The sequence below is a fragment of the Telluria antibiotica genome (genome assembly GCF_011682055.1).
GTDB lineage: Bacteria > Pseudomonadota > Gammaproteobacteria > Burkholderiales > Burkholderiaceae_D > Telluria > Telluria antibiotica.
On sequence record NZ_JAAQOM010000001.1, the window covers coordinates 346,029 to 402,939 of the forward strand.

General features: G+C 68.3%; 50 protein-coding genes and 1 pseudogene (2 of these 51 only partly in view). 22 read left to right on the plus strand and 29 right to left on the minus strand.

The annotated features are described in order from the left end of the window. The 6 genes from HAV22_RS01390 to HAV22_RS01415 all read right to left on the minus strand — a co-directional run. A protein-coding gene (locus HAV22_RS01390; RefSeq protein ID WP_166855722.1) for a sigma-70 family RNA polymerase sigma factor crosses the window boundary here: on the minus strand, positions 1 to 20 show its 5' portion. Its footprint begins 574 nt before the window's first position; 20 of the gene's 594 nt are visible here — the first part of the coding sequence; it begins with the start codon at positions 18 to 20; the stop codon falls past the left edge of the window. 69 nt (positions 21 to 89) lie between these two features. Next, complete coding sequence (locus HAV22_RS01395) at positions 90 to 767, minus strand: hypothetical protein (protein ID WP_166855724.1); 678 nt, start codon at positions 765 to 767, stop codon at positions 90 to 92. Between the two features lie 263 nt (positions 768 to 1,030). After that, entirely contained in the window at positions 1,031 to 3,322 is a 2,292-nt protein-coding gene (locus HAV22_RS01400; protein ID WP_229421005.1) for a choice-of-anchor Q domain-containing protein, read from the minus strand. Positions 3,323 to 3,793: 471 nt separating this feature from the next. Beyond that, complete coding sequence (gene pcaF, locus HAV22_RS01405) at positions 3,794 to 5,008, minus strand: 3-oxoadipyl-CoA thiolase (protein WP_166855726.1); 1,215 nt, start codon at positions 5,006 to 5,008, stop codon at positions 3,794 to 3,796. A gap of 13 nt (positions 5,009 to 5,021) precedes the next feature. Next, entirely contained in the window at positions 5,022 to 5,669 is a 648-nt protein-coding gene (locus tag HAV22_RS01410; RefSeq protein WP_166855728.1) for a CoA transferase subunit B, read from the minus strand. Then, positions 5,666 to 6,331, minus strand: coding sequence for a 3-oxoacid CoA-transferase subunit A (locus tag HAV22_RS01415; RefSeq protein ID WP_166855731.1), 666 nt, complete (start codon positions 6,329 to 6,331; stop codon positions 5,666 to 5,668). Before HAV22_RS01415 ends, HAV22_RS01410 begins: the two co-directional genes overlap by 4 nt. Before the next feature lie 120 nt (positions 6,332 to 6,451). Between HAV22_RS01415 and HAV22_RS01420 the strand changes: the two genes are divergently transcribed. Further along, the gene (locus HAV22_RS01420; RefSeq protein ID WP_166855734.1) at positions 6,452 to 7,267 is read left to right on the plus strand and encodes an IclR family transcriptional regulator domain-containing protein; all 816 of its coding nucleotides are present in this window, start codon (positions 6,452 to 6,454) and stop codon (positions 7,265 to 7,267) included. A 6-nt stretch (positions 7,268 to 7,273) separates the two neighbouring features. Here the strand turns inward: HAV22_RS01420 and HAV22_RS01425 are convergent, their stop codons facing one another. The 11 genes from HAV22_RS01425 to HAV22_RS01475 all read right to left on the minus strand — a co-directional run bounded on the left by HAV22_RS01425 (position 7,274) and on the right by HAV22_RS01475 (position 18,332). After that, positions 7,274 to 7,573, minus strand: a complete 300-nt coding sequence (locus HAV22_RS01425) for an antibiotic biosynthesis monooxygenase family protein (RefSeq protein ID WP_166855736.1) — start codon at positions 7,571 to 7,573, stop codon at positions 7,274 to 7,276. 33 nt (positions 7,574 to 7,606) lie between these two features. Next, positions 7,607 to 8,581 (minus strand): LysR family transcriptional regulator, encoded by a 975-nt coding sequence (locus HAV22_RS01430; protein WP_166855737.1) that lies wholly within the window; start codon positions 8,579 to 8,581, stop codon positions 7,607 to 7,609. Between the two features lie 51 nt (positions 8,582 to 8,632). After that, positions 8,633 to 9,538: an alpha/beta hydrolase gene (locus tag HAV22_RS01435; RefSeq protein WP_166855739.1), complete on the minus strand. Its 906-nt coding sequence runs from the start codon at positions 9,536 to 9,538 to the stop codon at positions 8,633 to 8,635. Positions 9,539 to 9,547: 9 nt separating this feature from the next. After that, on the minus strand, positions 9,548 to 10,789 hold the full coding sequence (locus HAV22_RS01440; RefSeq protein ID WP_371869500.1) for an amidohydrolase family protein: 1,242 nt from the start codon (positions 10,787 to 10,789) through the stop codon (positions 9,548 to 9,550). A 93-nt stretch (positions 10,790 to 10,882) separates the two neighbouring features. After that, positions 10,883 to 12,223, minus strand: a complete 1,341-nt coding sequence (locus HAV22_RS01445) for a glycoside hydrolase family 1 protein (RefSeq protein WP_166855743.1) — start codon at positions 12,221 to 12,223, stop codon at positions 10,883 to 10,885. Between the two features lie 109 nt (positions 12,224 to 12,332). Then, positions 12,333 to 13,883, minus strand: a complete 1,551-nt coding sequence (locus HAV22_RS01450) for a bifunctional 3-(3-hydroxy-phenyl)propionate/3-hydroxycinnamic acid hydroxylase (RefSeq protein WP_166855745.1) — start codon at positions 13,881 to 13,883, stop codon at positions 12,333 to 12,335. Beyond that, positions 13,880 to 14,743 carry a fumarylacetoacetate hydrolase family protein gene (locus HAV22_RS01455; RefSeq protein WP_166855747.1) on the minus strand — a complete coding sequence of 288 codons (864 nt, stop codon included), beginning with the start codon at positions 14,741 to 14,743 and terminating at the stop codon, positions 13,880 to 13,882. The genes HAV22_RS01450 and HAV22_RS01455 overlap by 4 nt, the downstream gene beginning before the upstream one ends. Before the next feature lie 61 nt (positions 14,744 to 14,804). Beyond that, entirely contained in the window at positions 14,805 to 15,695 is an 891-nt protein-coding gene (locus HAV22_RS01460) for a VOC family protein (protein ID WP_166855750.1), read from the minus strand. A gap of 12 nt (positions 15,696 to 15,707) precedes the next feature. Further along, entirely contained in the window at positions 15,708 to 16,733 is a 1,026-nt protein-coding gene (locus HAV22_RS01465) for an amidohydrolase family protein (protein WP_166855752.1), read from the minus strand. After that, positions 16,730 to 17,164, minus strand: coding sequence for a GlcG/HbpS family heme-binding protein (locus HAV22_RS01470; RefSeq protein ID WP_166855754.1), 435 nt, complete (start codon positions 17,162 to 17,164; stop codon positions 16,730 to 16,732). The genes HAV22_RS01465 and HAV22_RS01470 overlap by 4 nt, the downstream gene beginning before the upstream one ends. A 10-nt stretch (positions 17,165 to 17,174) precedes the next feature. Continuing rightward, positions 17,175 to 18,332 carry an MFS transporter gene (locus HAV22_RS01475; RefSeq protein WP_208296009.1) on the minus strand — a complete coding sequence of 386 codons (1,158 nt, stop codon included), beginning with the start codon at positions 18,330 to 18,332 and terminating at the stop codon, positions 17,175 to 17,177. 240 nt (positions 18,333 to 18,572) lie between these two features. Between HAV22_RS01475 and HAV22_RS01480 the strand changes: the two genes are divergently transcribed. From HAV22_RS01480 to HAV22_RS31755, 6 genes and pseudogenes are all read left to right on the plus strand, one after another. Further along, positions 18,573 to 20,882 carry a TonB-dependent receptor gene (locus HAV22_RS01480; RefSeq protein ID WP_166855756.1) on the plus strand — a complete coding sequence of 770 codons (2,310 nt, stop codon included), beginning with the start codon at positions 18,573 to 18,575 and terminating at the stop codon, positions 20,880 to 20,882. Positions 20,883 to 20,962: 80 nt separating this feature from the next. Then, entirely contained in the window at positions 20,963 to 24,310 is a 3,348-nt protein-coding gene (locus tag HAV22_RS01485; RefSeq protein ID WP_166855758.1) for a glycosyl hydrolase, read from the plus strand. Beyond that, complete coding sequence (locus tag HAV22_RS01490) at positions 24,307 to 25,188, plus strand: nucleoside hydrolase (RefSeq protein WP_166855760.1); 882 nt, start codon at positions 24,307 to 24,309, stop codon at positions 25,186 to 25,188. The genes HAV22_RS01485 and HAV22_RS01490 overlap by 4 nt, the downstream gene beginning before the upstream one ends. A gap of 21 nt (positions 25,189 to 25,209) precedes the next feature. After that, positions 25,210 to 26,166 (plus strand): alpha/beta hydrolase, encoded by a 957-nt coding sequence (locus tag HAV22_RS01495; protein WP_166855762.1) that lies wholly within the window; start codon positions 25,210 to 25,212, stop codon positions 26,164 to 26,166. An 8-nt stretch (positions 26,167 to 26,174) separates the two neighbouring features. Further along, positions 26,175 to 28,331, plus strand: a pseudogene (locus HAV22_RS01500) (glycoside hydrolase family 2 protein); the annotation flags it as partial. A gap of 49 nt (positions 28,332 to 28,380) precedes the next feature. Continuing rightward, complete coding sequence (locus HAV22_RS31755; protein WP_371869512.1) at positions 28,381 to 28,872, plus strand: malectin domain-containing carbohydrate-binding protein; 492 nt, start codon at positions 28,381 to 28,383, stop codon at positions 28,870 to 28,872. A gap of 13 nt (positions 28,873 to 28,885) precedes the next feature. Here the strand turns inward: HAV22_RS31755 and HAV22_RS01505 are convergent, their stop codons facing one another. Further along, a complete protein-coding gene (locus HAV22_RS01505; RefSeq protein WP_166855766.1) occupies positions 28,886 to 30,052 on the minus strand; it encodes a 4-hydroxybenzoate 3-monooxygenase in 1,167 nt (388 codons plus the stop codon). A 99-nt stretch (positions 30,053 to 30,151) separates the two neighbouring features. Here HAV22_RS01505 and HAV22_RS01510 point away from each other — a divergent pair, with 99 nt between their 5' ends. Then, the gene (locus tag HAV22_RS01510) at positions 30,152 to 31,012 is read left to right on the plus strand and encodes a helix-turn-helix domain-containing protein (RefSeq protein WP_229421006.1); all 861 of its coding nucleotides are present in this window, start codon (positions 30,152 to 30,154) and stop codon (positions 31,010 to 31,012) included. Here HAV22_RS01510 and HAV22_RS01515 read toward each other — a convergent pair. From HAV22_RS01515 to HAV22_RS01540, 6 genes are all read right to left on the minus strand, one after another. Continuing rightward, positions 31,003 to 32,085: a porin gene (locus tag HAV22_RS01515; RefSeq protein WP_166855770.1), complete on the minus strand. Its 1,083-nt coding sequence runs from the start codon at positions 32,083 to 32,085 to the stop codon at positions 31,003 to 31,005. The genes HAV22_RS01510 and HAV22_RS01515 overlap by 10 nt on opposite strands. A gap of 23 nt (positions 32,086 to 32,108) precedes the next feature. Then, positions 32,109 to 33,806 carry a tannase/feruloyl esterase family alpha/beta hydrolase gene (locus HAV22_RS01520; protein WP_166855772.1) on the minus strand — a complete coding sequence of 566 codons (1,698 nt, stop codon included), beginning with the start codon at positions 33,804 to 33,806 and terminating at the stop codon, positions 32,109 to 32,111. Between the two features lie 92 nt (positions 33,807 to 33,898). Next, a complete protein-coding gene (gene mhpT / locus HAV22_RS01525) occupies positions 33,899 to 35,128 on the minus strand; it encodes a 3-(3-hydroxy-phenyl)propionate transporter MhpT (protein WP_166855774.1) in 1,230 nt (409 codons plus the stop codon). A gap of 60 nt (positions 35,129 to 35,188) precedes the next feature. Further along, a complete protein-coding gene (locus HAV22_RS01530) occupies positions 35,189 to 37,051 on the minus strand; it encodes a feruloyl-CoA synthase (RefSeq protein ID WP_229421033.1) in 1,863 nt (620 codons plus the stop codon). 19 nt (positions 37,052 to 37,070) lie between these two features. Continuing rightward, entirely contained in the window at positions 37,071 to 38,534 is a 1,464-nt protein-coding gene (locus tag HAV22_RS01535) for an aldehyde dehydrogenase (RefSeq protein WP_166855778.1), read from the minus strand. 52 nt (positions 38,535 to 38,586) lie between these two features. Further along, positions 38,587 to 39,420 carry a p-hydroxycinnamoyl CoA hydratase/lyase gene (locus HAV22_RS01540; RefSeq protein WP_166855780.1) on the minus strand — a complete coding sequence of 278 codons (834 nt, stop codon included), beginning with the start codon at positions 39,418 to 39,420 and terminating at the stop codon, positions 38,587 to 38,589. A gap of 92 nt (positions 39,421 to 39,512) precedes the next feature. Between HAV22_RS01540 and HAV22_RS01545 the strand changes: the two genes are divergently transcribed. After that, positions 39,513 to 39,980: a MarR family winged helix-turn-helix transcriptional regulator gene (locus tag HAV22_RS01545; protein ID WP_166855781.1), complete on the plus strand. Its 468-nt coding sequence runs from the start codon at positions 39,513 to 39,515 to the stop codon at positions 39,978 to 39,980. Here HAV22_RS01545 and HAV22_RS01550 read toward each other — a convergent pair. Further along, complete coding sequence (locus HAV22_RS01550) at positions 39,975 to 40,739, minus strand: IclR family transcriptional regulator domain-containing protein (protein ID WP_166855783.1); 765 nt, start codon at positions 40,737 to 40,739, stop codon at positions 39,975 to 39,977. The genes HAV22_RS01545 and HAV22_RS01550 overlap by 6 nt on opposite strands. A 142-nt stretch (positions 40,740 to 40,881) precedes the next feature. Between HAV22_RS01550 and pcaH the strand changes: the two genes are divergently transcribed. From pcaH to pcaCD, 4 genes are all read left to right on the plus strand, one after another. Continuing rightward, positions 40,882 to 41,574, plus strand: a complete 693-nt coding sequence (pcaH, locus tag HAV22_RS01555) for a protocatechuate 3,4-dioxygenase subunit beta (protein WP_166855785.1) — start codon at positions 40,882 to 40,884, stop codon at positions 41,572 to 41,574. 11 nt (positions 41,575 to 41,585) lie between these two features. After that, positions 41,586 to 42,116 (plus strand): peptidase associated/transthyretin-like domain-containing protein, encoded by a 531-nt coding sequence (locus tag HAV22_RS01560; RefSeq protein ID WP_166855787.1) that lies wholly within the window; start codon positions 41,586 to 41,588, stop codon positions 42,114 to 42,116. A 104-nt stretch (positions 42,117 to 42,220) separates the two neighbouring features. Further along, positions 42,221 to 43,582, plus strand: coding sequence for a 3-carboxy-cis,cis-muconate cycloisomerase (pcaB, locus tag HAV22_RS01565; protein WP_166855789.1), 1,362 nt, complete (start codon positions 42,221 to 42,223; stop codon positions 43,580 to 43,582). Continuing rightward, positions 43,579 to 44,841 (plus strand): bifunctional 4-carboxymuconolactone decarboxylase/3-oxoadipate enol-lactonase PcaCD, encoded by a 1,263-nt coding sequence (gene pcaCD, locus HAV22_RS01570; protein WP_166855791.1) that lies wholly within the window; start codon positions 43,579 to 43,581, stop codon positions 44,839 to 44,841. Before pcaB ends, pcaCD begins: the two co-directional genes overlap by 4 nt. Before the next feature lie 26 nt (positions 44,842 to 44,867). Here the strand turns inward: pcaCD and HAV22_RS01575 are convergent, their stop codons facing one another. Next, a complete protein-coding gene (locus tag HAV22_RS01575) occupies positions 44,868 to 45,782 on the minus strand; it encodes a LysR family transcriptional regulator (RefSeq protein ID WP_166855793.1) in 915 nt (304 codons plus the stop codon). A gap of 102 nt (positions 45,783 to 45,884) precedes the next feature. On the opposite strand from HAV22_RS01575, the gene HAV22_RS01580 reads away from it, so the two are divergent. From HAV22_RS01580 to HAV22_RS01620, 9 genes are read left to right on the plus strand one after another with little or no spacing between them, the layout of a single operon-like run. Next, positions 45,885 to 46,994, plus strand: a complete 1,110-nt coding sequence (locus tag HAV22_RS01580) for a muconate/chloromuconate family cycloisomerase (protein WP_166855795.1) — start codon at positions 45,885 to 45,887, stop codon at positions 46,992 to 46,994. 10 nt (positions 46,995 to 47,004) lie between these two features. Continuing rightward, positions 47,005 to 47,295, plus strand: a complete 291-nt coding sequence (gene catC / locus HAV22_RS01585; protein WP_166855797.1) for a muconolactone Delta-isomerase — start codon at positions 47,005 to 47,007, stop codon at positions 47,293 to 47,295. Between the two features lie 27 nt (positions 47,296 to 47,322). After that, entirely contained in the window at positions 47,323 to 48,243 is a 921-nt protein-coding gene (catA, locus tag HAV22_RS01590) for a catechol 1,2-dioxygenase (protein WP_166855799.1), read from the plus strand. Between the two features lie 9 nt (positions 48,244 to 48,252). Continuing rightward, the gene (gene benA / locus HAV22_RS01595) at positions 48,253 to 49,635 is read left to right on the plus strand and encodes a benzoate 1,2-dioxygenase large subunit (RefSeq protein ID WP_166855801.1); all 1,383 of its coding nucleotides are present in this window, start codon (positions 48,253 to 48,255) and stop codon (positions 49,633 to 49,635) included. A 5-nt stretch (positions 49,636 to 49,640) separates the two neighbouring features. Then, entirely contained in the window at positions 49,641 to 50,129 is a 489-nt protein-coding gene (benB, locus tag HAV22_RS01600; protein WP_371869513.1) for a benzoate 1,2-dioxygenase small subunit, read from the plus strand. Between the two features lie 21 nt (positions 50,130 to 50,150). After that, positions 50,151 to 51,182 carry a benzoate 1,2-dioxygenase electron transfer component BenC gene (gene benC / locus HAV22_RS01605; protein ID WP_166855805.1) on the plus strand — a complete coding sequence of 344 codons (1,032 nt, stop codon included), beginning with the start codon at positions 50,151 to 50,153 and terminating at the stop codon, positions 51,180 to 51,182. Beyond that, positions 51,179 to 51,964: a 1,6-dihydroxycyclohexa-2,4-diene-1-carboxylate dehydrogenase gene (locus tag HAV22_RS01610; RefSeq protein WP_166855807.1), complete on the plus strand. Its 786-nt coding sequence runs from the start codon at positions 51,179 to 51,181 to the stop codon at positions 51,962 to 51,964. The genes benC and HAV22_RS01610 overlap by 4 nt, the downstream gene beginning before the upstream one ends. A gap of 10 nt (positions 51,965 to 51,974) precedes the next feature. Next, entirely contained in the window at positions 51,975 to 52,754 is a 780-nt protein-coding gene (gene pcaD, locus HAV22_RS01615; RefSeq protein WP_166855809.1) for a 3-oxoadipate enol-lactonase, read from the plus strand. A 58-nt stretch (positions 52,755 to 52,812) separates the two neighbouring features. Next, the gene (locus HAV22_RS01620; RefSeq protein WP_166855811.1) at positions 52,813 to 53,619 is read left to right on the plus strand and encodes a methyl-accepting chemotaxis protein; all 807 of its coding nucleotides are present in this window, start codon (positions 52,813 to 52,815) and stop codon (positions 53,617 to 53,619) included. Between the two features lie 78 nt (positions 53,620 to 53,697). On the opposite strand, the gene HAV22_RS01625 is transcribed toward HAV22_RS01620, so the two are convergent. The 3 genes from HAV22_RS01625 to HAV22_RS01635 all read right to left on the minus strand — a co-directional run. Beyond that, complete coding sequence (locus HAV22_RS01625; protein WP_166855813.1) at positions 53,698 to 54,807, minus strand: porin; 1,110 nt, start codon at positions 54,805 to 54,807, stop codon at positions 53,698 to 53,700. Between the two features lie 127 nt (positions 54,808 to 54,934). Continuing rightward, positions 54,935 to 56,290 (minus strand): MFS transporter, encoded by a 1,356-nt coding sequence (locus HAV22_RS01630; RefSeq protein ID WP_166855815.1) that lies wholly within the window; start codon positions 56,288 to 56,290, stop codon positions 54,935 to 54,937. An 18-nt stretch (positions 56,291 to 56,308) separates the two neighbouring features. Then, positions 56,309 to 56,911, minus strand: partial view of a benzoate/H(+) symporter BenE family transporter gene (locus HAV22_RS01635; RefSeq protein WP_166855816.1) — the 3' portion only. The gene runs 675 nt beyond the window's last position; the window shows 603 of its 1,278 coding nt (coding positions 676-1,278); the start codon falls outside the window, past its right edge — the gene reads right to left on this strand; its stop codon occupies positions 56,309 to 56,311.

The following is a 56,911-nucleotide window of genomic DNA, read 5'->3' on the forward strand; positions in this document are numbered from 1 at the left end:
TCTGTGCTTGTAGCGGTCATGATCCGGGGCGTCCTGACATCTGCTACGAGAGTTGGGCCATGACCCGGGCAACTGTGCGGGAGGCCTGGCTAGCGGGGTGGCGGAAAACGGAACCGCGGGTCTTGTAGGGACGACGATTGCGGGACCGCACTCTCGTGCCCGAGCAAACCGTGCAGAACATCGCGGACGGTGTCCATCGCCAGTGTGCTCATTTCGCCAGCGCCGCTGATGGCGCCGCGCGCAGCCTCGAAAACGATGTCGCTTCCGAATGCGCCGATGTCGTCGGCCGCCTCGGCCACGCCGCCAAGTGCATCGTGCGCGATAGGTGCCAGGTCGCCGCATGACGCGGTGCTGTGGCATGTCAGAGACCGCATGGTCTGGAAAGCGGCCAGTTCGACGTCACCGCCAACCTCATGCACGCCAAGTACGATCCCTTTGGCGAGACTGCGAACGACGAGATCCGGACTGCCCCCGGCGTGGCCAACTGCGCCGATGGCTTCGCTTACCACAGTGCTTACCAATTCGGTGACGCCGGCACCGGTGTGGCCACTCGCAAGCAGACTGTCGCTGACCGTGGCGCGAACCAGTTGTACGAAGACGTGCTGGATACGCTGCACATCCTTGGCAGTGTTGAACACGCTGGCGTATACGATCTGGCCGGCCAGCTGAATGGGATCGGCACGTCGACGCATGCGCCGCGTTGCTGCGCTGCTTTTGGAGCGAGCCGTGACACCACTGCTGCTCGGCTTTTTGGTCGACCGTTTCATCGTCATGTCCCTGTAATGTCCCGACGCAGGATGCGGCCGGCTCGCGACAAATACGGTAGGGACGGCAGGGCCGACAAGTCACTGCGCGCCAAGGCCTGCAGCCAGTGTCGTGCGCAGATCAGACGCGCGCTTGCGCGACGTCACTCATGGGAAGAATTGTCGCGGTCGTTTGAAGAACAGTGCGAACCGGGACGAGGAAGGAAATGATGGTCACTGTCGCGCACGCCTCAATGGCGCACGCGACAGGATCGAACGGGTCGTGCTTAATGCTGGTAGGCGCCGATGTCTGCACTCGTACGGACGATACCGACAAAGTCGTTGGTAGGCATTCGTACAGTGCTGCCGCTGCCAATGGCAGGCGAAGACGTCAGCAAGCGGAAGTCCGGCGTGCCAGTGCGGGTGTAGGCTGCAAAGCCCGGCGCCGCGCTGATGCCGGCCACGCTCTTGAGTCCGTTTTTCAGGCTCCAGTCGTAGCTCGCGTTCTGGTAGACCAGATTATTGGTGTACGTGTTGTGGATGCCGGTCGAGCCCTGCTCCGAAATGCCGTAGCGATTGTCATACACAATGTTGTTCGTCACATTCGTATAGTCGTCCGGTCCGGCAGTGCGGTAGAAGTCACCGCCGCCCACAATGATGCCCGTGTTCGATGCGGCCACCGTATTGTTGGCGATGGTCACGTGGTTTGCGTCATGCCACAGGTGGATGCCGGCTTCGGCAACGCGGTAGACAATGTTGTTGGTCACGCTGCCCGACGTACTGATATAAATGCCCTGGATGAAGCTGCATCCGGCCGGCCCGATGTCATGGACCAGGTTTGCGTCCACTGTTCCCATCACCCCGCCGTAGTAACTGTCGACGCCGATGGCCGAGCCGCCAGCGCTGGTGCAGGCAACCTTGCTCGCGATATGGTGCACGTGTGTATTACGGATCGTGTTATACGACCCGCCCGTATAGATACCGTACGACCACGGCGTGCCGGCCTGTGTCGTCGTCCCGTCAATCTCGAAGCCATCGATCACGACATAATTGCCGCGGTTGTCCCACGCCGTGTCGTTGCTCGAGGTGGCAGGCGGGAGAATACGAGCGCCCCAGCGCGTGCTCGACACATAGTAGATGGACTTGCCCGCGATACCGCTGGCGGCAGTGCGAAATCCCCCCGCATAGGTGCCGGGTGCGACCAAGATGGTGGTGTCAGGCAACGCTACCTGGGCCGCGCGGGCGATAGTCCGGAACGGCGCACTGGCGGTACCAGGATTGCTGTCAGCACCGGTCGTGGCGACATACAGATGGTTGGCCGTCGTAGGGAGCTGGGTGGTCGTGCTGCCGCTGCCGCTGCCGCTGGTGCCCCCGACGGCGCCAAATTCGTACGCACCGATATCGAAGGTGGCGCCGGAGGGTCGTTTAGCCCCGTCCAGGTCCGTCAGCGGTGCCGACGTCGCGTTGCCACGGTCAATCGCTGGCGAGGCACTGCTCAGGTGATAATCGCCGCCTCCAGTCCGCACGTAGTTCACGAACGCCGGGTCGGCCGATATGCTGCCGCTGGCAAGCAGGCCGTTCTGGAGCCGCCAGTCGGCCACTGCGTTCTTGGCGAGCAAGTTGTTCGCATAAACGTTATGGCTGCCAGTGGCGCCCGTTTCGATGACGCCGTAGCTGCGGTTATCGTAGACGATATTATTGCTGACGCGATTGTAGTCGCTCGGGCCGGCAGTATGATAATAATCGCCGCCGCCAACGGAAATGCCGGTATTGGTATTGAACAAGGTATTGTTCACCACGGTGACGCGGTTGGCATCGTGCCACAGCCTGATCCCGGTTTCGCTGACGGCATACACCAGGTTGTTGCTCACAACACCGTTGGTGCTGAAATAAATACCGTGCATGTCGGCGCACACGGCCGGGCCGATATCGTGAATCACGTTGCCATCGACGCTGGCATTCACGCCGCCATAATAACTGTCCACCCCAATGCCGCCGCCGCCCGTAGTGCACGCAGCTTTGCTGATGTGGTGAACGTGATTGTTGGCAATGCTGTCATTGGAACCGCCGTTGTAAATGCCCGTCGTCCAGGCAGTACCCTGCTGCAACACGCTGCCATCGACATCGAAGCCAACGACGTCAACGTAGTTGCCGCGGTTGTCCCAAGCGCTATCGGTGGCGGAACTCGATGGTGGCACAATTCTGGCGCCCCAGCGCGTATCGGACTGATAACGAATGCGCGCCGTTGCAGTCCCACTGGCGACTGTCTTGAAACCGCCAGGATAGGTTCCCGGTGCCACGTGAACCACGGTACCAGGTTGGGCAAGTTGTGACGCCTTGGCGATCGTTTTGAGCGGAGAGCTCGCGCTCCCCGAGTTGGTGTCGGACCCCGTGGTGGCTACGTAGAGCTCGGAAACTGACGTTACCGTTGCAAGCAGCTGAGGTTGAGCCGCTTGCGCCACCTGGGTGGTGCTACCGCCCCCGTCGCTGGCACCGCCGCCGCATGCGGTCAGTGCGATGGCGGAAAGCATACCGACAATGTTGCGCGATTTTGTTGCAAATGCGTCACGTACAATCATCAAATCAACTCCATCAAAAATGAAATACGAAAGCTTTGACGGAGCTCAACTAATTTCGTCCGGAAAATTTTTTAAAATAAATTTTCCTGTTGCATATTTGATCAGAAGGGGGGGAGCCTGGCGAGTCCCTCAAAGGTCTGCGAGGCTCGATTGATAAGGTCTGTTTAAAGCGACACCATGTGTGATACCAATGACATTCTTTGCTCGGCGTTGCTCAGCACTGCCCGGCCCTGCCAGCCCCGACAATAAAAAAGCCCCTGAAGTCAGGGGCTTTCGTCACGTCAAATGCCTGAGCTTGCCAGGCATTGCCGGGCCAGGAATCACTCCCACTCGATGATCAATGGCTGAGCTAAACACCTGAGTTTTCAAGACTTTTCAGATTAGCACTTCGACAATACCATTAGCTGTACCATGCCATGTTGTTCGTGAACGCAACCTAACGCGACAATGATTGCGGCTGGTACCGATGGCTTACGCGCTGGTCTCAACCCGCTCGATTGCCAGCGCAATCCCCTGCCCCACCCCGATGCACATGGTGCACAAGGCAAACCGGCCACCGGTCCGATGCAGCTGGTACGTGGCCGCGGTGACAAGTCGCGCCCCGCTCATGCCGAGCGGGTGCCCCAGGGCGATAGCGCCGCCATTCGGATTCACGCGCGGATCGTCGTCGCGCAGGCCCAGCAGCCGCAGCACGGCGAGGCCCTGCGATGCGAACGCCTCGTTCAACTCGATCACGTCGAACTGGTCCAGCGTCATGCCCGTCTGGCGCAGCAGCTTCTGCACGGCGGGCGCAGGACCGATGCCCATCACGCGCGGCGCCACGCCGGCGGTCGCCATGCCGATGATGCGGGCACGACGCGTGAGACCGTACCGCGCCGCCGCCTCGCCGTTCGCCAGCAGCAGCGCGCAGGCGCCGTCGTTCACGCCGGACGCGTTGCCGGCCGTGACCGTGCCATCCGGACGCACGACCGGTTTCAGCTTTGCCAGCGTCTCCAGGGCCGTCGCGCGCGGATGCTCGTCCTGCGCAAAACGGACAGGGTCGCCTTTCTTCTGGGGGATCAGCACCGGCACGATCTCCTGCTCGAACGTGCCGTCCTGTTGCGCGCGCGCGGCCTTTGCCTGGCTCGCGAGCGCAAACGCGTCCTGGTCGGCGCGCGAGATCCCATAGTCGTCCGCGACGTTCTCCGCCGTCTCCGGCATCGCGTCGGTGCCGTACAGCTTGTGCATCAGCGGATTCGGGAAGCGCCAGCCGATGGTCGTGTCGAAGATGGTCGCGTTGCGCGAGAATGCGGATTCGGCCTTGCCCATCACGAACGGGGCGCGCGTCATGGACTCCACGCCGCCCGCGATCATCAGGCGCGCCTCGCCGCTCTTGATGGCGCGGGCGGCGCTGCCGACGGCGTCCAGACCCGAGCCGCACAGGCGGTTGACGGTGGACCCCGGAACCTCTTGCGGCAAGCCGGCCAGCAGCGCGGACATGCGCGCCACGTTGCGATTGTCCTCGCCGGCCTGGTTGGCGCAGCCGTAGATCACGTCGTCGATGGCGGACCAGTCGACGTCCGGGTTGCGCCGCATCAGTTCGCGGATGGGGATTGCGCCCAGGTCGTCCGCGCGCATGTCCTTCAGTGCGCCGCCGTAGCGGCCAATGGGGGTGCGGATGGCATCGACGATGAATGCGTCGGTCATGTTCGTTCTCCTTTTATTCGTTGGGCGCCAGCAGGGGAGCGGCAGTGACGGCCTGCAGGTCGGCCAGCGTGAGCCCCGGCGCCATCTCGCGCACGCGCAGGCCAGCGGGCGTCACGTCCAGCACGGCGAGGTCGGTATAGATGCGGCTCACGCACCCGATGCCCGTCAACGGATACGTACAGCGCTCGACGATCTTGCTCTCGCCCGTCTTGGTCTGGTGTTCCATCATCACGAACACCTGCTTGGCGCCGATGGCGAGGTCCATCGCGCCGCCGACCGCGGGTATCGCGTCCGGCGCGCCCGTGTGCCAGTTGGCGAGGTCGCCCGTGTGCGACACCTGAAACGCGCCCAGCACGCAGATGTCCAGGTGGCCGCCGCGCATCATCGCGAACGAATCCGCGTGATGGAAATAGGCGCCGCCCGTCAGCAGGGTCACCGGCTGCTTGCCGGCGTTGATCAGGTCCTCGTCCTCCTCGCCGGGGGCGGGCGCGGGGCCCATGCCCAGCAGGCCGTTCTCGCTGTGCAGGAAGATCTCCTTCTCGGACGGCAGGTAGTTCGCAACCTTCGTCGGCAGGCCGATGCCCAGGTTGACGTACGCGCCTTCGGGAATGTCCTGCGCAACGCGCGCTGCCATCTGGTCGCGGGTATATCGGGTGCTCATGCTGCCTCCTTGACGACGCGCTGGACGAAGATACCGGGGGTGACGATCGCTTCCGGATCGAGTTCGCCGAGTGGCACGATCTCGGCGACCTGCGCGATGGTGGTTTTCGCCGCCATCGCCATGATCGGACCGAAATTGCGCGCCGTCTTGCGGTACACGAGATTGCCCCAGCGGTCGCCGCGCAGCGCCTTGATCAGCGCGAAGTCGGCGTGGATCGGGGTTTCGAACACGTAATTCTTGCCGTCGATGAAGCGGGTCTCCTTGCCCTCGGCCAGCAGGGTGCCGTAGCCGGTGGGCGAGAAAAAGCCGCCGATGCCGGCGCCGGCCGCGCGGATGCGCTCCGCCAGGTTGCCCTGCGGCGTCAGCTCCAGCTCGATCTCGCCGGCACGGTACAGTGCGTCGAAATGCCAGGAATCGGCCTGGCGGGGGAACGAGCACACGATCTTGCGTACGCGCTTTTCCTTGATGAGGGCGGCCAGGCCCGTGTCGCCGTTGCCGGCATTGTTGTTCACGATGGTCAGCTCGCGCGCGCCGTGGGCAATCAGCGCGTCGATGAGGGCGGCCGGCATGCCGGCGTTGCCGAAGCCGCCGATCATGACGGTCGCGCCGTCGTGGATGTCGGCCACGGCCCGCTCCAGCGAGTCACAGGTTTTGTCGATCATGGGTTGTCACCTTGTGTGTTTTGTGCGATTATCGAACACATGCTCGTTTACCGCACAAAAAGTGTAATCCCGCGCCGCGCCGCCCGTCAAGCGGTTCCTGTCATCGATTAGAATTCCGGCATGTCATCCATACCATCGACCCCAGCCTCCCCCCGCACCATCGCGGAAGAGATCGACGCCCTCGCCGACCCCGACTTCATGACGTCGCTTGCGCGCGGACTCGCCGTGCTGCGCGCCTTCGCCGACACGCGCAAGCCGCAGACCATCGCGCAGATCAGCCAGCAGACGGGCATCCCGCGCGCGGCCGTGCGCCGCTGCCTGCACACGCTGCGGCAGCTCGGCTACGTGGACGCTGAACTGAACAATTTCATGCTCAAGCCGAAGGTGCTGACCCTGGGGTATTCGTATCTGTCTTCGACGCCGCTGACGACCGCCGCGCAGCCGTGCCTGAACGGCGTCAGCAAGGCGCTGGGCGAATCGAGCTCGCTCGCCGTGCTGGAAGAAGACCAGGTGCTGTACGTGGCGCGCGCGGCGACGTCGCGCGTGATGTCGGTGTCGCTGACCGCCGGCAGCCGCCTGCCCGCCTATTGCAGCTCGCTGGGCCGCGTGCTGCTCGCGCACCTGCCGCAGGACGAGCTGGATGCCTATCTCGCCCGCACGACGCTGACGCCCAAGACGGAGCGCACCGTGACGGATCCGGACAAGCTGCGCGCGATCCTCGCGCAGGTCCGGCGCGACGGCTATGCCGTCAACAACGAGGAACTGGAACTGGGATTGCGCTCGATCGCCGTGCCGGTGCGCGGCGCGTCGGGCCGCGTGCTGGCGGCACTGAACGTGGGTGCGCACGCGGCGCGCGTGACGCCGGAGCGCATGGTGGAAGAGTTCCTGCCGGTGCTGCGCCAGGGCGCGCAGGAACTCGCGATGCTGCTGCCCTGACGGGCGTCAGAAACCGTCGACGGCCGCCACGAAGTGCGTCACGACGGGGGCGCCGTCGAAGCAGTGGCCGACAAGGCGGCGCCATTCCTGGAAATCGTCGCTCTCGCGGAAGTGGACCATGTGGTCCTCGACGGTGTTCCAGTCCACGAGCAGGCGGTAGGCGCGCGGATTCTCCACGCCGCGCTGCAGCCGCATGCCCGTGCAGCCGCGCGCGCGCTGGAACAGCGGCGCGGCGGTGCGCACGCCCGCCTCGAATTGTTCTTCCATGCCGGCCTTGACGAGGATTTCGGCGCTTTCGACGACCATATGCTTCCTTTCGATGATGGAGGGATGCACCGATTATGCCACCGCGCGCGCCGTCTCGATGGCATTGAAGCTGAACGGCGCCATCGGCAGCTCGGCGTTGGTCGGCAGGCCGCGCGCAATCTCCAGCATCACGCCGCGCAGCCAGATGTGGCACGGGTCGTTTTCCTGGAAGCGGTGCCACTGCAGGCATTCCGCGAGCGGCGGCAAATCGTACGGCAGCGGCAGCACGCGGATCGGCAGCCGGCGCGCGCACGCGAGCGCGAGGCGCGTGTGCATCGTCGCGACGAGATCCGTACCGACGAGTGCCGTCGCCATGCTGTAGAAATCGCTGGTGATCACGCGGATGCGGCGCTTGACGCCCTGCGCCTGCAGCAGCAGCTCCTCCATCGTCGGCGAACGGGGACGGCCCAGCATCGGCGCGATATGCGACAGGCGCTCGTACGTGGCCGCGTCGAGCACGTCGCCGACATGCGTATTTCCTTCCCAGATCACGGCGCAGTAATGGTCCTCGAACAGCGTGCGCTGCGGATGCTCGGGGTCGAGGAAGTTGCGCGGGATGATGAGGAAGTCGTTTTCGCCGCGGCGCAGCTTTTCCGCCGCGTCGTCCGCCAGCGGCACCAGTTCCAGGGTCATGTTCGGCGCGTCGCGCAGCACGCGCGCCACCACCTTGTTCAGGAACACCTCGGTGGCGTAGTCGGACACCATGATCTTCATGCAGCGCGTTTCGCGCGCCGGATCGAAAGAAACGCGGATGCCGACCGTCGCATGCACGTGCAGGATCAGGTCGCGCACGGGGCCGACGAGCTGGCGGCCCAGCACCGTCAGCTCCATGTTGCGGCCCACCGCGGCCAATAAATCGTCTTCGAAGAATTCGCGCAGGCGCGCCAGCATGCCGCTCATGGCGGACTGGCTGACGTTCACGCGCGCCGCCGCGCGGGTGATGTTCTGTTCCTCCAGCAGCGCGTCGAGCGCCAGCAGCAGGTTCAGGTCCAGGCGGTTGAAACGCATCGGTTGTCTCCTTGTTATCGTATGGCTCGGGCGGCCTCTTGATCCTTTACTTTAGGGAGTTTTCATGCGGCTGTCACGCACAAAGGCCAGCAAGGGCGCAGCCAGCGCGTCGTCGCCGCTGTTGATCGCACAGACCTGGCTGAGGTGGTTGTGGTTCGCGATGACCCCGATGCGCGGCTGGAAACCGTGACGCGTGACGAGCCGCGCGAACAGCTCGCCCGCCTGCACCTGCATCTGGACCGGGTCCAGTTCCGCATACGTGATCGCGAGCGGGAACGGCGCGGCATCGATCAGTTCCACCGTCGACATCGCGCGGTAGCTTGCGAAGTCCGTCCCGAAGTACGCCTCGTTGCGCGGGTCCGGCGTCGCGATGCCCAGCTGTGCGCGCGCCAGGAATTCCAGCGCCGCGTTGTACACGCCCGATGCGAGGAACGCGCCCGCGATCTTCAGCCCCTCGGCCGGATGGAAGCGCTTGACGAGCGTCGCCGCCGCCACGTGCGCCGCGCCGGCCGATTCGCCGGCGAGCACGATGTGGTCCGGATTCCCGCCGTAGGCGCCCACGTTGGCCCGCGCCCACGCGAGCACCGCAGACACGTCCTCGGCGCCGGCCGGCCACCGGTGCTTCGGGCCGAGCCGGTAATTCGGCAGCACGGCAAGCACGCCGTGCCGCGAAAAATAATGCCCGACGGGTCCCCGGTCCGCCTTGTCGCCGCGGATGAAGCCTCCGCCGTGCAGGAACACGACCACGGGCGCCGGTCCCGTCGCACCGACGGCCGGGTACATGTCCAGGGAGTGGCGCTCGTCGGCGCCGTAGACGATGTCGCGCACCGGCTCCGCGCCGCGCGCCATGTCCGCCAGCAGCGGCGCGTACAACGCCTTGGCGGCGGGCGGATCGATCACGGGGCCGGCGGCGCGCACGGCGCGCAGGACCTCGGCATGCTTGTCATTCGGCGTCATCGGTCCTCCTCACAGCGCGGCCAGCGCCGGGTCCTTGTGGAAGCGCCCGTCCTTCATGATGGCGCGCAGGCGCTTGCGGTCCTGCAGGATCGTCACATCCTGCGTCGGGTCGCCGTCGACGAGCAGCAGGTCGGCAAGGAAGCCCTGCTTCACCTGCCCCAGCTCGTCGCCCATGCCCATCAGTTCGCCGCCGAGCAGGGTCGCGGCAGACAGCGCCTCGTCCGGCGTGTAGCCCAGCAGGTTCACGAACAGTTCCAGGTCGCGCGCGTTGCGGCCGTTCGGGTTGAACGGGAAGCCGTAGTCGCCGCCCGGCAGCACGCGCAGCCCGCGCCGGCGCAGTTCCGGCACGAGCTTCCTCTGCAGTTCCAGCACTTCCGCCGCGCTCTTCTTCATGTGGCTCATGTCGAAGTGCGGAGGCGGTGCCGCATCCAGCGTGGCCTGGATGATGCCGATGGCAGGCGCGATGAAGATCTCGTCGCGGCGCGCTTCCAGCATGTCGAGCGCCTCCTCGTCCGCATACGTGCAGTGGTACAGCACGCGGAAGCCTGCGCGCAGGCCCATCTTGACGGCGTCGGATGCCTGCGCATGGCACGCGAGCCACACGCCCGACTCGCGCGCCTGCTCGCCCGCCGCATCGGCTTCCTCCTGCGTGTACATCAGCTGCTGCGACGCGCCGGGCTTCAGCGCATCCTCGCCGGACAGCAGGAACTTGACCGATTTGGCGCCGATCGACGCGCAATCCTTCACGAAGGCGCGTACGGCGGCGGGCCCGTGGCCGTGCTCGGCCACCTTGCCCGGATTGAGTTCCTCGATGGTCGGCGGCTCGCGCTCGATCGACGACGCGACGAGGCGCGGCCCCGGCATGCCGCCGCTCGTGATGAAGGTGTTGAGGACCGTCTCGACGGACTTGGAGAGCGCCCCGGCCGAATAGGCGCTGGTGAAGCCGTGGTCGAGCAGGATGCGCGCGTTGCGTGCCGTCGTCAGCACCAGGTCTTCGGGAGGCAGCGCCATGCCGGGCACGAAGCGCTCGACGGAGCTGGGCCACGACAGATGCGCATGCGCTTCGACGAGGCCGGGCATCAGGGTTCCCCTTTTGCCATCGATCACGCGGTCGCCGGCCAGCGCCGTGATGCCGCGCATGCCGTCCGCCACCTCGGCGATGCGATTGCCTTCCACGCGCACCGCGCCGGTCCCCGGGCGCATCTGGCTGCCGTCGAAGATCCTTACGTTTTCAAAAATGATACCGCCCACGTTGTGTCTCCCTGTTGTCATTCGATTGGCTTAGCGTAGCGGCCGGACCGCATCCGGCCAAAGCCCATTTTGGCGATACCTGCTATCGCCCTTTCATGCCGCCAAGCCGTTCGCCTGCGCGATCTTCCCGAGCACGCGCGCACTCGGCTTGACAGTGCGTTTCATGGTCGTACGGTCGACGCCGATCAGGCCATAATGCGGGCCATAGCCGAAGATCCACTCGAAATTGTCGAGCAGCGACCAATGGATATAGCTCTTCACCGGAATGCCGTCCTTCAGGCAGTTCGCGACGCCGCCCACGGCCGAGCGGATGTAGGCGATGCGCTGGGTGTCGTCATCCGTCGACATGCCGTTTTCCGTCACGTAGATCGGTACCGTCACGTGCTGCGCCGTGTAGCGGATCGTCGCCTCCAGCGCCTCGGGGTAGTACTCCATGTGCGCCGACGTGAACTTGGCATCCTTGGGCGGCGGACGCACGCCGTCGGGCCCGATCAATTCGCGCGTATAGGTTTGCACGCCGATGAAGTCGCCGTGTTCCGCAATCGCCCGGAACCACGGCTCGTACGCGATGGCGCGCTTGCGGTCACGCATGGCCTCACCGCCATCGACGGCTTGGTCGTCCGCGATCGCGATCGAAAAGCCGACGGGCAGTTGGGGACGCACGGCCTTGATGGCCTGATAGCCGGCCGCATGGGCGCGCAGCAGGCCGGCCTCGATCTTCGCGAAATCGCCGAAGATCCACGACGACCATTTACCCGTGCCCGCCAGCTGGCTCGCCTTCGCCAGCATTCCCTTCATGCGCGGGTTGTCGGCCATGCCTGCGAGCGGGCCCGGGATGCCGAACAACAGGCGCGGCAAATTCGGTTCGTTGAACGTCGTCGCGACATCGATCAGGTCGCCCAGGTGGCGCGCCACCTTGTCGCAGTAGCGGGCGTACAGCTGCTCGGCCCCTTCCGTCTCCCAGCCGCCGCGCGCCGCGAACCATGCGGGCGTGACGAAGTGGTTGAAGCTGACCATCGCCTTGACCTTGTGCCTGCGGCAGGACAGCAGCACGTCGCGGTAATGCTCCAGCGCGGCCACCGAGAACATGCCCTCGACGGGTTCCACGCGCGCCCACTCGATCGAGAAGCGGAACGTGTTCAGGCCGAGCGACGCCAGCGTCGCGATGTCCTGGTCGTACAGGCGGTAGTGGTCGACGCCGGCGCCCGACGGCTCCTTGAATTCCGTCGGCTGGATGTTTTCCAGCAGCCAGGCGTCGCTCGCGACGTTGTCGCCTTCCGCCTGGTGGCCCGCGATGGCCGCGCCCCACAGGAAGCCTTTGGGGAACGGCCCGCGCGCGGCAGCAGAGGCGTTGGCGGCGGCCGGCAGCAGCGCGGCGCCGGCGAGTGCCGTGCCCAGGCCCAGCAGGGTGCGGCGGCGTGCATTATGATCCATGTTGTCTCCTTTGTTCTGGTTAAGCGTAGGGTGGGCCGCCCTCCGCCCACGCGCGACGCCATCGATGCGCAGACGTCACGCGTGGGCTCGGAGAGCCCACCCTACCGATTCATGACAGCGAATTCGTGAGGTTGGCCACGAGGTCGTACAGTCCCGCGCCGTCAGCGGCCACGCCGTACACGTAGTGATCGGGCCGGACGACGGCCGCATGGCAGCCGTGACGGGCGAACCAGCGCGCGAGCACGCCGTCCAGCTCATTCGCCTGCATGCGGTGCGGACCGCTCGAGAATCCTTCCGCATCCGCCGGAATGCTGATCAACATGCCGAGTCGCTCCGCCAGCGCCGGCAGGCCGGGCGGCAGCTGCGCCGTGCGCAGATCCGTCACGATACGCCAGCCGGTGCCCGCCAGCTCGTCCAGCAGCGCCGGGCCGGTGGGTCCGTTCACGCGCGGCTGCGGGAACAGCGTGCCGGTGCCGGCGCGGCCGCCGGCCGCCAGCAAACCTTCCATCAGCGGCGGAATGATGTCCTGGCGCGGCACCGTGCGGATGGTGCCGCCGGCCGCGTCGATCAGGGCCGCGTCGCGCGCCTGCGCACGGGAGAAATCGCGCTCGCAGATGACGGCGCCGATCTCCTTGATGCGCGTGGTGAGCCGGCGCACGTGCTCGCGCCGCTCCGCCGTGTAGGTGTCGAGCAGGCTGTCCGGCGCTTCGCCGCCGAGCACCGCGCGCAGCTTCCACGTGAGGTTGACGACGTCGCGCACGCCCTGGCACATGCCCTGGCCCAGGAACGGCGGCTGCTGGTGCGCCGCGTCGCCCGCGACGAACACGCGTCCCACGCGCCATTCGCGCGCCACCAGTGCGTGGAAGCGGTAGCTGGCCTGGCGCCAAAGGGTCGCGTCCTCGGGACCGATCCACCGCCGCAGCACGCTCCACGCACCCTCCTCCGTCGCCATGGTCGCGGGATCCTCGCCCGGCAGCAGCGAGATCTCCCAGCGCCGGTGGTTGCCCGGCCCGATCACGTACGTGCACGGGCGGGCCGGTTCGCAATACTGCACGCTGGTCCGCGGCAGCTTCGCCAGGCCCTGCTCGTTGACCTGCACGTCGACGACGAGCCACGGCTCGTCGAATTCCAGGTCTTCCAGCGTGATGCCGACGGCGTCGCGCACGGCACTCGACGCGCCGTCGCAGCCGATCACGTAGCGGGCACGCACCGAGCCCTCGTCGAAGTGGACGGTGGCGCCGTCATCATCCTGCTCGACGCCGGTGAAGCGCCGGCCCAGCACGACGTCGACGCCCGGCAGCCCCTGCACGTGGCGGCGCAGCGCCGCTTCCACGGGCGGCTGCGTAAAGACCATCGACGGTGTGTGGCCCAGCGGGTACGGCGGTTCGACGGTGGCGAGCCGCTTGATCATGCGTCCGTCGACGCCGTAGTACTCGGACGGCGTGAACGGCTCGCAGTGCGGCGACACGGCATCCGCGAGGCCGAGGTTCTGGAACACGCGCATGATTTCGTGGTCGAGCGCGATGGCGCGCGGCTTCGGATAGACCTCGTGCGTGCGGTCCACGACGAGCGTGCGCACGCCGGCTTGGCCCAGCAGCGCGGCGGCGACGGCGCCGGACGGGCCGAAACCGACCACGACGACGTCATAGTCGCCGTTCATGGCTGGTCGTCCTCGATCGTGTTGACGAGCAGGCCCACGCCTTCGATCTCGACCTCGATCGTGTCGCCCGCCTTCATCCACACGGGCGGCGTGCGCGACTGGCCGACACCGGCCGGCGTGCCCATCGCGATCACGTCGCCCGGTTCCAGTGTGAGGCATTCGGTCAGCAGTGCGATGGTCTCGGCCACGTCCCAGATCATGTCCTTCGTGTTCGCATCCTGCATGACCTGCCCGTTCAGGCGCGACCGGATCGAGAGGCCCGCGCCGCCAGCGGGCAGTTCGTCGGCCGACACCAGCACGGGGCCCAGCGCGCCCGTGCGGTCGAAGTTCTTCCCGATGGTCCACTGCGGCGTGCGCTTCTGGTAGTCCCGGACCGAGATGTCGTTGAAGCACGCGTACCCGAACACGTAGTCCAGCGCTTCCTCGCGTTTGACGTGGCGCGCTCGCTTGCCGATGACGACGGCCAGTTCGGCTTCGTAGTCGAATTTTTCCGATACGCGCGGGCGCGGCGACGCTTCGCCGTGTGCCAGCAGCGACGTCGTCCCGCGCAGGAAGAACCACGGATACACGGGCTTCTCGCGGCCGCTCTCGGCGGCGTGGTCGTAGTAGTTCAGGCCCAGGCAGACGGTCTTGCCCGGTTCGGGCACGACGGGCGCCAGCGCGACGGCGGCCAGCGACTGGCGCGCGGCGGTCGAATCGAGCGCACGGCGGCCGGCCGCGACGAGGTCGATGCCGGCGGCGAGCGCGGCGCGGACGTCGGCCGGGACATCCGGCACGGCGCGGTTGATATCGACGATCTGGTCGCCGTCGACGACGGCCAGGCAGTTCTCATGGCCGCTTCGATAAGTCACGAATTTCAAGATATTCTCCTTCAGGATGATGCATTATTAGTCTGCTGTTCGTAGGCACGGGGTGCCCACCCTACGTGGCGAAACGAATGGTTTTCTGCGCCTGCTTGATGCGGTCCGACGGCGGCTGCGACACGCCCCACTGGTCGAACCGCCCCGGCGGCCATTGCCAGTCGGACGGTCCACCGACCCGGTAGGACTCGTCGACCTGCAGCACGTCGGCCGTGTATTCGATGACGAAATCGTCCGGCCCGACGAAGTAGGCAAAGACGTTGTTGCCGGGACCGTGGCGGCCGACGCCCCATTCGATGGGCCAGCCGGCGTCGCGCATGCGGCCGGCGCCGCGCATGACGGCATCCAGGTCCGGCATGACGAAGGCGATGTGGTTCAGCGTGTCGGCGTCGCTGTCCGCGAGCGCAATGCTGTGGTGGTCGCTGTTGCAGCGCATGAAGGCCATGATCTTCGTGCGGTCGGTCAGGCGGAATCCGAGCGCGTCCTCGAAGAAGCGCTGCGCGACCGCCACGTCCGCGCTGTTGAACACGACGTGCGTGATGCGGCTCGGCGCATCGGCGTGCGCGCTTTCCGCGTGGCGTGCGTCGCCGTGCACGAAGCGCAGGACACGTCCTTGTGGGTCGGCGATCGTAACGGCCGTGCCGCCGCCCGGCTCGTCGACGACGGCCGGTCCGGACAGCACACGGCCGCCCGCGGCCGGGGTGCTTGCCGCGATTGCTTCGAGATCGGCGGGCGACGCCACGCTGAACGTCACGTTTCGGACATCGGGCTTCTGGCTGCGGTGCAGCGCGAGGATATGGTGGAACCGGCCGGCACCGCGCAGGTAGACGGCATCCGCTGTCCTTGCGACGGTCTGCAAATGCCAGGTATCGTTATAAAAGCGCTCGGCGGCATCGAGATCGGTGACGCCGATGGCGATGCTGCGCAGTTGGCCGGCGGGGCATGCGGGCATGTTGACTCCTTGTTAAAGCCCGAGGAAACGGGCCGCGTTATGGGTGACGAGTTGCGCGCGCGTGTCCGCATCCGCGACGGCCGCAGCGATGTTGTCGACCGGGCGCGCGTCGTGGAAGGCGAACGGGTAATCGGTCCCGATCATCAGTTGCGACGCGCCGAAGCGGTCGATCAGGTGGCGCAAGGTCGGCGCGTCGAACACGAGCGTGTCGTAGAACAGCCTCCGGGCCTGCGCCGACGGGCTCTCGCGCATCGCGTCGGCCAGGGCCGGAAAGACCTGGCGTGCCTGTTCCAGGCGCGGCAGCAGCGACGCAAGCGTGCCGCCGCCGTGGCTGAACGCCATCTTCAGGGCCGGATGGCGGCCGATCAGGTTCGAGGTCAGCACGGAGGCGGCGGCCAGGCCGACGTCGGTCGGATACGCGAGCGCGGGCAGCAGCTTGTCCGGCCCGACGAGGCGATCGGCGCCGGCCGGTTTCAGCGCATGCACGAACACGGACACGCCCTTTTCAGCGCAGGCCGCGAAGAATGGCGCGAATGCCGGGCTGCCGATGGCCTTGCCGTTGACGTTGCTGCCCACTTCGATGGCCTTGAACCCCAGCCGGTCGGCCACGTGAGCCAGTTCCGCCAGCGCGAGATCGAGGTCCTGCAGGGGCACGGCGCCCATGCCGACGAGGCGTCCGCCGGACAGCGCAGCCATGTTCGCGATCTGTTCGTTCATGTAGCGCAGCAGCTGGGACGCCGCCTGCGGTTCCATCCAGTACGACAGCAGCTCCGGCATCGGCGAAATGGCCTGCACGGCGAGACCCATCGGGTCCATGTCCTCGATGCGGCGGCTGGCACTCCACGCGCGCTCGGACACGGTCCGGTACACGCTGCCCTGGATGATCACATGGCGGTGGCACGCGTGCGCCGGCGCCATCGACGGCCAGTCGGGTGGCAAGCGGTTTCCCACGTAGCGCGGCAGGTCGTGCGGGATCACGTGGGCATGCACGTCGATCCCGCACGCGCAGCCGGCCGTATGGTCGTGCGTCACGCTCATGCGGCCACCAGACCCGCCGCGTTGACGCCGGCCGCGCAGATCGCCTCGTCCTGCGCGCCCGTGCCGCCGCTCGCGCCGACGGCGCCCAGCAAGGTGCCGTCCGCGGCGCGGATCGCGACCGCGCCGGTCTGCGGGATGAATTTTCCTTGGCTGGACGACGCCAGCGCGTTGAAGAACACGGGATTGTCCTGCGCGCGCTGGTGCAGCACGCGGCTGGCCACGCCCATGCCGGCGGCGGCATAGGCCTTGCCAATGGCGATGTCGACGCGCAGCGGCGTGGCGCCGTCCTCGCGCTGCAGGGCGACCGTGTGACCGGACGCGTCCAGCACAGCAACGGCCACTGGCGGCAGGCCGTCCGCGCGCGCCGCAGCGAGGGCGGCGGCGAGGATCGCGCCCGCGTGCGCGAGGGTGAGTTGGTTGGATGGGTTCATGGCGTCTCCTTCATTGATGGGTGGGCGCGACCGCCGGTGCCGGGGCGCCCGCACGGCGCGCCACGAGAGCGAAGGACAGCGTGGCGGCGGCCCCGACCAGCACCGCCAGCAGCGCCTGGCCGCCGAAGCCGGCGCGCATCGCGACGGAGCCGGCCAGCGCGGGACCGATCGCGGAGCCGGTCATCATCATCGCGGGCGTCGAGGCGAGCGCACGGCCGCTCGGGTCCAGCCGGGCAATCAGGCCGAACAGGAACGTGTGGGTGAAGATCAGCACGGCCGGATAGACGGCGCCGGCCAGCGCATACGGCAGGAAGTCGGCGGACAAGGTGACGACGAGTGCCAGCGCGGCCTGCAGCGGCGCGGCGACGAGGGCCACGCGCACGGGATTCAGGCGCTTCTGCAGCAGGCCGGCGACGGCGGCCGGCAGCAGGTTGACGAGGCCGCACACGACGAGCAAGCCGTTCACCCGGTCCTGGCCGAAGCCGCGCAGCACGCCGATGCGGTCCAGCATGCTGAACGTGAGCGCCTGGTTCAACGCCAGGCAGCCCACACCGAGGATCGCGCACCAGGCGGCACGGGGCAGCGACGCCGCCGCCTGCGTGCGACCGCCGGTCGTAACGTTCGGAAAACCGAAAGCACACGCCAGCGCCGCCGCGCTCATCAGGCCGGCGAACACGAGGAACAGCGTCGGTCCGCCATACGTGGCGACGGCCGGCGGCACGGCGGCATAGAAGACCACGGCGCCGATGCCCAGCGCCGTCCCGGCCATGGCGAACAGCCGGTGCGGATTGGCGCTCCGGCCGATGGTGCCGTGCGTGACCGACAGCGCGGTGCCCGTCGCGATGCCGGCGACGAGGTGCAGCACGGCGAGCGCGCCGAAACCGGCCACCCGCGACGCGGCGAGAAACGCAAGCGCTGCGACGGCATAGCCGCCGAACGCACAGGCGGCGCGCGGCAGCCTGGTATACAACGGCGCCGCCACGAGGCTGGCGCCGACTGCGCCCAGCAGGAACGCCGTGACGATCATGCCCGCGTGCTCGAGATCGAAACCGTAATGCTGGGCGAGCGTGCCGATCCACACGGGCAACGCGACCAGATCGACCATGCCGGCGAAATGGCACAGCATGAGCGTGGCGCGGCCGCGGCCCGCCTCAGGGGAAATGTGCATCGGGGTGTCTCCTCGCGTTTTCTTGTGTGAAAACGATAGCAGCGCGCGCGGGCATCCCGAAGACCAGAGTTTCGATAGGACGTATCAGCGAATCCGATCGATCAGCCATTTGATCATCACCCGCCAACGTCGATAGCAGGTATCACGGAATACGGCTTTGGAATGGTCGAGGTACGTACCTATACTCGATTCGCCTGAAGACAACATGGCCGGCATCAACCGGCCACACTAGGAGACAATATGCACGCACCCCGTACCACCTCGGCGATCGGTTCGCTGACCGTCCTGTCCATGAGCCTGGCCGCGATCTGGACCCCGGCCTGCGCCCAGACCGGCGACAGCGGCGCCAGTCCCGAGGCGAACACGAAGATCGAGAAAGGCATCGAGACCGTCGTCGTCACCGCGCAAAAGCGCAGCCAGAGCATCAAGGAAGTCCCCGTCGCCATCACCGTCGTCAACGCCGCGCAGCTGGAGCGTGCCGGCGTCAAGGACATCGGCGACCTCGCCAAGACGGCCGCGTCGCTCGAATTCGGCGACCAGTCGACCGGCGGCGCCGGCGGCAGCGCGTCGATCCGCGGCATCGGCACCGCCGTGTTCACGCAATCGGCCGAGAGTTCGGTCGGCGTCGTCGTCGACGGCGTGCCGCAGGGCGCCACCGCCGGCGGCCTGATGTTCGACCTGGCACGCGTCGAGGTGCTGCGCGGTCCGCAGGGCACGCTGTTCGGCAAGAACGCGTCGGCCGGCGTGCTGAACATGTCCACCCAGGAGCCGATCATCGGCGACCATGGCGGCAGCGTGCAGTTCGAATTCAAGGGCAAGCGCGGCGAAGCCCTGCGCGCCACGGGCAACGTCCCGCTGAACGACATCTCGGCGCTGCGCATCTCCGCCGTCGGCGAGCGTAACAAAGGCGTCTACCACAACGTCCTCACGGACAAGGACAGCGTCACGACCAACGGCGGCGCGCGCCTGCGCTACCTGCTCAAGCCGAACCGCGACGTGGCCGTCAACCTGATCGCGGACGCGTCGAACCAGCGCAACGAGAACGCCGTGTTCTTCGCGCCGTCGGTGGCCTATGCCACCAACACGGCGGGAAACCACCAGCCGGCCGCGGAATTCGCGTCGTGCGGCGTGACGGTCTCGAAGACCAACAACCAGGTCTGCTCGGACGGTGCGGAAATCCAGCACACCCGGGTGCGCGGCCTGTCCGGCCAGGTCGACTGGACCCTGGGCAGCGGCGACACGCTGACGTCGATCACCGCCTACCGCACGCGCAAGCAGGGGCCGGACAGCGTGAACATCGGCATGTCGAACACCTACGACAAGGTCTACAACTTCACGCCGCACCAGGATGCGCAACAGTTCTCGCAGGAGCTGCGCATCGCGTCGCCCACGAAGCAAGCGCTCGAATACGTAGGTGGCCTGTTCTACGCCGATTCGAAGAACTACAAGGACTCCACGACGACGATCCTGCCGAGCCCCTTCCTGCCCTCGCCGCCCGTGCCGCGCTCCATCGCGACCGACGCGATCCAGCACGCGCACCTGACCACGAAGGCCCTGTTCGGCCAGGCGACGTACCACCTGACCGACGCCACCGGCATCATCGCGGGCCTGCGCTACACCCGCGACACGGTCACGGCCGACGAGTCGCAATCGAGCGTCGTCGCCTTCGACGGCTTCACCCTGCCCGCCTCCGTCAAGGCAGCCAGCGGCAGCGCGCAGCAATCGAACGTGTCCGGCAAGATCGGCCTGCAGCACGCGCTGTCGAAGACCACCAACCTGTACGCCACGCTGAGCCGCGGCTACAAGGGCCCGCAGATCGACAACGACACCCCGATCAACGTCGCCACCGCGTCCGGCAACTCCGCCGGCAACATCGTCAAGCCCGAACTGCCGACCAGCTTCGAAGTGGGTTCGAAGATGTCGTTCCTGAACCGCCGCCTGGACGTGGACGTGGCCGCGTTCCACACGAAGATCAAGGATTTCCAGGAGCAGAACTGCACGTTGACGGCCGTCGGCGCACTCTCCTGCATCCCGCTGAACGTCCCGAGCGTGACGAGCAAGGGCGTCGAAGCCGATATCCGCGCACGCCCGCTGCCGGAACTGCAACTGGGCCTCTCGGTCGCGATGATCCTCGACACCGCGTACCCGGCCGGCTTCAGCTTCGACAATCAGAACGTCGGCGGCCAGCGCCTGCTCTATTCGCCGCGCAACAAGGCGACGCTGAACGGCGACTACAGCTGGACGCTGCCGGGCGACTACGAACTCAAGCTGGGCGGCGACGTCGTCTACAAGAGCCGCGTCCGGCTCTGCAATTCGCTCGACACCGAATGCGGCTACGGCGGCCATTCCACCGCGTCGCTGCGCCTTGCGCTGCGTTCGCCGGACGACAAATGGGGCGTCGAAGTGTACGACCGCAACCTGGGCGACAAGCGCGTGCCGAACGCCATCATCTACCCGCTGCCCGGCAAGGGCGCCGGCTCGGGCTTCGCCTACAGCCTCGGCGAGAACTCGTTCCGCCGCATCGGCGTGACGCTGGACTACCGTTTCTGACCGCATGATGCCCCACGCGGCCGCGGCGCCTGGCGTCCGGCCGCGTTCCCATTGATGAAAGACCCACGACGAACCACGCCATGTCCGCACACATTCATCCCCTGCGCCTGATTGCGGCCGCCGCCGCCCTCGCCTGCCTGTCCGCACCCGCGTGGGCGGCAGCCGACCCCGTCGCATCCGGCTTCGACAATCCCCCGCAAAGCGCCCGCCCCCGCGTATGGTGGCACTGGCTGAACGGGAACATCACCAAGGAGGGCATCGCTAAAGACATCGACTGGATGGCGCGCTCGGGTCTCGGCGGCCTGCAGAACTTCGACGCCGAGATGATGACGCCCCAGCTGGTGCCGAAGCGCCTGCCGTACATGAGTCCCGAATGGGCGGACGCGTTCCGCTTCGCCGCGCAGGAGGCGGAACGCCACGGCCTGGAATTCGGCATCGCCGCGTCGCCCGGCTGGAGCGAGACCGGCGGTCCATGGGTACGGCCCGAGGACGGCATGAAGAAGCTGGTGTGGAGCGAGACCACGGTCGACGGCGGCAAGCCGCTCGCGATGGCGTTGCCGGCCGCGCCGCGTACGACGGGACCGTTCCAGGACCTGTTCGTCCAGCCGGACATCATGGGCCAGCGGCCGAGCCCCGACGCGCTCGCGCGCACGGGCGGCGACATCGCCGTCTATGCGTATCCGGCCGGGGCGGCCGCCTTGCCGTCGCCCGCCATCCGCGCCGGCGACCTGACCCTCGACGCGCACAAGCTGGCGGCTGCGACCGAAGACGCGGCGGCGGAACTCGCGGCGCCCACGGCCGACCGCCCGGTCGTCGTCACGCTGGACTACCCGGCACCACAGACCATCCGCTCCGCCACGATCTTCGCGCCGGGCGCCGGATCGATGTTCGAGGGCCCGGCGTACGAGGCCGTGCTGGAAGCGAGCACCGACGGGACGCGCTGGCGCAAGGTCGCGGACCTGCCGCTGGCCGGGGTGCCCGCCAGCGCCGGCTTCGCGCCCGTGACGGCGGCCCGCTTCCGCGTCGTGGTCAGCGCGAAGCCGCCCGTGCCGAATCCCCAGTTCATGCCAGTGGCGGGTGCCGACACGGGGCCGTTCGGCGCGATCGGCCAAGCCAAGGGACTGCGCCTTGCGCAACTGGTCCTGTCGGGTGAGTCGAAAGTCAACCAGTTCGAGGCCAAGGCCGGCTTCGCGACAGTCGACGACTATTTCGCGCTCGATGCGGGTCTCGACCCGCGCGAGGCCGGCGTCGACCCGGCCGCCATCGTCAACATTTCCGGCAAGGTGCGCGCCGACGGCACGCTGGAATGGACGCCGCCGCCCGGCACCTGGAAGATCGTGCGCCTCGCGTGGTCGCTCACGGGGACGGAAAACCACCCGGCCACGAAGGAAGCGACGGGCCTCGAGGTCGACAAGTACGACGGCCGCGCCGTGCGCACCTACCTGGAAACCTATCTGGCAAAATACCGGCAGGCGGCCGGCAAGGATCTCGTCGGCGCGCATGGCGTGCGCGCCATCGTGACGGACTCGATCGAAGTCGGCTCGTCGAACTGGACGCCGCGCCTGATGGAACAGTTCCGGCGCCTGCGCGGCTACGACGCGCAGCCGTGGCTGCCGGCGCTGACGGGCGTCATCATCGGCACCCGCGCCCGCACGGACGCCTTCCTGTACGACTGGCGCCGCACCCTCGCCGACCTGACGACCGGTGAACACTATGGCACGGTGGCCGCCGTCGCGCACGAACACGGCCTGAAGGTGTACGGCGAAGCGCTGGAAAGCGCGCGCGTCACGCTGGGCGACGACATGGCGATGCGCAGCCACGCGAACGTGCCGATGGCCGCGATGTGGACGTACCGCCCCGAGTTCGGCCCGAACCCGACCGCGATCGCCGACATGCGCGGCGCCGCCTCGGTGTCGCACATCTACGGCCAGAACCTCGTCGCTGCGGAATCCATGACGAGCGCGATGGCACCGTGGGCGTTCGCGCCATCCGACCTGCGCCCGATGATCGACATGGAATTCGCCAACGGCGTGAACCTCCCCGTCATCCACACGTCCGTGCACCAGCCGCTGGGCGACGACAGGAAGCCCGGGCTCTCGCTGGCGATCTTCGGCCAGTACTTCAACCGCAACGAGACCTGGGCCGGCATGGCGCGGCCGTGGGTCGACTACATGGCGCGCAGCAGCTGGATGCTGCAGCAGGGCCGTTTCTACGCCGACGTCGCCTATTTCTACGGCGAGGAAGCACCGCTCGTCGCGCTGTACAAGCATGGCCAGCCGGCGGACGCGCCGCGCCGCTATGCCTACGACTTCGTCAACGCGGACGCCCTGCTGCACCTGCTGACGGTGCAGGATGGCGATCTCGTGTCGGCCAGCGGCGCGCGCTACCGCGTGCTGTACCTGGGCGGGTCGAGCGCGCGAATGACCGTCGCCACCTTGCGCCGGCTGCACGCGCTGGCGGCCCAGGGCGCCACGATCGTCGGCACTGCGCCCGTCGCCACGGCGGGCCTGGCCGACGACCCGGCCGCGTTCGCGGCACTCGTCAGGCAGATGTGGAGCGGCGCAGCCGTCACCCGCGTCGGCAAGGGCCGCGTGGTTGCCGGCCGCGACGTGGAAGCCGCGCTGGCGCAGGCCGGCCGCAAGCCGGACTTCAGCGTCCAGGGCACCGATACGCCCCTGCTGTTCGTCCACCGCAGGCTGGCCGACGGCGACGTCTACTTCGTCACCAACCGCTCCGGCAAGTCGGTTAGTACGGAAGCGCGTTTCAACGTGCGGGGCAAGGCTGCCGAATTCTGGCATGCGGACACGGGCCGCACGGAACCCGCGAGCTACCGCACGGAGCACGGCGCGACCGTCGTGCCGCTGGCGCTGGACGCGGACGAGTCCGTGTTCGTCGTGTTCCGCCGGCCGGCCGCCGCGCCGGCCGTCACCGTCGAGGCGCCGTCATGGTCCGAGGCCGCCACGCTGGCCGGCGACTGGGCGATCCGCTTCGACGGGCTCGCCGCGCCGGCCCCCGTCGCGCACGGCACGACGGGATCGCTTGCCGCCAGCGCCGATCCGCAGGTCAGGTACTTCTCGGGGACGTCGGTCTACACGCGCGCCTTCACGCTGCCGCCGGGCGTGACGCCGGGCCGGCCGCTGAAGCTCGACCTGGGCCGGGTCGGCGACGTGGCCGAAGTCCTCGTCAACGGCAAGCCAGCCGGCATCGCGTGGAAGCCACCCTACGAAGTCGATGTGGGTCCGCTCGTCGTCGCCGGGACCAACACGGTGGAGGTGCGGGTCGCGAACCTGTGGGTGAACCGCCTGATCGGCGACGCGCAGCCGGGCGCCACGAAAGTCACGTTCACGGCTGCGCCCACGTACAAGGCGGACGCGCCGCTGCGGCCGTCCGGCCTGATCGGCCCCGTCACGCTGAACGTGCGCCAATGAGGCGGCGCCACCTGCTTGGCTGCCTCGCGGCGCTTCCGCTCGCGCAGGCGCTGGGCCGGCCGGGCATCGTCCAGCGCCCGCTGGTCCGCGTCATCGTCGACAACGACTTCGCCGGCGATCCCGATGGCCTCGTCGCGCTGGCGCACCAGTTGCTGGCGCCAGCGACGCGCACCGTGCTCGTGACCGTATCGGCGCTGGACCCGAAGCTGGCGCGCATGGCCGGCCTCGATCCGGAGCGCACGGCGCGGGACGGGGCGCGGCGCGCGCGTGAGCTGCTGCGGCTGGCCGGGCCCGGCCCGCGTCCGCCGGTCGTGGCGGACGGCGCGGCGCGGGCAATCGTCGACGCGGCCCTGCGCGACGATCCGCTGCCGCTCGTCCTCGCGTGCGGCGGTCCGCTGACGAACGTGGCGGCGGCGCTGCGCCTCTGGCCCGCGATCGCGGAACGCATGCGCCTCGTGTGGATCGGCGGCACGGCCGCCGGGGACGACAGCACCGAATACAACCTGGCGACCGACGTCGCCGCCGCCCGTTTCGTGCTCGAGGAGACACGGATTCCGGTCCTGCAGATCCCCGCCGAGGAATACCGGAGCTTCCAGGTATCGGTCGCGACGCTGAATAACGAGGTCGCGCCCATCTCGCCGCTTGCACGCTGGCTCGTCGACCAGTACCGCCACCTGCCGCCGTTCGTGCACCTGGGCGGCACGCTGACGTTCGGCGACAGTCCCCTCGTTACCGCGACGGCGTTCGATCCGGGCGCGACGCCCTTCACCACGCGCTCGGTCGCGGGTCGCGAGATCCGCATGGCGCATTCGCTCGACCCGCAACTCAACTTCGCCGATTTCATCGCCCTGCTGCGCGCGCACGCCAGACGCGCCTGACGACAACGACAAGGAGACGATATGGACCGTTCCACCCCGATCCGCCACGCCGGCGCGGCTGCCCTCATGCTGCTCGCCGCCGGCGCGCATGCGCAGGACACGCCCCGCAAGCCCGGCCCGGACGACTTCGTGCGCAGGGCACAAGCCAATCCGCCACGCCCGGCCCCCGCCCCGTCCATCCAGCCGATTCCGCTGTCCGCCGCCGGATCGTGCGCGACCGACATGTGGGAGACGATGTTCGGCCAGACGACGCTACGCAACGTGACGCAGCCGGCACTGTATCCGGCGCTGCCGCCGGCCGGCCAGGCCAACGGTACGGCGCTCGTGATCGCGCCCGGCGGGGCCTTCCTCAGCCTGTCGTTCGACAACGAAGGCCTGCTCGTGGCGCGCCGGCTGGCGGAACGCGGCGTCACCTGCTTCGTGCTGGCCTACCGGCTCGACCCCACGCCACAGGATCCGGCCGCGTTCATGCAGGTCGTGGCGAAACGCTTCGGCGCCATCGCGCAGCATGGCAAGGACAGCACCATCGATACGCCGGCCGTGGCGCAGGCGCAGGACGACGGGCTCGCCGCGCTGCGCTGGGTGCGCGCGTATGCGGCCGACTACGGGATCGATACGAAGCGCATCGGCATGGTCGGCTTTTCCGCCGGCGGCCGCGTGACGATGAACGTCGCCACCGCCTACGATGCCGCCAGCCGCCCCGATTTCATCGGCGTCATCTACGGCAGTGCGCCAAAGCGAGCGGTAGCCAGCGACGCACCGCCCGCTTTCCTCGCGGTCGCGGCAGACGACGGCCTGCGCGGCCAGGCCAGCCTCCCGATCTTCGAAGACTGGCGCGCGGCCGGCAAATCCGCCGAGCTGCACGTGTACGCGGCCGGCGACCACGGCTTCGGCATGCGCCGCAAGGGCACGACGTCGGACCACTGGATCGAGCATTTCGCCCAGTGGATGCAGGCGTCGAAGCTGGTGCCGCAATGAAGACCGCGATGCAGCGCCTTCCTGTTGTCGTCCGCGGTATCGCGCTGGCCGTCCTGCTGGCCGGCGCGAGCGGCGCGGCCGCGCGCGACGCCCCGCGGCGCACGACGCCGTTGACCGACCGCTGGACGTTCGTGCAGGACGATGCGTTGCCCGACACCGCCGCCGTCAACGCGGACGGCACCGGCTGGCAATCCGTCGCCCTGCCGCATACGTGGAACCAGGTCGACGCCGCGAGTACGGCGCAGACCGGCCCGGACAGCAAGCCCTACAAGCGCGGGCGCGGCTGGTATCGCCTCGAATTCGAACGGGGCACCGCGCCCGCGAACGCCTGGCTGCAATTCGACGGCGCCAGCATCGTTGCCGACGTGTGGCTGAACGGCCACTACCTGGGCCGCCACCGCGGCGCGTTCACGGCGTTCCGCTTCGACGTCACCGGCAAGCTCACCGCTGGCCGCAACGTCCTGCTGGTCAAGGTCGACAACAGCGCGCCCGTGCACGGCGAGGACCCGACCGCCGTCGCGCCGCTCGGCGGCGACTTCAACATGGCGGGGGGCCTGTACCGCGGCGTGTCCCTGGTCGAAACGCCGGCGCGCGCGCACCTCGCGCTGGCCGACCATGGCGCAGGTGGCGTGTACGCGGACACGATCGCCCTCGCCCGCGACCGCGCACGGCTGCGCGTGCGCGCCGACGTCGAGGACGACCGGGCGCTGCGCACCGGGCTGGCACTGCGAGCGGCCCTGGTCGACACGGCCGGCCGGACCGTGGCGGCGGCACGCCGGGCGCTGCCGGCCGCGGGGCGCGCCCGCGCCGAGCTGGCCCTGGACGTCGTCCGCCCCCATGTGTGGCAGGGCGTGCACGATCCCTACCTGTACCGCCTGCGCGTCGACCTGGTCGACGGCGCCGGCCGCCTGCTAGACCGGGTCGAACACCCGTTCGGCATTCGCCAATACCGCTTCGACGCGCAGGCCGGCCTGTTCCTGAACGGCCGCCCGCTGCGCCTGCACGGCGTGAACCTGCACCAGGACTGGCAGGACAAGGCGTGGGCCATCGGTCCGCGCGAGATCGACACCTCCCTTGCCCTCGTGCGCGAGATGGGCGCGAATGCCGTCCGGCTGGCCCACTACCCGTACACCGCCCACGCCTACGACGCAGCCGACCGGCTCGGTCTCGTCGTGTGGTCGGAACTGCCCTTTGTCGAGCGCAGCCTGACGCCGGCGGAATGCAAGGCGGGCGCGCCGATCCCGCCGGCCTTCCTCGACAACCTGGACGAGCAGCTGCGCGAGATGGTGCGCCAGCAGTACAACCACCCCGGCATCGCCACGTGGTCGATCGCCAACGAAGTCGCGATGGGCGGCACGTGCCGTGGCGCCGACACCGTGACGCCGGTCCTGCGCCGCCTGCACGCTCTGGCGAAGCGGGAGGACCCGCGCCGCCCGACGACGCTCGCGGACTTCAACGAGGACTATCCGGTCGTCGGCCCGATGTTCCCCGTGCTTCCGACTGGCGGCATCACCGACATCTGGGCCGTGAACCACTATCACCTGTGGTACTACCCCGGGGACGGCGACGCGTTCGGCGCTGCGCTCGACCGTTTCCACGCGAAGTATCCGGCGCAGCCGCTCGGCGTGTCCGAATACGGCGCCGGCGCGGCGCTGTCGCACCAGACCGACAATCCGCTCGGCGGCCGGGTCGGCAGCATGGACATGCACGGACGCACCCGCGTCGTCTGGCAGCCGGAGGGCTACGCGAACCATGTGCACGAGCAGATTTACGCGGCACTGGCCGGGCGCCGTTACCTGTGGGGCACGTTCGTCTGGGCGATGTTCGATTTCGGCTCCGGCACCCGCCACGAAGGCGACATCGGCGGCACCAACACGAAAGGCCTCGTCACGTTCGACCGCGCGACGCGCAAGGACCCGTTCTGGTTCTACAAGGCCAACTGGAGCACCGCGCCCGTCACGTACATCACCGGACGCCGCTACACGGAGCGCGCGTACCGGGCGACCGACGTGCGCGTCTATTCGAATGCCGCCACCGTCCGCCTGTTCCTGAACGGCCGCACGATCGGCATCCGCGCCGCGGCCGAATGCCCGCAGCGCACCTGCGTATTCGCCGGCGTCACGCTCGACGAAGGCGCCAACCGGCTGGAAGCCCGCGGCATGCACGGCGACGCCACCGTCGTCGACACGGTGCAGTGGACGCTGGCGCCGGACAATGCGCGCAACGTCTACCTGGCGGCGGGCCAGATCGCCACCGGACTCGTGTCGACGGCCGGCCAGCGTTACGGATCGGATAATTTTTTCACGGGCGGCCAGGGGACGCCGCTGGATCCGGATTCGCCCTACGGCCCCCCGCTTCGGCGTACGGGTCGCCAATGTCGCCGATGCGCGCGATGCCGCGCTGTGGGCGGCGGTACGGCATGGCACGTTCGGCTACCGCATTCCGCTGCCGGATGGGCGCTACCGCGTGCGGCTGGGTTTCCTGGAGCCGGACCGCAATGCGCCCCCGGGCGCGCGACGGTTCCGCGTGGACGCCGGCGGCACGACGCGGATCGCCGACCTGGACATCGTGGCGGCGGCGGGCGCCCCCGCGACGGCGATCGAGCGCGCGTTCGACGTCGAGGTGACGGACGGCAGCCTGCGACTCGACTTCGTGCCGGCGACCGGCGAGGCCGTGCTGTCGAACCTCGCGATCGAACGCCTGTGAGAGTACGCGGCCGTCAGAACGCGCCGACGTAGTTTTCGGCCAGCGCGGTGGACAGCGCGCGCGAGTTCACGACATTCTCGAGCTCCGCGCGCTGCACCTCGCGCTGGAACGGCGACGCGTCGGCGAACGTGTGCAGCATGCTCGTCATCCACCACGAGAAATACTCGGCGCGCCAGATGCGCTTCAGCGCGTCGTCCGTGTAACGGTCCAGGCAGGTCGTCCTGCCCTGGCGGTAGAACTCGTCCAGCCCCGCGGCCAGCAGGCGCACGTCGGACACGGCGAGGTTCATGCCCTTGGCCCCGGTCGGCGGGACGATGTGGGCGGCGTCGCCCGCCAGGAACAGGCGGCCCGACTGCATCGGCGTCGACACGAAGCTGCGCATGGCGACGATGTTCTTCTGGAAGATCTTCCCTTCCGTGACCTGCCAGCCGTCGCGGTTTTCCAGGCGCGCGTGGAGTTCCGCCCAGACGCGGTCGTCCGACCAGTTGTCGACGCTGTCCTTCGGATCGCACTGGAAGTACATGCGCTGGACGGTCGGCGAGCGCGTGCTGACGAGGGCAAAGCCGCGGTCGTGGCGCGCATAGATCAGTTCCGGCGCGGACGGCGGCGCCTCGACGAGGATGCCGAACCAGCCGAACGGGTACACGCGCTGGTAATCGTTGCGTCCCTCTTGCGGCATGGCGGGACGCGTCACGCCGTGGAAGCCGTCGCAGCCGGCGACGAAGTCGGCGTCGATGCGCTGTTCGTCGCCGTCGCGCGTGAACGTGACCCAGGGTTGATCCGTCGCGACGCCGTGCAGGACCACGTCGCGCACGCCGAACAGCATCTGCGCGCCGGCCTCCGTGCGGGCCGCGACGAGGTCCTTGATGACCTCGTGCTGGGCGTAGACCGTGATCGCCTTGCCCGTCAGCTCCGTCAGGTCGATGCGGTGGCGGCGGCCGTCGAACGCCAGCTCGAAGCCGTGGTGCAGCGCGCCCTCCGCACGCATGCGGGCGCCGACGCCCGTCTCGTTGAGGATGTCCATCGTGCCCTGCTCCAGCACGCCGGCGCGGATCGTCGATTCGATCTCGTCGCGCGACCGGGTTTCGAGCACGACCGACTCGATGCCCTGCAGGTGCAGCAGGTGGGAAAGCAACAGCCCGGCCGGACCGGCGCCGATGATGGCAACCTGGGTACGCATATTCGTCTCCTTGTAAAAAATTCTTGTCGACGTCCATGCTAGTGGCGCGCAGCCCCGTTTAGAATGGATGAAGTTATCGATTCCTTGTACTTTTTTGACATGGATATTTTCCCCCGCTTCGCCCTGTACGGCGAGCAGACGCCGGCGGAAGCCGTACACGTCGAGCTGATCGAGACGCGCAGCCGCCTGCACGACTGGCACATTGGACGCCATACGCACCCGGGCCTGTTCCAGGTACTTTTTCTACTGAAGGGCAGCGTGCGCGCCGTCATCGAAGAAGCCGTGTGGGAACGTAAAGGCCCCGTCGCCATCACCGTGCACCCGTCCGTCGTGCACGGGTTCGACTTCGCGGAGGGGGCACAAGGCTATGTGCTGACGGTGGACCAGAACGTGCTGTTCGCCACGCCCGACCACCACGGCGAGCTGTTCGCGCCGCTGTTCGTCGAGCCGCTGTCGCTCGCGCTGGCGCGCCAGCCGCGCGCGCGCATCGAGGCGCTGCTGAAGAACATGGTCGAGGAAGCGGCCTGGCCGCAGCAGGGCAATGCGCTGATGCTGGAGTGGCTGGCCCGCAGCGTACTGTTGCTGCTGGCGCGCACGCATGCGGAACAACGCGCCGCGAGCGGGTCCGGCCACGGCGAATTCCGCCTGTTCGCGGCCTTCCGCGCGGCCGTCGAGCAGCACTACAAGGACGGCGTCCCGGTGGCGCACTACGCCGACCTGCTGCGCGTGACGCCCGTGCGGCTGAACCGCCTGTGCCTGAAACTGGCGGGAAAGTCCGCGTTCGACATCGTGCAGGACCGGCTGATGCTGGAAGCATGCCGCAAGCTGACCTACGCCCCGTCGAGCGTGGCCAGCATCGCGTACGAACTGGGCTTCCAGGACCCCGCGTATTTCAGCCGCGCGTTCAAGCGGCACGCCGGGGTCACGCCAAAGGAATACCGCGAGCGTCGTCAGAAGTGATGGCGCAAGCCGGCCATGAAGCCGTTCTGCGTCTTGCCCACGCCGACGGTGCCTGCGGCGTCGAGCGCCACGGCGGCCGTACCGTCGTTCACCATCCGGCCCACGCCCGTGTACACGTACGTCCGCTTCGACAGCGCATACGTCAGCCGGGCCGAAAGCATCGTCACGTCCGCGTCCGCATGCCTGGTGACGCGCTTCGCCCACTGGCCGTCCACGGTGAACGCGCCGAACGGGTAGCTGGCACCCAGGTAGTACAGGTCCGATTCCGTGTGGCCCGTGGCAGCCTTCGTATCGCGGTCGATGACGCCGGCGCCGACCTTGACCGTGCCCAGCATCGCGTAGCCATTCAGCGTCGTGCGCGTGTCCGTGTTCGCGCTGCTCGTCAGGCCGCCCGCCGCACCCGTGTTGCCGTGCATGCGATCGTACGACGTGTTCACGCCCCACGCCTTCGTCTCGTAGCCGATCAGGCCCGTGTACTGGCGGCACGCCTGCGCATTGCCCGCCACCTCGCCCGCGCAGTTCGTGGCCGCCGGTCCGCCCGCGTTCGACGCGTCGCGTCCGAGGCTGTAGGTGGCGCCGACGACGACGGGGCCGAACTGGCCCATGTAGCCGATCGCATTGTCGCTGCGCGCGTTGGGGAGGTAAGGATCGATGCTGCCGAGCGCGAACAGGCTCGGACCGAGGACGTCCGCCTTCTGCGGCGCGATGTACGTCATGTTCAGCTGACGCCCCAGGGTCAGCGTGCCCCATGCACCCTTGAGACCGACTTGCGCCTGGCGGCCGAACAGCCGGTTGCCCTGCCCGGTCACGCCCGTGTCGAGCGACAGGCCGTTCTCCAGCACGAAGAAGGCCTGCAAGCCGTTGCCGAGGTCCTCGGTGCCGCGAAAGCCGATGCGCGACGGCAGTTCGCCGGTCAGGGAATTCATCTTCGTCACCGAATGGCCGGCGGCGTCCACGTTCGTCAGGTACGAGAGGCTCGTGTCGACGACACCGTAGATCTGCACGGTCGTCTGGGCGAAGGCGGCCGGCGCGGCGAGCGCGCACGCCAGTACAGGGATGGGAAGGTATTTCATGTTGTCTCCTCGTTGGGGTATCGTTATTGGCAGGTGAAGTTCGCGGCCTGTTCCACGTCGCCGGTTCCCTTGTATTTCGCGACTTTCGGGTAGGCGCACAGGGGGCGCGTGCGTGCGGGCGACCATGACACCGGCACGTCCCCGTTGACGCCGCCCGCGTTGCCCGTGCCGCGCGCACTGGCCTGCACGGCGTCCGGTGCCTGGCCCTTCTCGACCCAGGCCACGAGCGGCGTCAGCGCATCGAACTGGTCGGTCGCCGGGCCACCCGCGCAGTGGTTCATGCCGGGGATGCGGAAGAAGCGCGCGAAGTTCGACGCGTCGCCGCCGTTCGCCGCGCGCAGCGCGTCGTACCACGCGGTCGTGTCGTCGCTGGAAAAGATCGGATCGCTGGTGCCGTGGTAGACGAGCAGCTTGGCGCCGCGGTTCTTCAGCTTCGCGAGGTTGGTCGCATCGGGCGGCAGCATGAACGACAGGGCGGACTCCGGATAGGTGCTGCTGGTCGCGCCCACGCGCGCGAGCATCGTGTCCAGGTTGCCGTTCAGCGCGAACGCGGTGCCGTCGAACGCGGCCGGATTCTCGGGTGGCACGGACCAGATCAGGCCCACGGCGCCGGCATCGCGCGTCAGCGGCGAACTGAATTTCCAGCCCGCCCAGCCGTCCGTGGCCAAGCCCGCGTCCCACGGGAAGCTCGCGTAGATCTTCGTACCGGTCTCCGTCTTCGCGCCGGCGAACAGGCCCGCGATGCCGCTCTTCTGGGCAGCCGTCAGGCAGGTGCCGTCACGGGCGCCGCTGCACGTCGGCACGTCGCGCGCGATGTCGAACGCGGCCTGGCAGGCGCCCGTATCCTGCACGAGACCGTCCGCGGCGCCGTCCAGCGCATCGCATTTCGCCAGCACGGCGTCCGACACGAGCTTGCGCTCGGCGAGCGTGAAGCCGGAGCCCAGGTCGCCCGGCGTGCTCGCGAGCGTGGCGTAGGTCTTGCCCCCGGCGATGTTGGCGATGGCCGCCAGCGGCAGGCGGAAGCCCGGGTCGCCGACGAGGAAGCCGTCGTACTGGTCGACATAGCGCGCCGCCGCGACCATCGTGTGCCGGCCGCCGTTCGAGCAGCCGCCGATGTACGAACGGTCCGGCGCCTTGCCGTACGCCGTCTGGATCGCGGCTTTCGCCATCGGCGTGAGCTTGCCGACGGCCTGGTAGCCATAGTCGAGGCGCGCCTGCGGGTCGATGCCGAAGTCTGGCGTCGGGCTGGCGTGTCCCGCGTCGGAACTGAGGACGGCGAAGCCCTGGTTCAGCGCATTGTCGAGCGGGCCGCCACCGCCGACCGGCCCCGTGGCCGTGACGACGCTGCCGTCGACGCCGCCGTTGGCCTGGTAAAAGAAGCGGCCGTTCCAGGCGACGGGCAGGCGCATCTCGAAGCCGATGGCGTAGGCCTTGCCGTCGGCGCCCGTGCGGCGCAGCATCTCGCCCTTGACCAGGCAATGGGCGGGGACGGGCTTGCCGCCGACGGTGAGCACGCCGGCCGCGATGGCGTTGGCCGCCGTGATCGTCGTGTCGGGGTACGTGATGCGGGTCGCGAGCTCCGCGCAGGCAGTCAGCGTGGCGCCCGTCGCCTGCGAAAGTTGTGGCAGCAGCTGTGCCGCCGGTTGGGTGTTGTCGTGGCCGGTGCCGCAGCCGGCCAGGCCGAGGACGGCCAATGCGGCCGCCGTGTGGTGTCGGTTCATCGTGTACTCCTGGTGAGAGTCGAAACGTCGGGACGAGCGCGTCCGGCACAGCCCATGTCTGGGCTGCGCACAACGGACGAATCAAGGGTGAATCAGTGCGTGCCGAGTGCCTGCGCGGCGCGCGCCGCCTCCGGGTCGGCCCGGCGCGACAGCTTCCACGCGCACAGCGACGCGATGACGAGGCCGGGGGCCGCCGACAGCATCACGCCCGCCGCGCCGGCACCGATCGCCAGCACCTGTCCGGCCACGAGCGGACCGGCGATGGCGCCGAGGCGGCCGATGGAGATCGACGCGCCCACGCCGGTGGCGCGGATCGGCGTCCCGTACAGCGCGGGAGCGCGGGCGTACAGCACGGCCTGGGCGCCGACGGCGCAGTAGCCGGCCGCGAACCCGGCGGCCATCGTCAGGCCGAAGCTGCCCGACAGGCCCAGGCCCGCCAGCGCCAGCAGCATGCCCGCATACGCGATCGCGACCGCCAGGCCCGCACGGTCGCGGTCCACGAGGCGCCCGCTCAGCACGGAGCCCGTCGCACCGCCGAGGTTGAAGAGGATTTGCACGACGCCGGCCTGCGGCCGCGTGTAGCCCTGCCCGATCAGCAGCGACGGCAGCCAGTTGAGCAGCATGTACAGGACGGTGAGGGTGAAGAAGCATGCGACCCACAGCAGCAGGGTCGAACCGAGGGCGCTGCCCGCGAACAGCGCGCCGAGGCGGCGGTCGGCCGGCGCGTGGGACGCGGCCTGGTGGCGGAAGCTGGCGGATTCCGTCAGCAGCACGACGAGGACCAGCGCGACGGCGATCGGCACGAGGCCGCCGACGTAGAAGATCGTGCGCCAGCCGGTCTCGAACTTGATCATGCCGATGACGGACGCGATGGCGCCGCCCAGCGGCACGCCGCAATACGTCAGGCTGACGGCCGTGCTGCGCATGGCGGGATCGGCCGCCTCGGACGTCAGCGCGATCAGCAGCGGCAGCGCCGCGCCGAGGCCGAGCCCCGTGAACACGCGCGCCGCCAGCAGGCTGTCGAAATCCCACGCATGGGCGGTGGCGAACGAGAAAACGCCGAACAGCAGCACGGCGCCGACGAGCACGCGCTTGCGCCCGATGCGGTCCGCCAGCCAGCCGCCCACGAAGGCGCCCGGCAGCAGGCCGACGAGGCCCACGCTGAATACCCAGCCCATCATCGCGGGCGCCAGTTTGAATTCCGCGCCGATGCCCGGCGCGGCGATGCCGGTCGACTGCAGGTCCAGCCCTTCCAGTAATGCGGTGATAAAACAAAGCGCGATCGTCGCCGCACCGCGCGGCAGATTGCCTCGGTGTGTCATGGTATGTCTCCTCTAAAGCGATTTTTTCGTTGTGATGTTCGCTGATGGATCTCCGGGTCGTCAGGTCGTCGTGCGCGTCCCTCCCCCGTCGGCGCGGACGGCCAGCTCCGCGCGGTCCGCATACAGGTCGTCGACCAGCGCCGCGCGCCGGGCCAGCACGGCCGCCTGGTTGATCGAGCCCTTGTCGGTCACCTCGCGATGATCGATCGACGGTGGCTCGGCCAGCGGCAGCAGGCGTTCGATGCGCATCGAGGAACCGCTCGCACCCGCGTTCAGGCTGTCCAGCAGCCGCGCGAACATGGCCCGTACCGGCGGACTGGCCAGCACTTGCGCGGCATCCGCGTCGGCCGGCATGTCCGCCAGCGCGCGGCAGTGTTCCATGCGCGGGTACACGAGCAGGCCGACGGACGCGCGGTTCAGGCCCGTCACCACGGCGTCCGTCACGTACGGCGCACCCTGGCTGATGACGCGTGCCCGCAGCGGCCCGACGCTGACGAACGTGCCGGTCGACAGCTTGAAGTCTTCCGCGATGCGGCCATCGAACACGAACCCGAGTTCGGGCCGCGCCGCGTCGTAGAAGCGCAGCGCATCGCCGGTGCGGTAATAGCCTTCGTCGTCGAACGCATCCGCCGTCAGGTCCGGCGCGCGCCAGTAGCCCGGCATCACGTGCGGGCCGGCGAAGCGGGCTTCGAACTTGTCGCCCACCGGCACCAGCTTCGCCCGGCAGCCGGGCGCCGGGACGCCGACGTAGCCCGCCTGCACCACATCGCCCGTGCCGAACGTGCACGACGGCGACGTCTCCGTCATGCCGAGGCCCGTCATGATGCGGATCGATTCGCCGCAGTGCGCGAGCGCGGCGGCGTCGAGCCGGTCCCACGCGGCCTGGGACAGGCCCGCGCCCGCGCACAGGAACAGTTTTACGCGCGAGAAGAAGCTCGCGCGCAGGCCGGCGTCGCGTTCCAGCGCGTCCGTCAGCATCTCGAAACCCTTCGGGACGTTGAAGTAGACGGTGGGCGCGATCTCGCGCAGGTTGTCCAGCGTCTGCCCGAATTCCTTCGGCGTCGGCTTGCCGTCGTCCAGATACAGCGTGCCGCCGTTGTACAGCGCGATGCCGACGTTGTGGCTGCCCCCGAAGCAGTGATTCCACGGCAGCCAGTCGACCAGCACGGGCGGCGCTTCCGCGAAAAAGGGAAAGGTCTGCAGCAGCATCTGCTGGTTGGCGACCAGCATGCCGTGCGTCGTGACGACCGCCTTCGGCTTCTTCGTCGAGCCCGACGTGAACAGGAATTTCAGGATCGTGTCGGGGCCGACGGCGTCGTTGACCGCATCCACGTCGCGCACGGGCGTGTCGAGCAGGCTGCCGAAACCGGTCCCGGCACGCCCGGCGTAGTCGCCGCCGCCCACGATCAGTTCCGCGTCGGGCGGCAGCACCGCGTTCAGCGCGGGGGCAAATGCGCCGGCATCCGCGACGTAGACGGCGCCGGGCGTCAGCTGCCCGATCAGGTCGCGCAGCTTGCCGTAATCGGTGGCGACGAGCGAGTACGCGGGCGAGATCGGCGCGAACGGGATGCCCGCGTACGCGGCGCCCAGCGCCAGCTGGTAGTGTTCCAGATCGTTGCCGGACAGGATCGCGAGCGGCCGTTCGGCCGACAGGCCCCGGTCCAGCAGCGCCTGGCCGATGTGGCGCGCCCGGCGCAGCATGTCGGCATAGCCGATGCGGATCCACTGGCCGTCCGGACCGCGCCGGGCGGCGAGCGTGCGGTCCGGATGCGCAGCCGCGCCGCTCGCCAGGCGGTCCGTCCAGCGGCGCGGCACCGGGTCGAGCGGCGTGACGGCGTCGACGCGCCAGGCGTCGCCGTCGCGCCACGCGCGGACCTCGGGATTCCCGAGAAGGACGGGCCGTTGCCGTCCTGCCGGTTGCATGTGATGCATGCCGGTCTCCTCAGATCGGGTAGTGGCGCGGACCGGTCTGCACGGTGATCCAGCGCAGGTCCGTGAATTCCGCGATGGCCGCCTTGCCGCCGAAGCGCCCGTAGCCGCTGCCCTTCACGCCGCCGAACGGCATCTGCGCCTCGTCGTGCACGGTCGGGCCGTTGATATGGCAGATGCCCGATTCGATGCGCCGGGCGACGGCCATGGCGCGGCCGATATCCCGCGAGAACACGGCCGCGGACAGGCCGTACTCGCTGTCGTTGGCGAGGCGGATCGCTTCCTCGTCCGTGTCGAAGCGCAGCACCGAGACGATCGGGCCGAACGATTCTTCCTGGTAGACGCGCATGGCGGGCGTGACGCCGTCCACGATCGCCGGTTGCAGCACATTGCCTTCCAGGCCGCCCGTCTGGATGACGGTGGCGCCCCGCTCGCGCGCGTCCGCCAGCATGGCATCCACGCGGCGCGCGGCGGCCGGGTCGATCATGCCGGCCAGCGGCGCGTCGGCGTGTCCGGCGCGCAGGGTTGCCGTCTTCGCGGCCAGCTTGTCGATGAACGCGTCCGCGATCTTGCCGTCGACGATGATGCGGTCCGCCGACATGCAGATCTGGCCCTGGTTGAAGAACGCGCTGAACGCCGCGGCATCGACGGCCGCATCGAGGTCGGCGTCGTCCAGCACGACGACTGGGTTCTTCCCGCCCAGCTCCAGCAGCACGGGTTTCAGATGCTCGGCGGCCAGCTTCGCGATGATGCGTCCCACGCGCGTGGACCCCGTGAAGTTAATTCGGCGCACGGCCGGGTGCGCGATCAGGCGCTCCACGACCCGCGCTGCATCGTCCGGCGCGTTCGAGATGAAATTGACGACACCGGGAGGGAAGCCGGCGTCGGCGAACGCCTGCGCGATCAGCCGGTGCACGGCCGGGCACAGCTCGGATGCCTTGAGGATCACCGTATTGCCGCACGCGAGGGGCATGGCGACGGCGCGCGTGCCGAGGATGACGGGTGCGTTCCACGGCGCGATGCCGACGACGACGCCGCACGGCTGGCGCACGCCCAGCGCCAGCGAGCCCGGGACGTCGGACGGAATGACTTCGCCGGCGATCTGGGTCGTCATCGACGCCGCTTCGCGCAGCATGTTGGCGGCGAGCGTCACGTTGAACTGGTACCAGACGGGCGCGCCACCCGCCTCGCGGACGGCGGCATCGACGATGCGGGGACGCAGCGCTTCCAGGGCATCTGCCGCGCCGAGCAGCAAGGCGCGGCGGGCGCCCGGCGGCATGGCGGACCACGCCGGAAAGGCGGCGCGTGCGGCGGCGACGGCCGCATCGACGTCGTCGAGGGTGGCGGCGGCGGCGCGCGTGGCGACCGCGCCGGTGGCGGGAGCAGCGCCGCCAGTGGCGGGGTTGCACCGTTCAAACGTAGCGCCGTTGGATGCCGGGCGGGCCTGCCCGGCGATCAGCAGATCGGTGTCGAACATCAGAGGTCTCCTTTGTTGTCTCTGATTGAAAATGCTGGGGGCTGGTCGCGTCTTATGCGCGCTTGTAGCTCTGCAGGCCCGGCTTGATCGTCTTATCGTCCAGGAACTGCTTCAGGCCTTCCTTGCGGCCCTTTTCGGGGTCGCGGTAATTGGACTGGTCGGTCTTCGCGTACAGGTAATCCTCGTTCTGGTCCCACGTCAGTTCGCGGCAGCGCTTGAAGCCCTGCTTCGCGTAGCGCAGCACGACCGGGTTCTTTTCCAGCAGATTCTGCGCCAGTTTCGTCACCTCTTCACGCAGTTGCGCCTTCGGCACCGCCTTGTTGACGAGGCCCATCTCCGCGGCCTGCGCGCCCGTGAACGTCTCGCCCGTCATGATGTAGTACAGCGCCTGGCGGTGGCCCATCGTGTCGGCGACGGCCTTGCTCACCAGGTTGCCCGGCGGGATACCCCAGTTGACTTCCGACAGGCCGAACACGGCATCCTCGGCGGCGATGGCGAGGTCGCAGGCGACGAGCGGCGAGAACGCGCCGCCGAAGCACCAGCCGTTCACCATCGCGATCGTCGCCTTGCTGTACATGCGCAGCAGCTTCCATTGCCACTGCGAGCAGTCGCGGCGGATGCGCTCCTGCGTGATCTCGGGCTTGCCGTCGGTCTCGCGGAAGTACTCCTTCAGGTCCATGCCGGCGGTCCAGGCGTCGCCGGCGCCCGTCAGCACGATCACCTCGGCGTCGTCGTCCAGCTCCAGCGTTTCCAGCACGTCGATCATCTCGCGGTTCAGCGTGGGGCTCATCGCGTTGCGCTTTTCCGGACGGTTCAGGGTGATCCACCCGATGCGGTTCTCGACGTCGACCTTCACGGTCTCCCAACGGCCTTCGTATTTGGACATACAATGTCTCCTGGTGTGTGTGGAAGTTATCAGGTAGCCTGATATGCGACTTATACTAGACCTGCCTGCGCGCTTTGACAAGAAAAATTTTGATGCCCTCGAAAAAACCCATCGCGGCCGCTGCGGCCGACAGCAAGCCCACCGGCCTGGCCTACATCGTGGGCCGGCTCGACCACGTCCTCAACAAGCGCCTGCGCGACGGCCTTGCGCCGCTGGGCATGACGGTGCCCCACTACACGGCGCTCTCCGTGTTCCGCGTGCTCGGCACGCTGTCCAACGCCCAGCTGGCGGAGCGCACGATGATGTCGCCGCAATCGGCGAACGAGATGGTGAAGGCGATGGAAGCGAAGCGATGGATCGCGCGCACGCCCGATCCGGACCACGGCCGCATCATCCGCATCAGCCTGACGGACGACGGCGAGGCCGTGCTTGCACGCTGCGACGCGGTGGTGAAGCAGGTCGAGGACACCATGTTCCCGGACGTGAACGACGAGGAGCGCGCATGGCTGCACGCCCAGTTGCGCGGCGCCGTGAAGGCGCTGAATCTCGCCGGCCTATAACAGCGCGTTCAGTTCGACCTGGTACTTGATGAGGGTCGGCAGGCAGCGCTCGACCATCTGTTCCACGCTCATGCGGCCCGCGTGCACGCTGATGTTCATCGCGGCCACGACGTCGCCGCGGAAGTTCTTGACGGGCACCGCGATCGTGCGCAGGCCCAGTTCCAGTTCCTGGTCGACGACGGCATAGCCCCGCTCGCGGGCGCGCGCGATCTCCTCGCCGAGCCGGACGCGGTCGACGATCGTGTGCGACGTGATGGGCTCCGGCGTCGCGCGCGCGAGGAAGCGCTCGGCCTCCTCCTGCGGCAGGCTCGCGAGCAGCATGCGCCCGTTCGCCGTGCAGTACGCGGGCACGCGCGTGCCCGGCTGCAGCGTGGCCGAGATGAGCTGGCCCGCGCTGACGGCCGCCACGCACACGAGATCGTCATGGTCCAGCACCCCGACGGACGCCGCCTCGCCCAGCGCGTACGCGAGCCGGTACAGCAGCGGCTGCGCGATGCGCGGCAGCCGCGCCGAGTGCAGGTACGACTGGCCGAGGCGCAGGATCTTGGGCGTCAGGGTGAACTGCTTGTTCTCGTGGCGCATGTAGCCGAGCGCCGTCAACGTCAGCAGATAGCGCCGCGCGGCCGCGCGCGTGAGGCCCGTGCGCTCGGCCACTTCGGCAATCGTCAGGCGCGACCGCTCCTGGTCGAACGCCTCGATCACTTGCAGCCCCTTGTCGAGGCCCGCGACCATGTCGCGCTTGGCGGGTTCCTGGTCCATCGTACAGAAATGTGTGAATTTGTGCGAGTATCGCACAAAGCGTGCGAATAGCGGAAATCGGGCGACACGGCTATCTTGTCGCCGCCGGGCCGTTTTCCTACGATGGATCGGCTCGCACAACCTTCCGACATCAGGAGACAACGTGAAATTCGACGACGTGCAACCCGGCGTGTGGCCGGAGCTCATCTACCCCGCTTATCAATCGACCGTGAAGCGCGGCCCGCTGCAGCCGGCGCTGCGCATCGAGGCGCCGGCCCCCGTCAGCCGCAACATCGATCCCGCCCCCCGCATCCTGCTGCCGCACGACACGGACCTGACCCGGCGCGGCGAGAAGGCCCCGCTGGGCGAAAAGATCGTCGTGACGGGCCGCGTCGTCGACGAAGACGGCAAGCCGGTGCGCAATTCGCTGATCGAAGTGTGGCAGGCCAACTCCGCGGGCCGCTACTGGCACCAGCGCGACAACCACGACGCCCCGCTCGACCCGAACTTCTTCGGCTTCGGCAAGATGATGACGGACGACGACGGCCGCTACCGCTTCGTCTCGATCAAGCCGGGCCCGTACCCGTGGAAGAACCACGACAAGGCATGGCGCCCCGCGCACATCCACTTCTCGCTGTTCGGGAACGTGTACGCGCAGCGCCTCGTCACGCAGATGTACTTCCCGAACGACCCGTTGTTCGCTTACGACCCGATCTTCAACAGCGTCCCCGACGAAGCGGCGCGCCAGCGGCTGGTCTCGCGCTTCTCGCTCGAGCACACGGTCGGCGACGAGATGCTGGGCTACGAATTCGACATCGTCCTGCGCGGCCGCGCTGCCACGCCGTTCGGACTCTGAAAGGAACAGACATGAGCAACATCACGACTTCGCAAACGATCGGCCCGTTCTCGCACGAAGGCTGGCAGTGGGCGGTGGACTTCTGCGCCGCCGGGCGCCTTGAGACGAGCGCGCCGACCATCGTCCTGCACGGCGTCCTGTACGACGGCGACGGCAAGCCGATCGACGATGCGCAGATCGAAGCGTGGCTGCCGGAGGCCGCGAACGTGGAAGCGGCGCGGGAGATCCCGGGCTTCCGCCGCACGCCGACGGGCAAGGCGGGCGAATTCAGCCTGCGCTTGTCGGTACCGCCGCGTCCCGCCGGCTTCCCCGCGGGCGAACCCGCGGCCTACGTGACCGTGTTCGCGCGCGGGCTGACGAAGCACCAGTTCACCGCCGTGTTCCTCGAGGACGATGCGACGCTCGCGGAATCGGCTATCCTGGCGCAGGTGCCGGCCGACCGGCGCGTTACCCTCATCGCGCGCAAGGAGGATGACGGCACGTACCGTTGGGATATCTGGATGCAGACCGACAAAGAGACCGTTTTCTTCGATTACGTCTGACGGTTGCGGCGTGCATGGTGGGCACGGGGTGCCCACCCGACGATTGCACGTACACGTAGGGTGGGCACCCCGTGCCCACCATTTGCACAACACGAGGAGACAACTTGGCCGTATCGCTGTTTGACACCCTGTTGAGCACCCCGGACATGATCGCCGCGTTCGACGACGCGGCGCTCGTCCAGGCCATGCTCGACTTCGAAGCGGCGCTGGCCACGGCGCAGGCCGACGAAGGCCTGCTGCCTCGCGCCGCCGCGCGGGCCATCGCGGCGGCGTGCCGCGCCGACCGTTTCGACATACCCGCCCTCGTCATGGCCGGCCGCCGCTCCGGTACGCTGGCCGTGCCGCTCGTGAAGGAACTCACGCGCCTCGTGGCCGAGACAGACGAGGAGGCATCCACGCTCGTCCACTGGGGCAGCACGAGCCAGGACGTGCAGGACAGCGCGATGGTGCTCGTCACGCGCACCGCGCTGCGCCTGCTCGACGCCGACCTCGCCACCTTGTGCGGCCACCTGCTGACGCTGGGCGAAGCCCACCTGGCCACGCCCGTGCTGGCGCGCACCTTGCTGCAGCCCGCGCAGGTGACGGGCTTCGGCTTCAAGGTCGCCGGCTGGCTCGCGCCGCTCGTGCGCGCCCGCGCGCGCCTGCGCGAGGCGGCGGCAAGCGCCCTGCAGCTGCAACTGGGCGGCGCCGTCGGCACGCTCGCGGTGATGGGAGAACGCGGCCCCGCCGTCGCGCAACGCGTCGCGCAGGCGCTGGATCTGAAGACACCGGCCGTCAGCTGGCACACGCAGCGCGACGAATGGGTGCGACTCGGCCTGGAAGTCGCGCTGCTGACCGGCAGTCTCGGCAAGATCGCGGCGGACCTCGCGCTGATGGCGCAGGGCGAAGTGGGCGAACTGGCGGAACCGTCCGGCGGCGGCCGCGGCGGCTCGTCGGCGATGCCGCACAAGCGCAACCCCGTGTCGTCGATGATCGCGCTGTCCGCCGCCACCCGCACGCCGCAGCATGCCGCGACCTTGCTCGCCGCGATGGGCCAGCAGCACGAGCGGGGCCTCGGCAACTGGCAGGCGGAGCTGGCCGAATGGCCCACCTTGTTCCTGTCCGCCCACGGCGCACTGCGGGCGCTGAACGATGCCTTCGCTGGCCTGACGGTCGACGCGGTCCGCATGCGCGCCAACATCGATGCGTTGCAAGGCCTCGTCGCGGCGGAAGCGCTGTCGATCTGGGTCGCGGGCGCCATCGGCCGTCCCGCCGCGCACGCCGCGGTCGAGAAGATGACGCAGGCGGCCGTCGCGCAAGGCCGTCACCTGCGCGACGTGGCCCGCGACACGATCGGCGCCGATCCCGCGCTGGCGTCGCTGGACATCGGCCGGCTGGACGTCCTTTTCGACCCTGTCGCCGCCACCGAACCCGCCCAACGCCTCGCGCACGAACGCCTGGCCGCACTCAAGAAAGACATTGCATGAGCTTCGATCCCCTCGACCACGACCTCCTGCGCGGCCTCGACCAGCGCCGCGCCGTCCTCGGTGACGCCTGGGTCGAACGTTCGCTCGCGAACGCCAACACCTTCACCGCCGATTTCCAGAATTTCATCACGCGCTATGCGTGGCACGACATCTGGAACCGTCCTGGCCTGGAACGCAAGACCCGCCGCACGATCGTCCTCGCCATCACCATCGCCCTGGGCCGCTGGGAAGAATACGAACTGCACGTGCGCGCCGCGCTGCTGGGCGATGCCGACAGCAGGTTGACGCCGGACGAATTGAAGGAAGTGCTGATGCAATCCGCGATCTACGCGGGCGTGCCGGCCGCGAACACGGCGTTCGCGCACGCCGCGGCGATCCTGCGCGAGGTCGGACCGCAGATCGGCTACACGCTCGAGCCGGCGTCGCCGCTCGCCAGCGCGCACCCGGGCGTGGGCCGCGCAGGCCGCACGGCCAGCCTTCCCGCCCTGCACTACAGCGTGCGCGACCCGAGAAGCGGCAAGCGCCCGCGCCACACGGTCGTGCTGAGCCACGCGCTGGGCTGCGACCTGACGATGTGGGACGCGCTGGCCAACCTGCTGGCCACCGACTGCCGCGTGATCGCCTACGACCACCGCGGCCACGGCAGTTCCGATGCGCCCGAAGGTCCGTACGCGATGGCCGACCTGGCAGACGACGCGGCCCGTTTGCTGCGCGAGCTGGATACCGGTCCGGTCGTGTGGATTGGCCTGTCGATGGGGGGCATGGTGGGCCAGGAGCTGGCGCTGCGTCACCCGGCGCTCGTCGGCGCGCTCGTGCTGGCGCATACGACGTCGGGCTATCCGGAGGCGGCGCGCGACGCCTGGCGCCAGCGCATCGTCACCGTGCGCGAACACGGGATCGAGGCGATCGCGGACGCCGTGATGGGCCGTTACTTCCACGAAGGTTTCCGTGCTGCGCACCCGGCCACCGTTGCCCGTTTCCGCCAGCGCCTCGTCACGACGGACGTGCAAGGCTACGTGGGCTGCTGCGCGGCCGTCGGCGGCGTCGACACGACGGCGCGCCTCGGGCAGATCGCCGCGCCCACGCTCGTGCTGGCTGGTGAGCTTGACCAGGGCACGCCCGTCGAGATGGCGGCCACGCTGGCGGACGGGATTCGCGATGCGCGCCTGCAGGTGCTGGCCGAGGCATCGCACCTCGGCGCGATCGAACGGCCGCAGGCGTTCGCGCAGGCGATCGAGACGTTCGTCGCCGCGTTGTAAAGTGCTACCGGCGCGCCAGGGAGGCCTTACAGCGTCTCCTTGACGTACGGGATGCCCATGTCGTCGTAGACCGAATACACGGCGGCCAGCATGTTCTGCAGTTCGGGCGAACGGTCCATGTGGCGCACGCTGAACAGGATGGGCGAAAACGCGTGCTTGTCCTCGAGCGCCCGGTAGACGACGTGCCGGTGGTGCATGCCCTGCACGCTTTCCGGCACGATGGCGATACCCTGGCCGGCCGCCACGAGCCCCATCGCGATCTGCAGCTCGCGCACTTCCGTCACATGATCCGGCGTCAGGTTGGCCTCGTTGAACGCGGCCAGCACCTGGTCGGCAAAGCTCGGGCGCGGCGCCTTCGGATACACCAATAGCGGCTCGTTGATCAGTTCCATCAACCGCACGCTCCCCTCCCGTTCGGCCAGGCGGTGGCCCGGCCACACCGCCACGACCATCCGCTCCTCGCGCAGCAGGATGCGGCGGATGCTGGGGTCCTCGCTCTTCAGGCGGCCGAAGCCGACGTCGATCGTCCCTTCCTTCAATGCCTTCAACTGCTCGATCGTCGTCATCTCGTGCAGCGTCACCTCGACTTCCGAATGGCGCTCGCGGTAGCGCCGGATGATGTCCGGCAACAGGCCGTACAGCGTCGAGGCCACGAAACCGACCGACAGCGTGCGTTCCAGCTTGCCCACCCGCTGGGTCATGGTCTTCAGATCGCGCACCTGGTCGAGCAGCGGGCGGGCATGGGCCAGGAAGAACTGGCCGGCCTCGGTGAGCCGCAACGGCCGCGAGCCTTTTTCGATCAATTCCACGCCCAGCGTCTCTTCCAGCTGCTGCATCTGGCGGCTCAACGGCGGCTGCGCGATGTGCAGGCGTTCCGCCGCCCGTGTGAAATTCCGCTCTTCCGCCACGGCGACGAAGTAACGCAGGTGTCGCAATTCCATCTTCATACCTCCCAGGTATCGACTTGATACCAAAACGGTGTTGGACGCCCATAGTTTCGGGGAATATCGTGTCATCACCTGAACGCATTATATGCAAAAAATATGATCCAACATATCGAAACCTTCCTGCTCGACGTCCCGACGGTCCGGCCGCACAAGCTCTCCGTCGCCACGATGAACGTGCAGACCCTGGTCCTGGTGCGGGTGCGGTGCGCCGACGGCATCGCGGGATGGGGCGAGGCGACCACGATCGGTGGCCTCAACTATGGCGAGGAAAGCCCGGAAAGCGTCAAGGTCAACATCGACACCCATATCGCCCCGCTGCTGATCGGCATGGAGGCGAGCCAGCCGGCGAAGGCGATGGCCAAGATCCGGAAGATCATCCAGGGCAACCGCTTCGCCAAGTGCGCCCTCGAGACCGCGCTGCTGGACGCCCAGGCGCGCCGCCTGAACGTGCCGCTGTCGGAACTGCTGGGCGGCCGCGTGCGCGACACGCTGCCGGTGGCGTGGACGCTGGCCAGCGGCGACACGGCCAAGGACATCGCCGAGGCCGAACACATGCTCGACATCCGCCGCCACCGCATCTTCAAGCTGAAGATCGGCCTGCGCAGCGTCGACGACGACGTCAACCACGTGCTGGCGATCAAGCGCGCGCTGGGCGACCGCGCCAGCGTGCGCGTGGACGTGAACCAGGCCTGGCGCGAATCGGATGCGGTGCGCGGCATCGCCCGGCTGGAAGCGGGCGGCATCGACCTGATCGAACAGCCGGTGAAAGCCCACAGCACCGCCGCGCTGGCCCGCCTGAAGCGCCGCTTCGACGTCGCGATCATGGCCGACGAGGCGCTGCACGGCCCGGACGACGCCATGGCGCTGGCCCGCATCGACGCCGCCGGCGTGTACGCCGTCAAGATCGCGCAGTCCGGCGGCCTGATGCCGGCCCTCGAGGTCGCGACGATCGCGCAGCGTGCCGGCATCGGCCTGTACGGCGGCACGATGCTCGAGGGCGGCATCGGCACCGCGGCCACCGCCCACGTCTGCGCCACCTTCGCCGATCTGGCGTGGGATACGGAATTGTTCGGCCCCCTGCTGCTGACGCAGGAAGTGCTGCGCGAGCCGCTCGTGTACCGCGACTTCGAGCTGCAGGTGCCGACCGGTCCCGGCCTGGGCGTCGAGATCGACACGGACAAGCTGCGCGACCTGCAGCGCAAATGAGGAGACCACCATGCTTTTTCACGTGCGAATGAACGTCAACCTGCCTCAGTCGATGCCGCCCGAGCAGGCCGCCCAGCTGAAGCAGACCGAAAAGGACCTCGCCCAGCGCCTGCAGGGCGAAGGCAAGTGGCGCCACCTGTGGCGCATCGCCGGGCAGTACGCCAACGTCAGCGTCTTCGACGTGGCGAGCGCCGACGAGCTGCACACGCTGCTGACGTCACTGCCGCTGTTCCCCTACATGCAGATCGACGTGATGCCGCTGTGCCGCCATCCGTCCTCGGTCCGCGACGACGATTATTGAACCCATCACCAACACGAAGGAGACAACATGAACCACCAAGACATCGACACGCTGGCCAGGAACTGGGTCGTGGATGCGGCCGACCGTCCCGCCAACCCGCGCGTGCAGCAGGTCGTCGTGCGCCTGCTGGCCGACCTGTGCAAGGCGATCGAAGACCTCGACATCACGCCTACCGAATTCTGGCATGGCGTGTCGTACATGGCGGCCGCCGGCGCCGCGAACGAACTGGGCCTGCTGGCAGCGGGCCTCGGCCTGGAGCGCTTCCTCGACATCCGCGCCGACGAAGCCGAGCAGAAAGCCGGCCTCGAAGGCGGCACGCCGCGCACCATCGAAGGTCCGCTGTACGTGGCCGGCGCACCGGAAAGCGTGGGCTTCGCCCGCCTGGACGACGGCAGCGAAGCGGACAAGGGCGAAGTGCTGTTCATGCAGGGCACCGTGTTCGACCAGGACGGCAAGCCGCTGCCCGGCGCGAAGGTCGAAGTCTGGCACGCCAACCTGCTCGGCAACTACTCGTTCTTCGACCAGACGCAGTCGCATTTCAACCTGCGCCGCACCATCGTCACGGATGCGAACGGGCGCTACCAGTTCCGCAGCATCCTCCCGTCGGGCTACGGCTGCCCGCCGGACGGCACGACGCAGCAGCTGCTCGACCTGCTGGGCCGCCACGGCCAGCGCCCGGCGCACATCCACTTCTTCGTCAGTGCCGAGGGCCACCGCAAGCTGACCACGCAGATCAACATCGACGGCGACGAATACCTGTGGGACGACTTCGCATTCGCCAGCCGCGAAGGCCTGGTGCCGCCGGTCGTTCGCATCGACGATCCGAAGCAGCTCGACGCCAAGCAACTGAGCAAGCCTTTCGCCTCGATCGACTTCGATTTCCATATGTACCGCGCGACCGAAGCGGCGCCGAGCGCCGAAGTCGACCGTCCGCGCGCCGCTGCCTGAGGAACCGCCATGATCCCTATCGTTCCCGTCAACGCCTTCAAGCCGAAGCGCCTGGACGACTTTTTGGTCGAGGACGCGGCCACGGGCGACCACCGCCTGCACCGCAGTGCCTTCACGGACGAAGCCCTGTTCGAACTCGAGATGAAGCACATCTTCGAGGGCAACTGGATCTACCTCGCGCACGAAAGCCAGGTCGCCAACGTCAACGACTATTACACGACGCACATCGGCCGCCAGCCGGTGTTCATCGCGCGCAACAAGAACGGTGAACTGAACGCGTTCATCAACGCGTGCAGCCACCGCGGCGCGCAGCTGTGCCGCCACAAGCGCGGCAACAAGTCGACGTACACCTGCCCGTTCCACGGCTGGACCTTCAACAACAGCGGCAAGCTGCTGAAGGTGAAGGACCCCGAGGGTGCGGGCTACCCGGAGTGCTTCAACAAGGAAGGCTCGCACGACCTGAAAAAACTGGCGCGCTTCGGCAGCTACAAGGGCTTCCTGTTCGGCAGCCTGAATCCGGACGTGCCGCCGCTGGAAGAATTCCTGGGCGAGGCCGGCAAGATCATCGACCTGATCGCGAACCAGTCGCCGGAAGGCCTGGAAGTGCTGCGCGGTTCCTCGACCTACACGTTCGAGGGCAACTGGAAGCTGCAGGCCGAGAACGGCGCGGACGGCTATCACGTGAGCGCCGTGCACTGGAATTACGCGGCCACCACCAATCACCGCAAGGAGGAGCAGGCCCGGCGCGAAGACAAGATCCGCGCAATGGACGCCGGTAACTGGGGGCGCCAGGGCGGCGGCTTCTACGCCTTCGAGCACGGCCACATGCTGCTGTGGACGCAGTGGGCGAATCCGGAAGACCGTCCGAACTACCCGCGCCACGGCGAATACGCCGAGAAGTACGGCAAGCCGGCCGCCGACTGGATGGTGGGCCGCTCGCGCAACCTGTGCCTGTATCCGAACGTCTACCTGATGGACCAGTTCGGGTCCCAGATCCGCGTGCTGCGCCCGCTCGCCGTGAACAAGACCGAAGTGACGATCTACTGCATCGCACCGAAGGGCGAGTCGGCCGAAGCGCGTTCGCGCCGCATCCGCCAGTACGAGGACTTCTTCAACGTCAGCGGCATGGCGACGCCGGACGACCTGGAAGAATTCCGCGCCTGCCAGGAAGGCTATAACGGCGCGGCCATGGAGTGGAACGACATGTGCCGCGGTGCGGCGCACTGGATCAAGGGTCCCGACGAGGCGGCGAAGGAAATCGGCCTGCAACCGGTGATGAGCGGCGTGCGCACCGAGGACGAAGGCCTGTACACGATCCAGCACCGCTACTGGCTGGACGTGATGAAGCAAGCGATAGCGACCGAAGCGGCGGCCAAAGGAGAAGCGCAATGAGCGGCATGCCAACCACCATCCAGGACATCCAGGCATTCCTGTACCGCGAAGCGCGCCTGCTCGACGACGAGCAGTGGGACGACTGGCTCGAGTGCTACGACCGGGACGCGCGCTTCTGGATGCCGTCCTGGGACGACGACGGCAGGCTGGTCGACGACCCGGAACGCGAGATCTCGCTGATCTACTACCCGAGCCGCCAGGGCCTGGAAGACCGGATCTTCCGCATCAAGACCGAGCGTTCGAGCGCGACGATGCCGGATACCCGCACGAGCCACAACATCGCCAACGTGGAACTCGAAAGTGTCGACGGCGCGGTGGTCACGGTGCGCTTCAACTGGCACACGCTGAGCCACCGTTACCACACGAATTACAGCCATTTCGGCATGTCGCGCTACGTGATCGACTGTTCCGGGACGGCGCCGAGGATCCTGGACAAGTACGTCGTCCTGAAAAACGACTACATCAGCCAGGTCATCGACATCTATCACATTTGAATCAGTCAGCAGGAGCCGGTCATGAGCCATACGATCGCACTGCAGTTCGAAGACGGCGTCACGCGCTTCATCAGCTGCAACCCCAACGAAAAACTGTCCGACGCGGCCTACCGCCAGAAGGTCAACATTCCCCTGGACTGCCGTGACGGCGCCTGCGGCACCTGCCGCGGCCTGTGCGAGTCCGGCACGTACGACATGCCGCCCGACAGCTACATCGAGGACGCGCTCGAGGAAAAGGATGCGCAAGCCGGCCATGTGCTGGCCTGCCAGATGCGCCCGACCTCGGACTGCGTCGTGCGCATCCCGGCGACGTCGGCCGCATGCAAGACGGGCGTCGGCGACTTCCCCGGCAAGGTCGCCGCGGTGGATCAGCTCTCGCCGTCGACGATCCGCTTCTCGATCACCCTCGACAAGCCGGACGAGCTGGACTTCCTGCCCGGCCAGTACGTCAACGTCAGGGTGCCCGGGACGGACCAGACCCGTTCATACTCCTTCAGCTCCGCGCCCGGCGCAACCCAGGCCAGCTTCGTCGTGCGCAACGTGCCCAATGGGTTGATGAGCACCTGGCTCACGGACAGCGCGCAGCCGGGAGACGCGATCTCGTTCGCGGGGCCATACGGCAGCTTCTACCTGCGCGCCGTCCAGCGCCCCGTGCTGATGCTGGCGGGCGGTACGGGCATCGCACCCTTCCTGGCGATGCTGGACACGCTGGCGGCCAAGGGCTTCACGCACCCGGTGCGGCTCGTGTATGCCGTCACCAACGACCACGACCTGGTGGAACTCGACCATCTCGACCGCATCGCGCAAGCGCATCCTCGGTTCGAGTACGTGACCACGGTGGCGCACGGGGCGAGCAGCCATCCGCGCAAGGGCTATGCCACGGCCCACGTCGAGCCGGACTGGATGAATGGCGGCGACGTCGACGTCTACCTGTGCGGCCCCGTGCCCATGGTGGAAGCCGTGCGCGGCTGGCTGGAGGCCACCGGCGTCCAGCCAGCGAGCTTCCTCTTCGAAAAGTTCTCGGCGACCAGCACGGCCGGAGGTGCCGCATGATCCATCCGGACCGCTTCAAGGACCAGGTCATGGTCGTCACCGGCGCGGCCCAGGGCATCGGGCGCGGCGTCGCGCTGGCGGCGGCCGCGGAAGGCGCGCAGCTGGTGCTGGCCGACCGCTCGCCGCTCGTGCACGAGACGGCGCAGGAGGCCCTCGCGCTCGGCGCACAGGTGGTCGTGGCCGAAGTCGATCTCGAGACCTGGGCCGGCGCCCGCGCGCTGGCCGAACGCGCCATCGACGACTACGGCCGCATCGATGTCCTCGTCAACAACGTGGGCGGCACCATCTGGGCCAAGCCCTACGAGGAATACGAGGAGTCGCAGATCGAGGCCGAGATCCGCCGTTCGCTGTTCCCGACCTTGTGGTGCTGCCGCGCCGTGCTGCCGGCCATGATCGCCCGGCACGCCGGGGCCATCGTCAACGTCTCGTCCGTGGCCACGCGCGGCATCTACCGCGTGCCCTATTCGGCGGCCAAGGGCGGCGTCAACGCGCTGACCGCGAGCCTGGCCTTCGAACATGCGCAGGACGGCATCCGCGTCAACGCCGTCGCCACCGGCGGCACGGAAGCCCCGCCGCGCAAGGTGCCGCGCAATCCCGAGCCGTTGAGCGAACAGGAACAGGTCTGGTACCAGGGCATCGTCGACCAGACCGCGGCCTCCAGCCACATGCACCGCTACGGCACCATCGCCGAGCAGGTGGCCGCGATCCTGTTCCTCGCGTCGACCGAAGCGTCGTACATCACCGGGACCGTGCTGCCGGTGGCCGGCGGCGACCAGGGCTGAGGAAACCACGATGCCATTCGTTCGCCTCAATGACGTGAATCTCCACTACCGCAGCGATGGCGATCCGGCGCATCCATGTGTCGTGCTGTCGAATTCCCTCGGGACCGACCTCTCGATGTGGGATGCCCAGGCCGCCGAGCTATCCCGGCACTTCCGCGTGCTGCGCTACGACACCCGCGGCCATGGGCGATCGGAACGCGGCGCCGCGCCGCTCACGCTCGAGACGCTCGGGCGCGACGTCGTCGGCCTGCTCGATGCGCTGGCAATCCCCTGTGCACATTTCTGCGGCATCTCGATGGGCGGGATGATCGGCCAGTGGCTGGGCATCCACGTGCCGCAGCGTCTGGGCAAGCTGGTGCTGGCCAATACGGCGGCCCGCATCGGCACGGCCGAAGGCTGGACGAGCCGCGCCGACCTGGTGCGGCGTGACGGGATGGACGGCGTGGCCGACGGCGCCGCCGCGCGCTGGTTCACGCGGGCCTTCAGCGCGCGCTCGCCCCGGCTCGTCGGGGCGATGATCGGCCGGCTGCGCGAACAGGACCCGCAAGGCTATGCGGCATGCTGCGATGCGCTGGCGCTGGCGGACCTGCGCGACGGCATCATCGCCATCCGCTGCCCGACGCTGGTCATCGCCGGCCGCGCCGATCCCGTGACGACCGTCGCGGATGGGCGCCGGCTGGTCGAGGCAATCACCGACGCCACCCTGGCCGAAGTGGATGCATCGCATATCTCGAACATCGAAGCGGAACACCCCTTCTCCGAGCACCTGCGGCGCTTCCTCGCCGCTTGACCCCACCGGGCGCCCTCGCGGCGCCCTTTTTACATTTCACGACTCCTTCGGACGGTTCATGAAACTGCCTACATCGACTTTGTTCACGCTCGCACGCCGCACGACCCGCCCACGTGCGGCCGCCATTGCCGCGATCCCGTTCCACCCCGCGCCGGCCGAGCACGCGGCGCCCACGCCTACGCGCACACCGGTCGAGGACATCCTCGCGCAGACCCTGCTCCGCTGCGACATCCACCTCGACGCATTGCAGGCGTCGATCGGGGACGCGGTCGCGCAGATGGAACGGGCCGGCGCGATTGCCGCCCGCTCCGGCGAAGCGATCGCTCGCGGCAGCGATGCCGTGCGCGACACGGTCGCATCGATCACCAGGGTCGCCGACTACCTGGAACGCACGTTCGCGAGTTCCCAGGCGCTGGCGACGCAGGCGGCGACCATCGGCAGCATCGTCGAGACCATCCAGAACCTCGCCAGGCAGACGAATCTGCTGGCCATCAACGCCGCCATCGAAGCGGCGCGCGCCGGGACCAGCGGCCGGGGCTTTGCCGTCATCGCCTCGGAAGTCCGCGAGCTGGCGGAGCGTTCCCGTACCGCCGGCCAGCAGATCGGCAACATCGCGGCGCAGCTGAGAGACGCATCCACGTCCGCCATCGACGAAACATGCGGGACGCTGGCCCAGGCGTGCGACGGCGCCCGCAAGGCCGACAGCGCATTGCGGGCGATGGACGAGATCGTGGCCGGCGCGGGCCAGCGTGTCCGGATCGTCCGGCAGGTCGTCGGCGCGCTGCAGGAACAGGAGACTCTCGCGATGCAGCTGCGGGACGATATCGCGGGGCTGCGCGAACCGGCACGGGTAAGCGCCGACTGAACGACGAAAGGGCGGCGGCCGGACGGCCCGTGCCGCCCAACCGCCGCCCTCGACGTGCATGCCGTTGCCGGCGCCGCGTCAGAACGCGTGCCGCAGGCCCGCCATCACGCCGTTCTGTGCCTTGCCGGCGGCCGTGGTGCCGCCCGCGTCCAGCGCGACCGCGGCCGCGCCGCGGTTGTCCATGCGGCCCGCGCCGGCGTAGACGGCGCTGCGCTTGGACAGCGCATACGTCAGGCGCGCCACCGCCATATTGGTGTCGTCGGCCGACCCCTTGGCGTTCTTGCGGGCGACCTGCGCATCCAGGGTCAGCATGCCGGCAACGGGCACGCTGACGCCCACGAAATACAGGTCCGACTCGACGACACCGGTCGCGGCCGCGGTCTTGCGGTCGATGACGCCGGCTCCGATCTTCGCTTTGCCGAGCATGACATAACCGTTGACGGTGGCGCGGCGGTCGAAGTTGGCGCTGCTCGTCAATCCGCCCGCGGCGCCCGCATTCCCGAACATCTTGTCGTAGGTCGCGGTGACGCCGTAGGCTTGCGCGTCATATCCCAGCAGTGCCGTGTACTGGCGGCAGGCCCTGGCGTTGCCGGGCACTTCCCCTGCGCAGCCGGTCGCGGACGGGCCGCCCGCTGCGGAACCGTCGCGGCCGAAGCTCCACGTGGCGCCGACGGTCCAGCGGTCGAACGTGCCGACGTAACCGATCGCATTGTCGCTGCGCGCATTGGGCAGGTAGAGGTCGATGCTGTTGATCGAAAACAGATTCGGCCCGAGCACGTCGCTCTTGGCCGTCGCCAGGTACGTCATGTTGAGGATGCGGCCCAACTGCAGCATGCCCCATGTGCCGCGCAGGCCCACCCAGGCCTGGCGGCCGAAGATGCGTCCGCCCTGCCCGAGCGTACCGACGTCCGGATTGAAGCCGCTTTCCAGGGTGAAGACTGCCGTGAGGCCCCCGCCCAGGTCTTCCGTGCCGCGAAAGCCGATACGCGACGGCAGGCTGCCGGCCAGCGACGGCATTTTGGTGACCGAATGGCCCGCCGCGTCGGCGTTGTCCAGGTGCGCCAGTGCGGCATCGATCAGGCCATAGACCGTGACCTGGCTCTGCGCCTGTGCGCTGCCGGCGCCGGATGCCGCCACGAGGGCGATCGCGATTGCCGTGCCGCGCACACTGTGTACTGCCTTGTTCATGCATGTCTCCTGTTGGTTTCTATCGTTTTAGTGGGTGTTGCAGGTACAGCGCTGCCCCGGGCATGGCCGCGCGGGCCGCCCGTGGCAACCGCCGCCGTTTCCGGCGGGCGAGGAAGCGAACGGAGGATCAGGCTTCGGAAGGATCGGCCAGCGCGGCCTTGCCGATGGCCTGGCCGGCGGATGCCGACTTGCCGTGGCTGATGAGGGAAACGGATACGGCCGCGATGACGGCCGGGATGGCGATCGCCATGAAGTTCTGCTGCAGCGGCAGGGCCATGCCGACGAGGGTGCCGATCACGATCGGCGCGAGGATCGCACCGCTACGGCCGACGCCGGACGCCCAGCCGATGCCGGTGGAACGGATCGCCGTGGGGTAGAACTGGCCGGCATACGCATAGGTGACGATCTGCGTGCCGATGGTCGCCGCGCCCGCCAGGCCGACCAGCACGAACAGCACGGGCGTCGGCACCGGGTAGCCGAGCAGCGTGATGGAGACGGCGGCCAGCGCATACATGCCGACGAGGACGTGCTTGATGTGGAAGCGGTCGGCCAGCCAGCCGCCACCGACGGCCCCGATCACGGCGCCGAAGTTCAGCACCAGCACGAAGGTCAGCGCGGAACCGAGGCTGTAGCCGGCACCCGCCATCAATTTGGCAAGCCAGGAGCTCAGCGCATACACCATGAACAGGCACATGAAGAACGCGACCCAGAACATGATGGTCGAGAAGCCGCGGCCGTCCTGGAACAGCCGGCCGATCGGCGCGCCGTCGGCCCGGTCCGCGCTCGGCACCTCGAAGCGGTCGCCCTGCTGCGCGCGGTAGCCGGGCTCCATGCGCGCGAGGGTGCGCTGGAGCTCGGCCAGGCGGTTCTTCTTGACGAGGAAGGGCATCGATTCCGGCAGGCTGTTCAGGATGAATGGAATCAGGACGATCGGTGCGGCCGCCGCGAGGAAGACCGATTGCCAGCCATGGTCCGCGATGAGACCCTTGCCCAGCACGGCCGCCAGCATGCCGCCCACCGCGTAGCCGCTGAACATCAGGGTCACCATCGTGGCGCGGATCTTCTTCGGCGAATATTCCGTCATCTGGGCGACGACGTTCGGCATGACGCCGCCGATGCCGAGTCCCGCGAGGAAGCGGTTCACGCTGAACATGTACGGGTCGCCGCTCATGCCCGCCGCCGCCGTGAACACGCTGAACAGGGCGAGGCAGATGACGATGGCGAGGCGGCGGCCGATCCGGTCCGCGATCGTGCCGAGGAAGATCGCACCGAACATCATGCCGAACAGCGCGGAACTGACCATGAAGCCGGCGTTCTGCGCGGTGACGCCCATCTCCTTCATGATCGACGGCAGCGCGATCCCGGCCACGGCGAGGTCGTAGCCGTCGCAGATGATGATGAGGGCGCACCACGTCAGGATGCCGGCGTGGAAGCCGTTGAACCTGGCCTCGTCGGCCAGCTTGTGGATGTCGATGTGTCGCATGGGGTTGTCTCCTTGTCGTTATGGTTTGTGGTGCTTGCGGGTGGATGCGGGGCCGTGCAGGATGCGGCTGGCCGCGAGGCCGATGACGATGCCCCAGAAGGCGACGCCCAGGCCGAGGAAGGTCATGCCGGACGCCGTGGCCAGGAAGGTGATGACGGACGCTTCGCGGTGGTCGTCGGCCGCCATCACGCCGCTCAGGTTCGCCGTGATGGCACCCAGCAGCGCCAGGCCGGCGAGACAGACGATCAATTCCCTGGGCAGCGCCGCGAAGAGCATGACGATCGACCCGCCGCACAGGCCGGCCAGCAGGTAGAACACGCCGTTCGCGATGCCCGCGACGTAGCGCCTGCGCGGGTCGTGGTGTGCATCGGGGCCGGTGCACATGGCGGCCGTGATGGCGGCGATGGCGATGGTGATGCCGCCTGTGCACGCGACGGCAAGCGACACGACGCTGCTGGTCACGATGACCGGACGTACCGGCGTGTCGTAGCCGGACGTCCGCAGCACCGCCATGCCCGGCAGGTACTGGCCCGTCAGCGTGACCAGCACGAGCGGCAGCGCGAGACCGAACGTGGCGCTCCAGCTCCAGGCCGGCGCAATGAACCGGGGCACGACGAATTC

Excerpts from the sequence above, each read along its gene's own strand:
- HAV22_RS01465 (WP_166855752.1), bottom strand. The coding sequence starts at position 16,733 with ATGAGCGTGACGCACGACCATACGGCCGGCTGCGCGTGCGGGATCGAC.
- pcaCD (WP_166855791.1), top strand. The coding sequence starts at position 43,579 with ATGAGCTTCGATCCCCTCGACCACGACCTCCTGCGCGGCCTCGACCAG.
- HAV22_RS01400 (WP_229421005.1), bottom strand. The coding sequence starts at position 3,322 with ATGATTGTACGTGACGCATTTGCAACAAAATCGCGCAACATTGTCGGT.
- HAV22_RS01530 (WP_229421033.1), bottom strand. The coding sequence starts at position 37,051 with ATGCAACCGGCAGGACGGCAACGGCCCGTCCTTCTCGGGAATCCCGAG.
- pcaF (WP_166855726.1), bottom strand. The coding sequence starts at position 5,008 with ATGACCGACGCATTCATCGTCGATGCCATCCGCACCCCCATTGGCCGC.
- HAV22_RS01490 (WP_166855760.1), top strand. The coding sequence starts at position 24,307 with ATGAGGCGGCGCCACCTGCTTGGCTGCCTCGCGGCGCTTCCGCTCGCG.
- HAV22_RS01560 (WP_166855787.1), top strand. The coding sequence starts at position 41,586 with ATGAGCAACATCACGACTTCGCAAACGATCGGCCCGTTCTCGCACGAA.
- HAV22_RS01515 (WP_166855770.1), bottom strand. The coding sequence starts at position 32,085 with ATGAAATACCTTCCCATCCCTGTACTGGCGTGCGCGCTCGCCGCGCCG.
- HAV22_RS01470 (WP_166855754.1), bottom strand. The coding sequence starts at position 17,164 with ATGAACCCATCCAACCAACTCACCCTCGCGCACGCGGGCGCGATCCTC.
- HAV22_RS01425 (WP_166855736.1), bottom strand. The coding sequence starts at position 7,573 with ATGGTCGTCGAAAGCGCCGAAATCCTCGTCAAGGCCGGCATGGAAGAA.
- benB (WP_371869513.1), top strand. The coding sequence starts at position 49,641 with ATGCCAACCACCATCCAGGACATCCAGGCATTCCTGTACCGCGAAGCG.
- HAV22_RS01505 (WP_166855766.1), bottom strand. The coding sequence starts at position 30,052 with ATGCGTACCCAGGTTGCCATCATCGGCGCCGGTCCGGCCGGGCTGTTG.
- HAV22_RS01410 (WP_166855728.1), bottom strand. The coding sequence starts at position 5,669 with ATGAGCACCCGATATACCCGCGACCAGATGGCAGCGCGCGTTGCGCAG.
- HAV22_RS01620 (WP_166855811.1), top strand. The coding sequence starts at position 52,813 with ATGAAACTGCCTACATCGACTTTGTTCACGCTCGCACGCCGCACGACC.
- HAV22_RS01575 (WP_166855793.1), bottom strand. The coding sequence starts at position 45,782 with ATGGAATTGCGACACCTGCGTTACTTCGTCGCCGTGGCGGAAGAGCGG.
- HAV22_RS01520 (WP_166855772.1), bottom strand. The coding sequence starts at position 33,806 with ATGAACCGACACCACACGGCGGCCGCATTGGCCGTCCTCGGCCTGGCC.
- HAV22_RS01485 (WP_166855758.1), top strand. The coding sequence starts at position 20,963 with ATGTCCGCACACATTCATCCCCTGCGCCTGATTGCGGCCGCCGCCGCC.
- HAV22_RS01550 (WP_166855783.1), bottom strand. The coding sequence starts at position 40,739 with ATGGACCAGGAACCCGCCAAGCGCGACATGGTCGCGGGCCTCGACAAG.
- HAV22_RS01540 (WP_166855780.1), bottom strand. The coding sequence starts at position 39,420 with ATGTCCAAATACGAAGGCCGTTGGGAGACCGTGAAGGTCGACGTCGAG.
- HAV22_RS01535 (WP_166855778.1), bottom strand. The coding sequence starts at position 38,534 with ATGTTCGACACCGATCTGCTGATCGCCGGGCAGGCCCGCCCGGCATCC.
- catC (WP_166855797.1), top strand. The coding sequence starts at position 47,005 with ATGCTTTTTCACGTGCGAATGAACGTCAACCTGCCTCAGTCGATGCCG.
- mhpT (WP_166855774.1), bottom strand. The coding sequence starts at position 35,128 with ATGACACACCGAGGCAATCTGCCGCGCGGTGCGGCGACGATCGCGCTT.
- HAV22_RS01495 (WP_166855762.1), top strand. The coding sequence starts at position 25,210 with ATGGACCGTTCCACCCCGATCCGCCACGCCGGCGCGGCTGCCCTCATG.
- HAV22_RS01445 (WP_166855743.1), bottom strand. The coding sequence starts at position 12,223 with ATGGATCATAATGCACGCCGCCGCACCCTGCTGGGCCTGGGCACGGCA.
- HAV22_RS01625 (WP_166855813.1), bottom strand. The coding sequence starts at position 54,807 with ATGAACAAGGCAGTACACAGTGTGCGCGGCACGGCAATCGCGATCGCC.
- pcaD (WP_166855809.1), top strand. The coding sequence starts at position 51,975 with ATGCCATTCGTTCGCCTCAATGACGTGAATCTCCACTACCGCAGCGAT.
- HAV22_RS01435 (WP_166855739.1), bottom strand. The coding sequence starts at position 9,538 with ATGACGCCGAATGACAAGCATGCCGAGGTCCTGCGCGCCGTGCGCGCC.
- HAV22_RS01480 (WP_166855756.1), top strand. The coding sequence starts at position 18,573 with ATGCACGCACCCCGTACCACCTCGGCGATCGGTTCGCTGACCGTCCTG.
- HAV22_RS01430 (WP_166855737.1), bottom strand. The coding sequence starts at position 8,581 with ATGCGTTTCAACCGCCTGGACCTGAACCTGCTGCTGGCGCTCGACGCG.
- HAV22_RS01395 (WP_166855724.1), bottom strand. The coding sequence starts at position 767 with ATGAAACGGTCGACCAAAAAGCCGAGCAGCAGTGGTGTCACGGCTCGC.
- HAV22_RS01450 (WP_166855745.1), bottom strand. The coding sequence starts at position 13,883 with ATGAACGGCGACTATGACGTCGTCGTGGTCGGTTTCGGCCCGTCCGGC.
- HAV22_RS01630 (WP_166855815.1), bottom strand. The coding sequence starts at position 56,290 with ATGCGACACATCGACATCCACAAGCTGGCCGACGAGGCCAGGTTCAAC.
- catA (WP_166855799.1), top strand. The coding sequence starts at position 47,323 with ATGAACCACCAAGACATCGACACGCTGGCCAGGAACTGGGTCGTGGAT.
- HAV22_RS01610 (WP_166855807.1), top strand. The coding sequence starts at position 51,179 with ATGATCCATCCGGACCGCTTCAAGGACCAGGTCATGGTCGTCACCGGC.
- HAV22_RS01475 (WP_208296009.1), bottom strand. The coding sequence starts at position 18,332 with ATGCACATTTCCCCTGAGGCGGGCCGCGGCCGCGCCACGCTCATGCTG.
- HAV22_RS01580 (WP_166855795.1), top strand. The coding sequence starts at position 45,885 with ATGATCCAACATATCGAAACCTTCCTGCTCGACGTCCCGACGGTCCGG.
- benA (WP_166855801.1), top strand. The coding sequence starts at position 48,253 with ATGATCCCTATCGTTCCCGTCAACGCCTTCAAGCCGAAGCGCCTGGAC.
- HAV22_RS31755 (WP_371869512.1), top strand. The coding sequence starts at position 28,381 with ATGCGCGCAACGTCTACCTGGCGGCGGGCCAGATCGCCACCGGACTCG.
- HAV22_RS01510 (WP_229421006.1), top strand. The coding sequence starts at position 30,152 with ATGGATATTTTCCCCCGCTTCGCCCTGTACGGCGAGCAGACGCCGGCG.
- HAV22_RS01460 (WP_166855750.1), bottom strand. The coding sequence starts at position 15,695 with ATGCCCGCATGCCCCGCCGGCCAACTGCGCAGCATCGCCATCGGCGTC.
- benC (WP_166855805.1), top strand. The coding sequence starts at position 50,151 with ATGAGCCATACGATCGCACTGCAGTTCGAAGACGGCGTCACGCGCTTC.
- HAV22_RS01545 (WP_166855781.1), top strand. The coding sequence starts at position 39,513 with ATGCCCTCGAAAAAACCCATCGCGGCCGCTGCGGCCGACAGCAAGCCC.
- HAV22_RS01420 (WP_166855734.1), top strand. The coding sequence starts at position 6,452 with ATGTCATCCATACCATCGACCCCAGCCTCCCCCCGCACCATCGCGGAA.
- HAV22_RS01415 (WP_166855731.1), bottom strand. The coding sequence starts at position 6,331 with ATGATCGACAAAACCTGTGACTCGCTGGAGCGGGCCGTGGCCGACATC.